This is a genomic window from Bacteroides propionicifaciens DSM 19291 = JCM 14649, assembly GCF_000375405.1.
Taxonomy (GTDB): domain Bacteria; phylum Bacteroidota; class Bacteroidia; order Bacteroidales; family Bacteroidaceae; genus Bacteroides_E; species Bacteroides_E propionicifaciens.
The window spans coordinates 1-57,671 of the sequence record NZ_AQWS01000001.1 but is presented as its reverse complement, the minus strand read 5'-3'; the positions used below and the strand labels follow the sequence as shown (position 1 = coordinate 57,671).

At 38.2% G+C, this 57,671-nt stretch carries 36 protein-coding genes and 2 pseudogenes (1 of these 38 running past the window's edge); 23 read left to right on the top strand and 15 right to left on the bottom strand.

All coding sequences use genetic code 11. The features are described 5' to 3' along the window. Positions 1-703: the final stretch of a glycoside hydrolase family 43 protein gene (locus B091_RS0100170; RefSeq protein WP_018107974.1), read on the top strand. The gene continues 1,199 nt to the left of window position 1, outside the view; only the last 703 of its 1,902 coding nucleotides appear in the window; its start codon lies off the left edge, out of view; its stop codon occupies positions 701-703. Between the two features lie 98 nt (positions 704-801). On the opposite strand, the gene B091_RS11565 is transcribed toward B091_RS0100170, so the two are convergent. Both B091_RS11565 and B091_RS12285 read right to left on the bottom strand, forming a co-directional pair. Continuing rightward, on the bottom strand, positions 802-3,015 hold the full coding sequence (locus B091_RS11565; RefSeq protein WP_051552737.1) for a cobaltochelatase subunit CobN: 2,214 nt from the start codon (positions 3,013-3,015) through the stop codon (positions 802-804). Further along, positions 2,991-3,209, bottom strand: a complete 219-nt coding sequence (locus B091_RS12285) for a hypothetical protein (RefSeq protein WP_051069789.1) — start codon at positions 3,207-3,209, stop codon at positions 2,991-2,993. Before B091_RS12285 ends, B091_RS11565 begins: the two co-directional genes overlap by 25 nt. A 574-nt stretch (positions 3,210-3,783) precedes the next feature. Here B091_RS12285 and B091_RS0100160 point away from each other — a divergent pair. The 18 genes from B091_RS0100160 (at position 3,784) to kduI (ending at position 34,551) form a co-directional block, all read left to right on the top strand. Then, entirely contained in the window at positions 3,784-7,746 is a 3,963-nt protein-coding gene (locus B091_RS0100160; RefSeq protein ID WP_018107973.1) for a hybrid sensor histidine kinase/response regulator transcription factor, read from the top strand. Positions 7,747-7,916: 170 nt separating this feature from the next. Beyond that, positions 7,917-11,114, top strand: coding sequence for a SusC/RagA family TonB-linked outer membrane protein (locus B091_RS0100155; protein ID WP_018107972.1), 3,198 nt, complete (start codon positions 7,917-7,919; stop codon positions 11,112-11,114). Between the two features lie 12 nt (positions 11,115-11,126). After that, complete coding sequence (locus B091_RS0100150) at positions 11,127-12,842, top strand: RagB/SusD family nutrient uptake outer membrane protein (protein WP_018107971.1); 1,716 nt, start codon at positions 11,127-11,129, stop codon at positions 12,840-12,842. Between the two features lie 31 nt (positions 12,843-12,873). Continuing rightward, on the top strand, positions 12,874-14,334 hold the full coding sequence (locus B091_RS12280) for an Ig-like domain-containing protein (protein ID WP_018107970.1): 1,461 nt from the start codon (positions 12,874-12,876) through the stop codon (positions 14,332-14,334). Between the two features lie 83 nt (positions 14,335-14,417). Next, entirely contained in the window at positions 14,418-15,686 is a 1,269-nt protein-coding gene (locus B091_RS0100140) for an alginate lyase family protein (protein WP_018107969.1), read from the top strand. A gap of 81 nt (positions 15,687-15,767) precedes the next feature. Next, positions 15,768-17,366: a hypothetical protein gene (locus B091_RS0100135; RefSeq protein ID WP_025069301.1), complete on the top strand. Its 1,599-nt coding sequence runs from the start codon at positions 15,768-15,770 to the stop codon at positions 17,364-17,366. A gap of 56 nt (positions 17,367-17,422) precedes the next feature. Continuing rightward, positions 17,423-19,408 (top strand): glycoside hydrolase family 97 protein, encoded by a 1,986-nt coding sequence (locus B091_RS0100130; protein WP_018107967.1) that lies wholly within the window; start codon positions 17,423-17,425, stop codon positions 19,406-19,408. A gap of 11 nt (positions 19,409-19,419) precedes the next feature. Continuing rightward, positions 19,420-20,853 carry a glycoside hydrolase family protein gene (locus tag B091_RS0100125; RefSeq protein ID WP_025069300.1) on the top strand — a complete coding sequence of 478 codons (1,434 nt, stop codon included), beginning with the start codon at positions 19,420-19,422 and terminating at the stop codon, positions 20,851-20,853. Positions 20,854-20,869: 16 nt separating this feature from the next. Further along, the gene (locus B091_RS0100120; protein ID WP_025069299.1) at positions 20,870-22,804 is read left to right on the top strand and encodes a glycoside hydrolase family 127 protein; all 1,935 of its coding nucleotides are present in this window, start codon (positions 20,870-20,872) and stop codon (positions 22,802-22,804) included. Between the two features lie 10 nt (positions 22,805-22,814). Continuing rightward, on the top strand, positions 22,815-25,550 hold the full coding sequence (locus B091_RS0100115; RefSeq protein ID WP_025069298.1) for an endo-acting ulvan lysase-like protein: 2,736 nt from the start codon (positions 22,815-22,817) through the stop codon (positions 25,548-25,550). After that, positions 25,547-27,211 carry a glycoside hydrolase family 43 protein gene (locus B091_RS0100110; protein WP_018107963.1) on the top strand — a complete coding sequence of 555 codons (1,665 nt, stop codon included), beginning with the start codon at positions 25,547-25,549 and terminating at the stop codon, positions 27,209-27,211. Before B091_RS0100115 ends, B091_RS0100110 begins: the two co-directional genes overlap by 4 nt. A 42-nt stretch (positions 27,212-27,253) precedes the next feature. Further along, positions 27,254-28,486, top strand: coding sequence for a glycoside hydrolase family 88 protein (locus tag B091_RS0100105; protein ID WP_018107962.1), 1,233 nt, complete (start codon positions 27,254-27,256; stop codon positions 28,484-28,486). Next, positions 28,483-29,649, top strand: a complete 1,167-nt coding sequence (locus B091_RS0100100) for a DUF4861 family protein (protein ID WP_018107961.1) — start codon at positions 28,483-28,485, stop codon at positions 29,647-29,649. Before B091_RS0100105 ends, B091_RS0100100 begins: the two co-directional genes overlap by 4 nt. 9 nt (positions 29,650-29,658) lie before the next feature. Then, on the top strand, positions 29,659-30,696 hold the full coding sequence (locus B091_RS0100095) for a sugar kinase (protein WP_018107960.1): 1,038 nt from the start codon (positions 29,659-29,661) through the stop codon (positions 30,694-30,696). Between the two features lie 27 nt (positions 30,697-30,723). Then, entirely contained in the window at positions 30,724-31,521 is a 798-nt protein-coding gene (locus B091_RS0100090; RefSeq protein ID WP_018107959.1) for a gluconate 5-dehydrogenase, read from the top strand. Positions 31,522-31,529: 8 nt separating this feature from the next. After that, on the top strand, positions 31,530-32,204 hold the full coding sequence (locus B091_RS0100085) for a bifunctional 4-hydroxy-2-oxoglutarate aldolase/2-dehydro-3-deoxy-phosphogluconate aldolase (RefSeq protein ID WP_018107958.1): 675 nt from the start codon (positions 31,530-31,532) through the stop codon (positions 32,202-32,204). 15 nt (positions 32,205-32,219) lie between these two features. Next, positions 32,220-33,614 carry a PTS galactitol transporter subunit IIC gene (locus tag B091_RS0100080; RefSeq protein ID WP_018107957.1) on the top strand — a complete coding sequence of 465 codons (1,395 nt, stop codon included), beginning with the start codon at positions 32,220-32,222 and terminating at the stop codon, positions 33,612-33,614. Positions 33,615-33,699: 85 nt separating this feature from the next. Next, a complete protein-coding gene (gene kduI / locus B091_RS0100075; protein WP_018107956.1) occupies positions 33,700-34,551 on the top strand; it encodes a 5-dehydro-4-deoxy-D-glucuronate isomerase in 852 nt (283 codons plus the stop codon). 251 nt (positions 34,552-34,802) lie between these two features. Here kduI and B091_RS12975 read toward each other — a convergent pair. Continuing rightward, positions 34,803-34,929: pseudogene (locus tag B091_RS12975) on the bottom strand (plasmid mobilization protein); the annotation flags it as partial. 310 nt (positions 34,930-35,239) lie between these two features. Here B091_RS12975 and B091_RS0100070 point away from each other — a divergent pair. The 3 genes from B091_RS0100070 (at position 35,240) to B091_RS0100060 (ending at position 36,301) form a co-directional block, all read left to right on the top strand. Continuing rightward, a complete protein-coding gene (locus B091_RS0100070; protein ID WP_025069295.1) occupies positions 35,240-35,500 on the top strand; it encodes a hypothetical protein in 261 nt (86 codons plus the stop codon). 1 nt (position 35,501) lies between these two features. Further along, positions 35,502-35,861, top strand: a complete 360-nt coding sequence (locus B091_RS0100065) for an RteC domain-containing protein (RefSeq protein WP_018107954.1) — start codon at positions 35,502-35,504, stop codon at positions 35,859-35,861. A gap of 116 nt (positions 35,862-35,977) precedes the next feature. Continuing rightward, positions 35,978-36,301, top strand: a complete 324-nt coding sequence (locus tag B091_RS0100060; RefSeq protein WP_018107953.1) for a helix-turn-helix domain-containing protein — start codon at positions 35,978-35,980, stop codon at positions 36,299-36,301. Between the two features lie 41 nt (positions 36,302-36,342). Here B091_RS0100060 and B091_RS0100055 read toward each other — a convergent pair. From B091_RS0100055 to B091_RS0100010, 11 genes and pseudogenes are all read right to left on the bottom strand, one after another. Next, a pseudogene (locus tag B091_RS0100055) lies at positions 36,343-38,508 on the bottom strand (helicase-related protein); the annotation flags it as partial. Positions 38,509-38,518: 10 nt separating this feature from the next. After that, positions 38,519-39,331: a carboxylesterase family protein gene (locus tag B091_RS11550; protein WP_018107951.1), complete on the bottom strand. Its 813-nt coding sequence runs from the start codon at positions 39,329-39,331 to the stop codon at positions 38,519-38,521. A gap of 20 nt (positions 39,332-39,351) precedes the next feature. Beyond that, on the bottom strand, positions 39,352-40,452 hold the full coding sequence (locus B091_RS11545) for a discoidin domain-containing protein (protein WP_238319362.1): 1,101 nt from the start codon (positions 40,450-40,452) through the stop codon (positions 39,352-39,354). Continuing rightward, a complete protein-coding gene (locus B091_RS12785; protein ID WP_238319361.1) occupies positions 40,376-40,750 on the bottom strand; it encodes a hypothetical protein in 375 nt (124 codons plus the stop codon). Before B091_RS12785 ends, B091_RS11545 begins: the two co-directional genes overlap by 77 nt. A 30-nt stretch (positions 40,751-40,780) precedes the next feature. Beyond that, positions 40,781-42,121: a glucoamylase family protein gene (locus B091_RS0100040; RefSeq protein WP_018107949.1), complete on the bottom strand. Its 1,341-nt coding sequence runs from the start codon at positions 42,119-42,121 to the stop codon at positions 40,781-40,783. Between the two features lie 12 nt (positions 42,122-42,133). Then, complete coding sequence (bglX, locus tag B091_RS0100035) at positions 42,134-44,413, bottom strand: beta-glucosidase BglX (protein WP_025069292.1); 2,280 nt, start codon at positions 44,411-44,413, stop codon at positions 42,134-42,136. Positions 44,414-44,507: 94 nt separating this feature from the next. Then, complete coding sequence (locus B091_RS0100030) at positions 44,508-46,160, bottom strand: glucoamylase family protein (protein ID WP_018107947.1); 1,653 nt, start codon at positions 46,158-46,160, stop codon at positions 44,508-44,510. 4 nt (positions 46,161-46,164) lie between these two features. Beyond that, the gene (locus B091_RS12275) at positions 46,165-47,022 is read right to left on the bottom strand and encodes a LamG domain-containing protein (RefSeq protein ID WP_018107946.1); all 858 of its coding nucleotides are present in this window, start codon (positions 47,020-47,022) and stop codon (positions 46,165-46,167) included. An 11-nt stretch (positions 47,023-47,033) separates the two neighbouring features. After that, entirely contained in the window at positions 47,034-48,569 is a 1,536-nt protein-coding gene (locus B091_RS0100020; protein ID WP_018107945.1) for a RagB/SusD family nutrient uptake outer membrane protein, read from the bottom strand. An 11-nt stretch (positions 48,570-48,580) separates the two neighbouring features. After that, complete coding sequence (locus B091_RS0100015; RefSeq protein ID WP_018107944.1) at positions 48,581-51,676, bottom strand: SusC/RagA family TonB-linked outer membrane protein; 3,096 nt, start codon at positions 51,674-51,676, stop codon at positions 48,581-48,583. Positions 51,677-51,891: 215 nt separating this feature from the next. Continuing rightward, positions 51,892-54,720: a triple tyrosine motif-containing protein gene (locus B091_RS0100010; protein WP_025069290.1), complete on the bottom strand. Its 2,829-nt coding sequence runs from the start codon at positions 54,718-54,720 to the stop codon at positions 51,892-51,894. 580 nt (positions 54,721-55,300) lie between these two features. Between B091_RS0100010 and B091_RS0100005 the strand changes: the two genes are divergently transcribed. After that, positions 55,301-57,184, top strand: a complete 1,884-nt coding sequence (locus tag B091_RS0100005) for an amidophosphoribosyltransferase (protein ID WP_018107942.1) — start codon at positions 55,301-55,303, stop codon at positions 57,182-57,184. A gap of 239 nt (positions 57,185-57,423) precedes the next feature. Here B091_RS0100005 and B091_RS12910 read toward each other — a convergent pair whose 3' ends face one another. Beyond that, positions 57,424-57,558, bottom strand: a complete 135-nt coding sequence (locus B091_RS12910; RefSeq protein WP_280506247.1) for a hypothetical protein — start codon at positions 57,556-57,558, stop codon at positions 57,424-57,426. Positions 57,559-57,671 lie beyond the last annotated feature (113 nt).

Here is a 57,671-nt window from a genome sequence, read left to right as displayed (position 1 = left end):
GGCGCCATGTATTATTGAGAAAAAAACGGGAAAGAATCAATACAAATATTACTACTATTTTAGTGGAGGAAAAGAAGGCGAGCCTAAAAAAATTGGTGTAGCTGTATCGGACGAACCCACTGGTCCTTTCAAGGATTCGGGCAAACCTCTTGTTGACTTCTACCCCAAAGGAATTACGGGAGGACAACAAATAGACCCCGATGTATTCACCGATCCTAAAACGGGCAAAAGCTACCTCTACTGGGGCAATGGCTATATGGCTGGTGCAGAGCTAAATAAAGACATGATTTCGCTAAAGAAAAATACGGTAAAAGTGATGACTCCCGACAATACTTTCAGAGAGGCTGTGTATGTTTTCTATCGCAAAGGACTCTACTATTTCCTTTGGTCTGAGGACGATACCCGTAGCCCTAACTACAAGGTGCGTTATGCTACGGCAAAGTCGCCACTAGGAGAATTAACTATTCCCGAAAACAATATTGTAATCATGCGAGACGATGTTAGAGGCATCTACGGAGCAGGGCACAACTCGGTATTGCAAGTGCCAGAAACCGACGAATGGCATATTGTATATCACCGTATCCACAGACCCGACGGCATGAATATGCCTAATGGAGCGGGAGGTTTCCATCGCGAAGTATGTATGGATAGAATGGAGTTTGCCGAAGATGGAAGCATCATACAGGTGATTCCGAGCTTATAAGGTATTAGATTGTATTAAGGTATAAACAATAAAAAACCTAGTGAGAATATCATAATCCTCACTAGGTTTTTTAATTTAAACAAATTCTACCTTGTAGCTTATTTACTCATCTGCAAATTGATATTCTTCACAGCCGATTTCATCCATGGCGATTGTCCATTTTCCAAATCATTGCCTTTGCCTTCTTCTGCACCTTGTTGACGAAGTTTTTGAAGCTCCGACTCGTAGCGCGATTTTTCATCCTCAGTCAAAGAGGGCATTTCTGCTATCTTATTGGATATGTAGTCTATCAGAGGTTCATTGTTGCAAACATTCATGTTGCAGGCTAGTCCCACTTCCTTGATGGTTTCGTTGAATTGGAGCAGCATGGTATTCACCGTTTTGTCATCAGCTTTCCAATTTCCCTTTCGCACCGTTTCCAACATTCTGGACAGCATAGACTGATAGGCAAATAAGTTTCCACTAGCTTTGAATCGCTCTTTGATATTCAACGCATATTTATCTTCTATGTATGTTTCACACACCTGATTCCAATCATTGTCGCTCACAGCTTCGGGCATAGTAGCTTCCCAGCCCCAAAGATTGAAAATCATTTTGTTGATAAAACGAGCTCCTGCATAACCCTCATTTATCATTTCGTCTATCCACTTAGGGTTGAGGTAACGTGTTTTGAGTTCTCGTCCTAGGAACTTCTCTAGTGATTCTTGCATCGGAGCTTTAGGGTCTATAAGATTGGTCAACATCACCGTTGGCGATTTGCCATCAAGTGTGCGTATAGCCATGCCAGCAGCACCTAGATATTCAAACATATCGTCATTATCTAGCAGAGCATATAGGTTGGACGAGCGACTATGCAAAGCCACCTTAGTACCCGACAAAGTATTTTTGAATACATTTTTCGAAAAATCTTTGGGCAAATCTGTATACTCATCTTCCACCTTTGTGCCCCAAAAGCCTTGACCATATAGATAGCCCATTCTGTTGAAATAGATTTCGGCTACATCCTCCTCATTGTCCCATGTACCCGATGCCTCCACAGTTCCACTTATGCCTGTTCCGTATGATCCTGATGGACTGGTAAACAAGCGTACGGAAGCTATGCGATGGGCTAGAGAATCGCTTGCCACGCCCATTTGTTTCAGTTTGTCTTCTGACTCCAAGATGTGTTGCCGAACAAAATTATCTTCCTCCTGAGCCGTTCTGGCAAGTGAGACTGCCTTATCTAGCAATGCCATCAGTTCGGGAAAAATATCTCGATACAAGCCTGATGGTGTGAACACAACATCTACTCGTGGACGTTTCAGTTCCTCTTTAGGAATAAGCTCTAGGTCTACTACCTGATCGGAACTATTGTAAATGGGTCTTACGCCTAAAAGGTTGAGCGCTTGTGCCTCCATTGTGCCCTCGTTGCGGATACATTCTACTGTCCAGAGATTTATAGTCACTTTGGATGGATACTCCCCTTGGTTGTCCGACTTGTATTTGACAATCAATTCTTCAGCCAATTTTTCTCCAAAATCGTATGTTGCTCTTGATGGAATAAGTCGAGGGTCGAAAGCAAAAAAGTTTTTGCCCGTAGGTAGCGAACTCGGATTTCTGATGGGGTCGTTTCCTGTACCTGCTCTTATGTATTTTCCATTCAGTCCATTTATAAATGAATTGAGCTCTTCGCCTCCCGATTTCTTCAAATTCATCAACACCTCTTCTCTGAACAATGTGGCTTCATCAGCCAACAAATCCGTTTTCATAGACATGATGGCATCGGCAGTAGATTCAATATATCTGTCGGTAGGCGATACCCCAAAAGTATGCAAGCCAAAAGGGGTTTGCTTTTCTTCTATCTCTCTAATATAATCGTCCACAAGTTCGAGATTGTGAATGGTAATACTATCCAAACTCAAATCTTTTAATATTCCCAAAGAGTCTATTTTCAATCGCAAATCATCGAAAAGAATTTTAGTAGCCATAGGGCTTTTGCTCCTTTGGTCGTGCAATTTAGAAATTGCATTTTTCACTTCCCTCAACTCGGGGTTCAACGATGCCTTATCGAATGGTGGAGTCATGTGATCTACAACCACAGCTTGCCCTCGTCGTTTGGCTTGCAAGCCTTCGCCCACGTCGTCCACAATGTAAGGATAGATATTGGGAACATCCATAATAAGCGCCTCAGGATAGTCGTCGCGATTGAGTCCCGCTTCTTTTCCTGGTAGCCACTCATGCGTTCCGTGTGTTCCGAGATGCGCCACAGCATCTGCCTTGAAGCCATATTTGAGGTATAAATAATAGGCTAAATATTGATGTGGAGGCGGCACAATGGGGTCGTGATAGAGACTAGCTCCATTATCTTCCCACCCTCTCGATGGTTAGGTGTTAAAACTATATTCCCGTATTTTATCATTGGCAACACAAAGAAAAGCTCGCCACGTTGGTTTCGCCAAGTCATTTGCGCAGCATCTTCGGGTTGTCCCCATTTATACTCCATTTCGGCTCGTATTGCGCGAAACATAAGAAAATGTTTTATTAGCTATTAATCAAACGATTATGTTCTATTGGCTTTTGAATAGGTAACGATTTAGAAACTAGCTTGGTTCTTAGATATGCTTAATTTTCTCATTATTATTAAAGAGCAACTTATTTTGAGTAAAGATATAAAAGTTTCTTTTTCAACAATCGTTTTTTTTCGATTTTACACAACTCAAGATTCAGAGAACTATAGAAAAACTTCCTAATAGGGAATATCAAAGATAAATATTTCTATTAAATGTTATAAATAGGGCTGTCTACTCGTTGCAGACAGCCTTACCAATTTAACTATATTTGAGATACAAAAGAATGTAATAACCAAAATAATATCTCCCCAATTACCTATACCTATGTAGATAATAAGGATCAATTTAGGTATAATAGCAGATAGTTCTGTAAACTAATTATATTTGCACCTTATATCTTCTCAGAATCTGTAGTTGACAAATAACCTTATAAGTATGAATTTAAGATATGTCCGTAGTATTTTAATTTGCCTATTTTTATTGACCTCTTATTCCCTTTGCGGGCAATATACATTTCGACATTGGGATATTATGGACGGCTTATCTGATAATCAAATACGTAATTTCACAATGACGGATGATAGCCACTTAGTCATTCGCACAGTCTCTAATGTTACAGTTTACAATGGAGCCAACTTTGAACACTACTATCAAGATCGAACAAGAGATTATAAGTGGAGTTTCAATAAATATCAGATTTTCAAGGAATATCATGATTCCGAGGGACGAATGTGGATGAAATCTCCTGGATACTTATCTGTCTTTGATTTCAACACCAATAATTATATCTACAATGTTGATAGCCTCTTGATGGATTTGGGAGTCGATAAAAAGTTGAGTAATTTATTCATCGATCAAACTAAGAATTACTGGTTCCTGACTGAAAACAATAGTTTGCAACTCTACGACATCCAAAACAAACAATTGACCGTTGTAGATGATGGAAGAGAGTCTGCTGATACATATGGTACACCCTATGAGCTTGCACAATATAAAAACCTATACTACATTGTTTATTCTAAAGGTGTAATACGTTGTTGGGACAGTGCGTCCAAGGAATTCACACTCCTAGATTCTTACTTTACAGATAAGATAACGAGTGCCACCAATCGTTTAAATATTATACCAACATCCACTGGCGATTTGTGGCTTATGCACAACAATGCAGTGTGCTTCTACAATCGTATCGAAGGTAAATGGGAAGAGATAGCCACTATCAAGGGAGTATCCAATTTTTTTACGTCTATGGATTTGGACAAAGAAGGCAACGTTTGGGTGGGTACTTCTTGGTCTGGGCTAAGAAAAATAGATGCTAAAAGCAAAAAAGTAGAAGTCATTCCAGGCTTAAGGCTGAGCAATGGTGGTATTCTTAACAATGATATCCAATGTATATATGCAGACAGTAACGGAGGACTTTGGATAGGAACCATTTGGCAAGGGATGTGCTACTATAACCCTACAATGTATAAGTTTGGTCTCATTCAAAGTGTACAAAATAAAACCCTCATCACCAATGAGTCGGTAAGATCTTTGCTCGAAGATAATAATGGAGATATCCTAATAGGAACTACCAACTATGGACTTATGCGATATCGACCATCAACAGGCGAAGTCTCTAAGGCATTTGCCGGTATCCTGTCCAATGAGTTGTGTTTATCTCTTTATCGTGATAGTAAAAAACGCTTATGGGTTGGTACTTATCTTAATGGGTTCTATTGTATTGACGGACAAAATGTAAAAAACTACAATAGAACTAAGGCTAATATGGAATTATATCCTAATCAGAATATTTCCAGAGCCATATTCGAAGATACGGATGGGCGATTTTGGGTGAGTGTATCTAATGAGGGTATTGGCGAATTGGATTTGATTACAGGAAAAATATCCATGTTGAAGGATAGGCATCCTAAAGTCAATTCTCATAAGTTAGATTATGGTTTCTATCCCATAGACAATACTACTTTTGCAGTATATGGAGAAAATGGTATTTATTATTACAACAGTCATGAGGACACTATTTTTGTTCCTGAAATAGATGATGCAAATAACCCTAAATTTGCAGGAGTCAATACTCGATATTACTGTTTTTATAAAGATTCAGAAGGCTTAGAATGGTTTGGGACAGATCAAGGTCTACGCATCTGGGACGAGCAAAAGAAGACTGTCTATATGATTGATATCAACGACGGGCTACCTAACAATTCAGTCTCATCTATCGAACAAGACGAAAATAATATCTACTGGATCTCTACTGTAAGTGGAATAAGTAAGATAGAGAAACAAACAGTATCAGATGGAAGTCTCAGTTTTGAGTTGGTCAATTTTGATACTGAAGACGGGCTGCAAAGTGGTAAGTTCTATGATCGATCGTCACTCAAGTCTACCAATGGCACCCTTTATTTTGGAGGACATCATGGAGTCAATTGGTTCAATCCAAATACAATCAAGTATAACGCAAGCCAGAACAAACCTGTGTTGACAGCTTTCTATTTGTTCGACAGAATCTTAAAGCCCAATGTAGAATACAATGGGCATACAATTTTAAAGTCTCCCATTAACAACACATCCGAAATCACATTAAATTACGATGAAAACTTTATTTCTATCGAATTTGCTGGTCTCAACTATGTTAATCCTCATCACACATTTTACAAATACAAGTTGGAGAACTATGATCAAGAGTGGCGTGAGATTAAGAGCGCAAATATAGGCGCAGCTACCTATACAGGGCTACAACCAGGTGAATATAAGTTTTCAGTTTATACAGCAAATAATGATAAACTTTGGGGAGATGTGCCTGCAGAATTGATTATCAAAATCACTCCACCTCTTTGGTTCACCATATACGCATATATATTCTATGTTGTCGTATTCTTTTTTCTTGCCTATGCTTTTGTTAAATATCTGAATAAGCGAAGAACTACTCGTCAGGAGAGAATAGAGGAAGAAAAACGTTTAAAGCAGAAGGAAGAACTTGATCAAATGAAATTCCGTTTTTTTACCAATGTTAGTCACGAATTCCGCACTCCTCTCACATTGATAATGACTCCTTTAAATACATTAATACAGCAAGTTGAAAACCCTCTCAAAGGCAAATTAAAGGCAATCTATCAAAATGCAAATGATATGCTCAATTTGGTAAATCAGTTACTCGATTTCAGAAAAGTAGAAATGGGTGGAGAAAAGATGAAGCCAAGTCTGAACAACTTTGTTGATTTTGCCAAGTATATTCATACCTCTTTCCAAGAGATGGCGACGTCCCGCAATATGACCTTCAGCTTCGATAGTGAACCATCTGAACTGTACATACAATTTGACAAACAAAAGATGCATAAGGTATTCAATAATTTATATTCCAATGCTCTCAAGTTTACACCCGATTGTGGTTTAATTTCTACTACTATACAACTCGAAAGCATAAATAATAGAGAATATGTATCTGTTCAAATCTCTGATTCAGGTTGTGGTATTGATAAGAGTAACTTGGAATTGATATTTGATCGCTTTTACCAAGCTGGCGAGAATAATCTGACAAGTACGGGATCAGGTATAGGTTTGCATCTGGTGAAAGAATATGTGTTACTACATGGAGGGAAAATCTATGTAGAGAGTGAGCCAAATGTGGGAACAACTTTTACATTCGCCATCCCAACAGATATTGTAGATGAAGAAGTGGAAAGTCTAGAAAGACAAGAAACTCCGCATGTAGAACAGCCCTCGCAAAAGTATAAAGAGCGAAAAACTCTGCTTGTTGTGGAAGATAACATCGAACTGCAAAGTTTCTTGGTAGAAGAGCTGAGTAGTCAATTTAATATACTGAAGGCAAATGATGGTGTACAAGGAGAGAAAGTTGCTCTAGACAAATCTCCAGATCTGATTATCTCTGATCTGATGATGCCTTTACTTGACGGACTTGAATTATGTAACCGTGTAAAGAACAATATCCACACCTCACATATTCCATTTATTTTACTCACTGCCCGCTTGTCTGACGAAACCCGTATAGATAGCTACAAAGCTGGAGCTGATTCCTATATTTCCAAACCTTTCAATTTTGAGGTATTACTAGCCAGAATTGAGATGTTATTCGAACAACAAGAAAAACGAAAGGAATTTTTTAATACAGCTATTGAGATTTCTCCTTCTACTATCACCATCTCGTCACTCGACGAAGAACTAGTAAAAAAGGCAGTAGAGTATGTAGAGCAGAATATAGACAACCCTAATTACTCAGTCAATCAACTAAGCTCCGATTTGGCAATGAGTAGAACTCAACTGTATAGAAAATTTGAGTCAATAGTTGGTGTTACACCCAATGATTTTATTCGTTCTGTACGATTGAAACGTGCAGCACAATTATTGAGAGATACTTCGTGTAATATTTCAGAAATATCCGATATTGTAGGTTTCAATTCGATAAAGTATTTCAATAAATATTTCAAGGAACAATTTGGAAAAACTCCAACGCAATATCGAGCAGAACTTTCTGAATAAATCTTGTTTGATGTGTAATGCATTGAAATTAAGGGGCGTTTTTTTGTCCCTTAATGAGAAATGGGACAAATGAACCATACTTTTGGGATAAATCGTCCTATCCTCTATCTTTTTATCATCATATATTTGCAATGTATATATGTTGATTTAAATTCACTAATTCTAATATCATGAAGAGACTTTTCAAGAAGTCCATTTTATTAATTTGCTTTACCTTATTGGTAGCAATTTGTAGCAATGGATATGTTTATGCCGAAGAAAAAGGAATCTCCAACCTTCTTCAAGAAAAAAACAAAGTAACAGGTGTGGTTGCAGACCCAAGTGGCGAACCTATTATAGGAGCTACTGTTATGATTGTTGGAACTACTCAAGGAACAACTACAGATATAGATGGTAAATTTGCAATAGACATTGCAGATTCAAAAGCACGTCTCGAAGTTCGTTTCTTAGGTTATGTTACACAAACGATACAAGTAGGCTCGCAGCGCAGCATCAACGTTGTGCTGAAAGATGATACTCAACTACTCGATGAGGTAGTAGTGGTAGGTTATGGAACCCAAAAAAAAGAAACTCTAACAGGTGCGATTACAGTAGTAGATAGCAAAACTCTGGAAGACAAAGGAGCTTTATCTAGCCCATTACAGGCACTACAAGGTCAAGTTCCGGGTGTTATAATCACTCGTTCATCATCAGCTCCAGGAGACGAAAGTTGGGATATGACGCTACGTGGAGCAGTATCGAAAAATGCTTCCAAGCCCTTAGTCATTATAGATGGAATAGAATACGAGAGTATGAATGAGTTGCGTTTGCTCAATCCATCAGACATTGAATCTATCAACTTCCTAAAAGATGCTTCTGCTGCAATATACGGGAGTAAGGCTGCAGGAGGAGTAGTACTTGTGCAAACAAAACAAGCCAAAGCTGGAAAAACAAAAATTGAATACAGTGGTTCAGTCACAGGAAAGTTTGTAGGATTGTCTCCTGAAATGATGAGTCTTTCGCAGTGGTCTGATGCAGTGATTACTGCACGTACAAATGATGGATATACAAACGAGGATGTATGGATGAAGTATGCTAAACTAGCAAAAAAATATCAAGGTCACTATATCGATCTTGACCATTCGCTCAACCCAATCAATGGAGCATTCTCAGATGTGGCAGACTATGTGTTTTTTGATACCGATTGGAATGATATTATGTGGGGCTCAGCTGCATCTACTCAGCACGAGTTAAGTGTTTCGGGAGGTGGTGATAAGTCGACTTACCGTATGTCATTAGGGTATATGTATGATGATAGTAACCTGAAATGGGGCGAGAATAATAATAACCGCTATAATTTGCGTTTATCTAATACGTTTAAGCTGACTGACGCTTTGACTCTTCAATCAGTTATAGCATACAACAGACAAGATCAGGTAGCACCTACTCAAGTAGGGTCTACATTGGCAACATCTGTTCAACAACCAGGTTTCCCCTCTTCTACTATCGATGGCGAACCATATGCTTGGGGTACTTGGGGTGCACCAAATTGGTATGCTGAATTAGGGGGAGAGAATAAATTGAAAGTCTCTGCTATAAATATCAGTGAAACATTCAGCTACAACCTTACCAAAGAATTGACGGCAGTTGCCACTCTAGGATACAATACGTCCACAGCAACTCGTGATGCAGTTTCTAAATCAATAGATTGGTACAACTATGCTGGTAACAGAATCGTGAGAACTGCTCCGAATCAAACAGACAGCTATTACGAAAAATCGTCTTCACGTACCGATTTCTATTCCGTGTCAGGCTACCTTGAGTGGAGTAAGACTATTGCTAAAGATCACGAAGTGAAGTTAATGGGAGGTGCACAATATAACTTAAAAGAGTATGACTACGTAACAACCAACAGCAGAGACATTCTTCCTAGCCTAGAAGTAATCAACGGTTCGGGAGTATTGTCTTACGGAGCAAACAAATGGCGCGAGGCAGTGATGTCGTATTACGGTAGAGCAAATTATGCTTTCCAATCCAAATATCTACTCGAGGGAATGGTTAGGCACGATGGTTCTTCCAAGTTTCAGCCCGAAAATCGTTGGGCTACCTTCTGGGGTGTTTCGGGTGGATGGAGAATCTCTGAAGAAGCATTCATGAAAGACACAAAGGGCTATATCGACAATCTTAAACTTAGAGCCTCGTATGGCAATGTGGGGAATCAAAGTGGTATTGATAGATACGATGGTGTGCAGCTTTACAATTTTGAGCCTCAGAAAGGAGCTCTTGTTGGCAACGGAAAACTTTCTTATATAAATACAAATGGCAAACTTGTAAGTTCAGGTCGCACTTGGGAAAAAATTCACAATTACAATATTGGGCTCGACTTTGGTTTCCTAAATGGACGACTAAATGGAACAATAGAATATTTCTGGAAGAACAACAACAACATGCTTATCGCTAGCACATATCCTTCTATTTTAGGAGACGAATCGCCAACCAATAATCAAGGTGAATTTAAGGCTAATGGATTTGAAGGTAGTTTTACGTGGTCTGACAAAATAGGCCCTATAAAGTATCACATAGGTGCTAATTATACTTATGCTAACAATGAGCTGGTAAATAATGGAGGTAACCCTGCTCTCAGCGAAGGTATTAGATCAGACAGAGAGGGCTATCCTCTAAATTCTGTATTTGGATTCCGTTATGCAGGAAAAATACAGAACAAGGAGCAACTTGAAAAATATGTTGCAAAATACAAAGGGAATAGTCCACTGATTGCCAATGCTATTGGAAGCTTACGCTTAGGAGACAATATGTTCCAAGATATTAATGGTGACGGCGCTATAACTGTTGACGACCTTGTGTACTTAGGTACAGATGATCCTAAAATATCATATTCATTCAATGCAGGATTAGAATGGAATGGTTTTGACCTATCTGCAGTTTTTCAAGGAGTTGCCAAACGTACAATAATGCGTGATGGTGTACTGAAAATACCAATGTATGCTGTATATCAAAATTCTACGACACAATCTATTGGAGATGTTTGGAGTCCAGAACACAGGGGAGCACGTTACCCTCAATACACAAACAATGGCAATCTGAATAAATATAATTACTTCCCGTCTTCATGGTCTGCCGAAGATGGATCATACATCCGCCTCAAGAATATAACACTAGGATATACTTTACCAGAAGCTTGGCTTGCCAAAACAAAAGCATTGAGTAAGGTTAGATTGTATCTAACAGGTACAGACTTGTGGGAGCATACCAAAGTGACTGATGGATGGGACCCCGAAGCTATAAGCAAAGTAGGAGATAACAAAAACGGGCTTAAACGTTATCCATTTACAAGAAGTGTAACTGTGGGAGCTAGTGTCACATTTTAAAAATAGAATACAATGAAAAAATATAATAAATTCATAATCGCAATTCTGTTCGGTATGATGTTTCATTCATGCTTGAATCTTGATCCTCAAGATCAATTAGCAGAAACAAATTTATGGAAAACGCCAAACGATTATAGGTTATTTGCCAACCAATTTTATGGATGGACACGTGATTTTGCTACCAGTGTTTATGATGCACCACATTCTGATAAACGTTCAGATATCTTGTTAGACAATAATGACAAGAACAATGTTTTCCGATTGGGTACAAATGGGCTGACAGAAAAGGATGGTGACTACAATGAGGCATATAAGAGGATACGTCGTACAAATATATTACTCAATAATGCGAAGTCGTATAGTAATCCTTCCGATATTGCACAACCAGTTGGCGAAGCTAAGTTCTTTCGTGCATATTGTTACTTTGAACTTTTACAACTGTTTGGTGATGTAATTGTAACCGACAAGGCACTGAGTATTTCTGATCCCGAATTATACACTACTCGTAATAGTCGTAGCGAAGTTGCAGATTTCATTATTGCTGATTTGAAAGATGCAGTACTTAAATTACCATCTACATCCTCTGTCGAAAACGGACGTATAGGTAGCGAAGGAGCATTAGCATTCCTATCTCGAGTAGCACTATTTGAAGGAACTTGGCAAAAATTTAGAGGCAATGAAGTTAGAAGCAAAGAGCTATTAAACATCGCAGCCGATGCCGCTAAAAAAGTTATAGAAAGCAACAAATTCGAACTATTCAAACCCGCTATCCTAGGAGAAACAGCACAAAAATACATGTTTATATTAGAGGACACTAAGTCCAACCCAGCAGGTCTACAAAAGAATTCTAACAAAGAGTATATCTTCTCCCGTCGTCACGACGAAGCATTAGCACCCATTGGAAAAAATATAACTGTAGAAAGTTTACTGAATGTACAACAGATTTCTCGCAAATTTGTCAATATGTATCTTTGCCAAGATGGTTTACCTATCGATAAGTCGGCACAGTTCAAAGGGTATGATAAAATAGATTCTGAGTGGATTAATCGTGACAATCGTATGCGTAATACTCTAGCACGTCCACATGATAATTTTTGGGGCAATGAAAAATCGCGTGTTACATGGACTGGCGACGCTGCTGATTTGGCTGCTGCTCGAACTGTTAATTATATTCCTAATTCAGGAAGTGGATATGGTAACCAAAAGTGGGGAACAGAACGTAAAGTAGCAACAAATTTCGAGGGTTACGATTATCCAGTTATTCGCTATGCTGAGGTGCTGCTCAACTATGCAGAAGCAATCTACGAAAGAGATAATACTATTGAAGATGGAGACTTGGATATTTCTCTCAACCTAGTTAGGCAACGTATCAATCCGTCTATGCCAAAGCTATCAAATAGTTTAGTAGCTGCAAACGGATTGAATATGCGTACTGAGATACGTCGCGAACGTACCATCGAACTCTACAACGAGGGATTTCGCATAGACGATCTTAAACGTTGGAAAACAGCTGAGGTAGAAATGCCTATGGATTTCATTGGTATCAAATGGCAAGGAACCGAATTCCAAACGGTATATCCTAACCCTACATATAATAAGAATGCTGATGGCTGTTTGATAATAGAGACTGGACGCAAATGGGAAGAGCGAAACTATTTATATCCTATTCCTGCCGATCAAATACGTTTGAATCCCAAATTGGGACAAAATCCGGGTTGGGGAAACTAATATTATTACATAAATATTGATAAGATAAACCATGAGAAATATTAAACTATATATAAGTGCGGCTTTTGTATGCTTAGCTAGTGTTGGTTTCATAGCCTGCGATAGTGACAAAGATCTTACGACTGATATGCCAGAAGTGGAACTGATGGACGAGATTACAATCGATAATTTCAAATCCGCAACCTTGTTTCTAGGTGTAGGTATGGACTCTACAATGCAATGGACAGTAAAACCAGTGAATCTTGAAGACAAAGGAATCATTTGGAAGTCGTCTAACGAAGCTGTAGCTACAGTATCGCAAGATGGAACAATAAGTGCAAAAACAATAGGTGAAGCTACCATCAGTATTACTCCAGCAATAGGTTTTGGGGCTACTGAGACGGTCAAAGCTATCCCCGTAAAGGTATTGAAAGAAGTGGTAAAGGCAACGGATATCATTTTTACAAATGACGAAACTGATGTTTATCAGACTGCAACATTACCACTAAGTTACAATATACTCCCCGCCAATCATACCTATGACTATCTGACTTGGAAGAGTAGCAACGAAGCCATTGCAACTGTAGATGAAAATGGAGTGGTGCGAGGTATAGCAGCCGGTGTTGCTACCATCACAGCCTACACGCACGATAGAAGCAAGGTGAAAGCAAGTATAGATATAACTGTAAAGGAAGCAGTTTCAGCAACAGAAGTAGCTATTGCTCTGAATCAAGATTTTGCTTTATACGAAACTCATGTACTTGATTTTACACTGACGCCAGCCAATGCTACAGCGGCTACAGTGAAGTGGGAAAGTAACGATCGAACCGTTGCATCCATCGATAACGAAGGAAATATTACAACTCATAAAATTGGAACAGTGAAGATTACTGCTACAACAGCCAATGGTGCAACAGCTGAAGGTATGATAACTGTAGCTGAAGGTTTATTCAGAAAAGACTTTAGTGATGGTACAATCTTCCCTTGGGAAGTGCAGAATGGTGCTACCTTCTCTTTCGAAAAGGGTAAAATGGTCGTGAAATTTGGTAACCAAAATGCTGAGAAATATAGAGGAGACTTTGTGTATGCAGCAAGCAATGCTGGGATAAAGAAGGCAGCTCTCAATGTGGGTACTTACAGATACTTTGCTGTGAAGATGACAGCAGCAAGCAATTTAGAGCCTAACAATAATCGCTATGGATGTATTGCTATGGATACTAATAATGGAAGATACAAACAGCCAACAGGAAATGGAAATAACAATTACTCAATTTATGTGAAAAATGGTGCTGATTGGGAATGGAATAAGCCAGCTATCTATTACTATGATATGCAGCAACCATTTGGGAACTCCGATTATAGATATTCGTTGACAAGCCCAGTTGAGGTTACCACATTCAAATTTGTGATGGCTGACTATCCTAAAGCTTCTAGTAAGGATAGCTATGAAGTATACTGGGTTAGATCATTCAAAACTCTCGAAGAGTTAAAAGCATTTGTTGATAACGAATAATACCTTTTTTAAGATAATCAGTTCTGTATAGTTTGTTCTAGTACAGCAAACTATACAGAGTTAGAAATAACATAAATAGCCTTATGAAAAATAAAATTATATATGCATTAGCATGTCTTGCTTATTCCATCTTTATGATGGGATGTAGTAGTGAAATCAAAGATGGAACTACAGATATTGATGAATGGCCAATGCCCGTAGAAGATTTTAATGTTAAGATATCACACCCTAGTATGTTACATACTGCTGCTGACTTCAAACGTGTAAAGGAAAAAGTAGCCGCAGGAACACAACCCTGGGCTGATGGATGGGATGTGTTAATAGCAAACGATAAAGCACAAGAAACCTATACAGCTAATCCTACAGTAAAACTTATTAGAGGAGGTGGTTCTCGCGAAGAACCCGAAAAAGATAATTACGCAAGAGCAATGTATGATGTAGCAGCAGCTTATCAGTTGGGCTTGAGGTGGAAGATAAGTGGTGATGAGAAATATGCCAAGGCAGCAGTAAAAATATTGAACGCTTGGGCTACTACTTGTATTTCTATCAGTGGAGACTCTAACAAGTTTTTGGCAGCGGGTATTTATGGCTACCAATTTGCCAATGCTGCTGAGATACTACGTGACTATGATGGATGGAGTAAAGAGGAGTTTGATCGATTTAGAAAGTGGATGACTGATATTTTTTATCCACTCAATAAAGATTTCTTAGATAGACACAACGGTGCATGTATCACACATTATTGGGCAAATTGGGATATGTGTAATATGGCATCAGCATTGGCTATCGGCATCTTGAATGACAACAAGGAAATCATAAACTATGCACTCAACTACTTTAAAGTAGGTACTGGTAATGGTTCTATCAATAATGCTATTCCAGCACTACATACCTATGAGGGTGTAGTAATAGGACAAGGGCAAGAGAGTGGACGTGACCAAGGGCACGCTGCTTTAACCATTTCTCTATATGGGGCATACTGTCAGATGGCATATAATATAGGAGTAGATTTCTTTGGCTATCAGAGTAATAAAGTGCTAGCTATGGGAGAATATGCTGCACTATATAATCTTAAAGGAAGCAAAATTGCAGATGCAGATATGCCATTCAAACAATATGTGAATTGTAATGGGGAAACGCATACCATTGTTTCCAACATTGCAAGAGGAGATGCTAGACCATCATGGGAATTAATCTACAATCACTATGCTAAAGTGAAAAAAGTGCCAGTGAAGTGGGTAAAGGAATTTGCTGAGCAAGTGAGACCCGAAGGTGGAGGTGGAAATTATGGACCAAATAGTGGAGGATATGACCAACTTGGTTTTGGAACATTAATGTATACACAAGAGTAATTTTTGAGATTCAGAAGTTTAGCATGTCTAGGCTTCTGAGTCGAAAAATGGAGAATATAAATCAGAGGTAAAGATAGAAATATGAGAATTATAAACTTATTACTGGGCTTATTTCTATTCAGCAGTATGTATGCTGCCGAATGGCAATGGTCTGTGAAGCTTAAGGATTATATTTCACCTGAGACCAATGCTAGTCCTGAGGCCTATTTGTGGATTCCCCCAAACTGCAACAATATCAAAGCAGTCATGTTTGGACAACATAATATGTGTGAGGAAACTATATTTGAACATCCTGTTTTCAGACAGACGATGACGGAATTGGGTATTGCAATTGTTTGGCTTACACCAGGAATCGATCAACAATGGGATGTGAAAAAAGGAAGCCAAAAGTATTTTGATACAATGATGTCAGATCTAGCAGAACTTAGTGGCTATTCGGAGTTGAATACTGTACCTGTGGTACCTTTAGGACATTCAGCGATGGCGACTTTTCCTTGGAATTTTGCAGCTTGGAATCCTGAACGAACTTTGGCTGTTATTTCTTATCATGGTGATGCCCCACGTACGAACCTTACAGGATATGGAGGTGATAATCTAGAATGGGGTCGCACCCGAAATATAGATGGTATCCCTGGACTAATGATTGAAGGAGAGTATGAGTGGTGGGAAGCGAGGGTAAATCCTGCACTAGCTTTCAGGATGATGTATCCTCAAAGTACTATATCTTTTCTGTGCGATGCTGGTCACGGACATTTCGATGTTTCGGATGCCGTTGTGGACTATATGTGTCTTTTTCTGAAGAAGGCGGTGCAATATAGACTCTCTGGCAGTGAACATGGAATGAAATCCATAGATATAACAGAAGGTTGGTTGGCAGACCGCTGGTACTCTGATGGAAAGCAACGAGCATCTGCATCCCAATACATCAACTATGGAGGCGACCCACACGATGCTTTTTGGTACTTTGACGAGGAGACAGCTATGGAAACCGAGAAATACTATGCAAGGTCTAGTGGTAAAAAGTATCAGTATATTGGATTGAAGAGGAACGGAAAACTGTTACCATTCTATAAAGACAGTCACAGTCAATACCATTTAAATTTTGAGCCTTTAACCGATGGATTAAACTTTCATATTTCAGCCACTTTTACTGATTCGTTGCGTCAGCATATGACAACAGATCATTCGCCAAAGGAGAAAATACAAATAGATAGAATTAATGGTCCAGTCAAGAAAGTAAACGATTCAACCTTTACAGTTCAATTCTATCGGATGGGGTTGGATAATCCTAAACGCACAGGCGACATTTGGCTGTTGGCACATCACTTAGGTGATGAAAAGTATAAAAGCTCGGTGCAACAACTAAACATAAAAGTTCCTTATCCTAATACTGAAGGAAGGATACAACAAATCAATTTTCCCGAGTTACAAGATATCAATAGTCGTCAAAAAACAGTGAAACTTGACGCCACAGCAGATAGTAAGTTACCAGTATCCTACTACGTAAAAGTAGGACCAGTAGAACTTGTAGGTAACGAATTGATAATAGGTAATATTCCTCCCAAGGCGAAGTACCCTTTAGCAGTAACAGTTGTTGCATGGCAATATGGATCAACTGCGGGAGAAAAAGTACAAACAGCAAAAGCTGTAGAGAGAACCTTTTATATAAACAATGACTGATAGGATGAAGTATGAGTTCATTGAGCTCTATTCATTAATATTATAAGTAGAAAACCATGAAAAGAAAATTAAGATTATTTTTATTGCTCAGCCTAGTTTGTAGCAGTATTTATGCTCAAAATATATTAAAGAACACTTATCATCAGCTGAGTTCGCCAGATGGGAAATATGCATTTGAATTTTATCAAAAAGAAGCTAGTAATGGTACAAGACAAATGTATTACTCACTTCAGTTTGAAGGCAAAACAGTAATACAGGAGTCCAAACTAGGTGTGTTGATTGAAAATCAACTCTTCGAGTCAGCTCTTGCTATACCTAATGATACGACTAAAGTATGGGGCGAAAATCTTACTTTCGTTGATTCAGATAGGTCTGTTGTAGATACATCTTGGAAACCAGTTTATGGAGAGCGTAGTCAGGTAAAAGAAAACTATAATGAGTTAGTCCTTAGACTCCAAAAAGGTACAGCAAACCGGTCTCCGATACAAGGGGATGGCTATGACAAACGCTCTTATTACCACATGAACGTAATTGTGCGTGCCTACGATGAAGGTATAGCATTTCGCTATCACTTTCCCGAAGCTACAAATGGCTTGTTTTTACACATTGTGGGTGAACAAACTCAGTTTTCTTTTGCTGAGAAAACTCAAGCATATTATACCCGTTGGGCGCAAACACATTACGAGTTGTTGCCTCTTGAAGACTGGAAAGGCGAGAGTGAGCGCCCTCTTACACTGAAACTTGAAAATGGGCTAAACGTTGTTTTGGCTGAAGCCGAGATGGTGGACTATACACGTATGAAGTACAACTTGGTTGGCAAAAACACATTGCAATCATCACTCTATGACTGTGCAGATGTTATCACGCCATACTCTACTCCATGGAGAGTAATTATGGCTGCAAATAAAGCTACAGATTTGATAGCGAATAACGATATTATACTTAACCTCAATCCTGCAAATAAGATAGCAGATACAGAGTGGATTAAACCAGGTAAGGTTATCAGAATTACCCAACTAAACCAAGCTACGGCACTTAAGTATGTTGATTTTGCCGCAGAGAGGAAACTACAATATGTGCATCTAGATGCAGGCTGGTATGGCTCAGAAGTGCTTATGAGTTCAGATGCTACTAGGGTGTCCGAAAAAAGAGATCTTGATATCCCAGCACTGGTTGATTATGCGGCTTCTAAAGGAATAGGAGTCTGGGTGTATGTTAATCAACGAGCCTTACTACAACAGTTAGATGAGATTCTTCCTTTGTATAAAAAATGGGGAATAAAAGGGATCAAATTTGGCTTTGTACAAATCGGGAATCAACGATGGACTACATGGTTACACGATGCTGTGCGCAAATGTGCAGAGTATGAAATATTAGTAGACATTCATGACGAGTATCGCCCTACGGGCTTCAGTCGTACTTATCCTAATCTACTAACACAAGAAGGTATTGCAGGAAATGAAGAGTTCCCAGATGCCACTCACAATACCATCTTGCCATTTACTCGCTTCATTGCAGGTGCAGCAGATTATACAATTTGCTACTATGATAAACGTATCAAGACCACGCATGCGCATCAGCTTGCTATGGCAGCTGTTTACTATAGTCCGCTACAGTTCCTATATTGGTATGACCAACCAACTGCATATCAACATGAACCTGAAATAGAGTTCTTCGACAATGTAAAAACAGTTTGGGATGATACTAAAATTATAGATGGGGAAATCGGTGAGTTTGTGACTATTGCTCGTCGAAGCCAAGAAGAATGGTTTTTAGGTACTTTAGGAAACAATGAATCCAAAAACATTGTAACTCCTCTTACATTTCTAGATGCTAACAGAAAGTATATAGCTCATATCTATACAGATGATGACAAGGTGGATACAAAGACTAAAGTAAAAGTTACTCGCTTGCTAGTAACAGATAAATCTGTTTTGAAATTCAAACTACAACCTAGTGGAGGAAATGCTATTCATTTTTTACCAGCTAGCAAGGAGGATGTAAAGAAATATAAGCAGTACAATAAAAATCAAATCTTGTAAAATAGGTAAGTATGAAGAAGACAATATTAACTAGATTGATAGTGACGATTGTACTGACAATGGTCATGCTACCTATCAGCGCTAACAATAAGCTAGTAACATATCCAGCTCCTAAGGGAGCAATGCTTAATGGTGATTTCACAGTAAGTGTACGCCAGGCAGATAAAGATTGGCAACAAGTACCATCTTATCTAGTCAAAGTACAAGCTGCTAAGGGATTGATTCGCAATGTGGAAGAAGCGTCTATGGCTTCCTTCGATTTTCAAGGAAAAGTAGAAGTTCGTATTGTATACAATAAAGAACCTATTACAACAGCTCGAGTACGTCCACTCTCTTACGATATAGAGCATCAGATAGAGGGCAATACAATAAGCTTCATTCTAGATCGTCCCAGAAATCTGTCAATAGAGGTAAATGGTGACATATTTCACAATCTTCATCTTTTTGCTAATCCAATAGATGAGTATGTTATAAATCAGAATGATCCCAATCTCATTTATTTTGGTACCGGTGTACATGAAATAGATGAAGAGGAGTTTAAAATTCCATCGAATAAAACAGTATACCTTGCTGGAGGTGCTGTACTGAAAGGTAGATTACTTGTAGAGAATGCCCAAAATGTGAAGATCCTAGGACGTGGTATGATATGCCATACCGTGAAACATGGTATCAAGATATCTAATTCTAAAAACGTATTAGTAGAAGGTATATTTGCAACTCAGTGTTCTACTGGAGGTTCGGATAGTGTGACTATCCGAAATGTAAAAAGTATTAGCTACTATAGTTGGGGAGATGGTATGAATGTCTTTGCAAGTAACAATGTATTGCATGATGGCGTATTTTGTCGCAACTCTGATGATTGTACAACAGTTTATGGAACTCGATTGGGCTATGAGGGAGCATGCAAGAACATAACAATGCAAAATTCGACTCTATGGGCAGATATTGCGCATCCAATATTTATTGGGATACACGGCAATGCGGATAAGCCAGAAGTGTTAGAAAACTTGAATTATAAAAACATTGACATTTTAGACCATCGCGAATCCCAGATCGATTATCAAGGCTGTTTGGCAATTAATGTTGGAGACAACAATACGGTAAGAGACGTTACGTTTGAAGATATCCGTATCGAAAACTTCAGAAAAGGACAACTGCTAAACCTTCGGATATTCTATAATAAGAAATATTGTGCAGCTCCAGGAATAGGAATAGAAAATGTTCTGTTCAAGAATATCAGTTACACGGGCGACAATGCCGAAGTATCTATGATAATAGGATACAACGAAGACCGAAAAATCAAAAATATCCATTTTGAAAACTTAAACATCAATGGACAAGTGATTTCGGATGATATGCCAGGGAAACCAGGATTTTACAAGACAGGTGATCTCGCTCGTATTTTTATAGGAGAACATGTTGAAGGTGTAAGTTTCAGTAAATAATGTAAAGTAAGTACAGATGAAAAAAATAATTATACTAATATCTATATCATTAATTGCAACATCGCTACTAGGGCAATCAATATCCCCAGGGCAACATGCAGGAAAGATAAAGCAGCTTTTGTCTGCGCCAGTCAAAGCATACAGCTTCGACCTTAAGGACGTTAGGCTCTTAGACTCACCATTCAAGGAAAATATGGAACGCGAATCCAAGTGGATTCTATCTATTAGGGTAAACAGTCTGTTGCAAAGTTTCCGTAACACAGCTGGAACTTTTGCGGATCTTGAAGGAGGATACGAATCTGTAAAGAAACTAGGAGGTTGGGAATCATTGGATAGTGATCTGCGAGGACATACGACAGGACATATTATGTCTGGACTTGCTTATCTTTATGCATCTACGAGTGACAATCGTTATAAAGTAAAAGCAGACAGTATTGTGAGAGGTCTGGCAGACGTGCAAGAGACTCTGATTCAGAACGGTCAAAAAGGATACATCAGTGCATATCCCGAAAATTTGATAAACAGAAATATCAAAGGGCAGAGTGTGTGGGCACCATGGTACACATTGCATAAAATATATGCAGGCTTACTAGATCAATACCTATACTGTGACAACGAGCAAGCCTTGAATATTGTAACTAAAGCTGCTGAATGGGCATATCAGAAATTGATGCCATTGAGCCAAGAACAACGTACATTGATGCTACGCAATGAGTTTGGAGGAGTTAATGAAGCCTTCTATAATCTTTACTCTATAACGGGTGATGCAAAGCACAAGGAGTTGGCTGAATTCTTTTATCATGCGGCAGTTTTAGATCCCTTAGCCGAGGGAAATACAGATATGTATTTCAAGCATGCTAATACCTTTATACCTAAGCTACTTGGTGAAGCTAGAAACTATGAGTTGCATTCACATGGGCGTTCTAAAGAGTTGGCTACATTTTTTTGGAATACGGTTCACGATCACCAAACATTCTGCACAGGAGGAAACAGCCATAAAGAGAAATTCATCCATACAGATAGTATATCTAAAAATCTGACTGGCTATACGCAGGAGACATGCAATAGCTACAATATGCTAAAACTTACTAGGCACTTGTTTTGTTGGGACACTAATCCTCACTATGCTGATTATTATGAGCGTGCACTATACAATCATATATTAGGTCAGCAAGATCCACAATCGGGTATGGTTGCTTATTTCCTTCCATTACTTCCTGGAGCACACAAAGTGTATAGTACTCCAAACGATTCTTTTTGGTGTTGTGTAGGTACTGGTTTCGAGAATCATGCTAAATATGGTGAAGCTATCTACTACAATGATGGAAAGGGAATATTTGTTAATTTATTCATACCATCAGAATTGAATTGGAATGACAAAGGTGTAAAAATACGACAAGAGACTCAGTTTCCTAATAGTGAGGATGTAAAGTTGACTTTAACAGTGCAGAAAGCGACAAAGATGCCTCTATACCTACGTTACCCTTATTGGGCAAATGATGTAGAAGTAAAAGTGAATGGGAAACGGATAAAAATAAAGCAAAATCCTTCTAGTTATGTAACACTTGATAGAATATGGAATGATGGAGATGTGGTTGAGGTACGTTATCCTATGCACTTCCACCTTGCTGAGGCAAATGATAATGCAGACAAGGCTGCTATCATGTATGGTCCTTTAGTTTTAGCAGGGGCAATGGGTACGGAAGGTATGGAATCGCCAGCTCCATTTTCGAATCCTACAATTCGCAATGATTATTATACCTACGACTATAAAGTGCCCACAAATCTACAAACGGCACTACAATTGGATAGAAAGAATTTGGTAAAATCTATTGAAAGAGTGGATGCAAATCAACTTGTATTCAAAACTATCAATGATAATATTAAGCTACTACCTATACACAATATTCATCATCAACGTTATGTTGTGTATTGGGATTTAGTTAAATAAAACAATGGATATGAAGAAAATATACATCTGTATAATTCTATTAATGAGTAGTTTCGTTTATGGTCAAAATATTCCTTTGCCCACAAACCTACCTCAGGGGCATCCGCGTCTGATGACAAACGATGATAATAGATTGGTTGTGCAGAACCAGATAAAATCAGAACAATGGGCTAAAGATGTATTCGGTGGCATTCTTGATAGAATCAATCCCTATATAGAAAAGACGCAACAAGAACCAGATTGGATGTACTCTCGATTGATGATGTATTGGACTAGTAAAGCCACACAAGTATATATCAATGGAGGAGTTTACTCACATGCGGATGGAAAAGCACCAGTACCTACTGTCCGATTTGGTAGTACACGAGGGGTAGCTTCCGCATACAAAAGACCCAAGATAGAAGATATTATCCCTTATATGGATGATACTAAGGGAGTTTATTTTCATAATTCGAGCAAAGAAAATAATCCATTAGAGTGGACAGAACAAGCAAACATCTCAGGTTCTAATATTGAGAGTGTTAACGAAGAAATATTACGTTTAGCTAAGGATGCTGCATTTGTATATTGGATAACAAAAGACACCAAGTATGCTAAGTTCTCATTTGATATTCTGGATACCTATTTGAACGGTATTTATCATATGAAAGAACCGTTGGATATAGGTAACGGACATGCACAAACCTTAGTTGGAATGTCTACGTTTGAAGTAATACAAGAACGAATTTTGAATGAATTGGCATATACGTATGATTTTATTTTTGATTATATAGATGCAAATCACGAAGCTAAAAGAAATGTATATGATGCTGCTTTGAAGAAATGGATAGATATAAGTATCAAGAATGGAGTCCCACATAATAACTGGAATCTTCATAAGTCAAAGTTTATATTGAAAGTGGCTATGGTGCTAGAAGACAATAAACACTATGAGGACAGAAAAGGTCGTGAATATTATATCGACTACATTCTGAATAAGACCTCAGCACGCCAATGGTCTCTGCCTCGTTTTATGGATTATGGCTATGACCAAGAAAGTGGTATCTGGAATGAGTGCCCTGGGTACTCACAAAGTGTTGCCCATGAGTTGACTATGTTTATCAAGGAGTATGATAATACGTTTAATCAGAATCTGTTGCCACACGTTCCGGTTATGTATAAGGTCGTAGAGGCTCTTCCTCAATATTTGTTTCCTAATGGTCAAACAACAGCATTTGGAGATTCATATTACAATGGACTGAATACAGAGCCCATAAGTGATATGATTCGCTTGACACAGAAGCACAAAGATGTAGATAATGAAAGATACTATACGGCTATGTACAAGTTGTTGAATACAAACACTAAAGGTGTAGATATAAAACAACAGAAATTGCCAGCGCAAGTTTCTTCATTCTTTACTACTCAGCCCTTGCATCTAGATACAAAAGCGGATGCTGGGAAAATAACTGACTACGTCACTCAGACATTTTATGCCCCTAATGTAAGTTGGTTTGTTCAGCGAAATAAATACAATAGTAAGATGAATGGTCTGATGATTTCACAGTATGCGTCCTACGGTAATCATGCGCATAGCAATGGTCTAGCGATAGAATTGTATGGTAAGGGGCATATACTTGGAGCTGAATCAGGTATAGGATCTTCATATTTCGAGAAGCCATATCTGGAATATTATTCGCAGTTTCCAGCTCACAATACAGTGATGGTGGATGGTATCTCTAAATATCCAGAAATGTTAAGCACCCATCCCTTCGACTTACTTAGCCATTATCCTCAGACAGGGAGCAAAGAAGGTTTCTATCCAGATATTACTTTCTCAGAAGCTTATTTCTTAGAGCCAGAAAGTAGAAGTGATCAAAATCGTTTGTTGAGTATAGTGAGTACTGGAGAAGAAACGGGTTACTATGTAGATATTTTCCGTTCGAAGAAACAGCGACAAGGTGATAGGTATCACGATTATTTCTATCATAATTTAGGGCAAGACCTCTTTTTACAAGATGCAACTGGAGCTACCTTAGAACTACAACCAAATGACGAAATGGCATTTGCTGGAGGACACTTGTTTGCACTGGATTACATGTGGGACAAGCAGTCAAAGAAGACTAGCGAAGATTATCAAGCCATCTGGAAAATGACTTATCCTGATGGGAATAATATTTATATGAATCTGTGGATGAAGGGCTATGCTGGACGGGAAGTATTCTCTATAAAATCTCCTGCCTGCAAAGCATTCAGAAATAATGATGCCTTCCCTTATGAAGTCAATAAATCTCCATATTTAACACTTGCAGCACGTCAACATGGTGAAGCATGGAATCATCCATTCGTATCTATTTTTGAACCAAGCTCTGAAAAGAGTGGCAGAGCCATAACAAGCATAGAAGCCTTTGAAGTGTCAGATGCATCACCCAATTTTGTAGGGCTAAAAGTTCAAAGTAAATCAGGCAGGGTAGATTATATTTTTTCGTCGGTGGTGGATAAAAGCGTATCGTATAAGAATATGACAGCCAACGCGAGTTATGCTCTTGTTAGCGAAAATGGTAAGGATTATGTACTCTTCATGGGCAATGGAATACATATTGAGGGAAAGGGATTTGTTATCCATGCATCAGAAAAAGCAAATGTTGCGTTAGAATACAAAAATGGAGAATACTACTTTACTAGTGATAAAGCCGTAAAGCTTACCAACCCCAAAGGAAAAGTATTTGACATGGGGGTAACTCCTTTTCAAAAAATTAAGTTATGAGAAAAATCACAATAATATTATGCCTCTTGACTAGTCTCAATATATTGGGACAGTCACCTTATGTGTCAAAAGTATGGGAGGCTGATTTGAGTAATGGTAAATACAAGAACCCAATATTACATACCGATTATTCCGACCCTGATGTTATTCGTGTAGGAGATGATTATTACATGACGGCATCGTCTTTTAACTGTGTACCAGGTTTGCCTATTTTACATTCCAAAGATTTGGTAAATTGGAGGATTGTGAATTATGCCTTACAAGACCTAAAGTTGGAGGGTGTACCTGACAAATTCTTTGACAAAGTTCAACACGGCAAAGGAGTATGGGCACCGTCTATCCGCTATCATAATGGTGAATATCTGATTTACTGGGGCGATCCTGACTTTGGAATCTATGTTGTAAAAGCGAAAGATATCTTAGGAGTATGGGATAAACCTATACTAGTACTTGCTGGTAAAGGTCGCATCGATCCTAGCCCGTTATTTGATGATGACGGAAAAGTTTACCTAGTGCATGCCTGGGCTGGGAGCAGAGCTCAACTGAATAGCGTGATGACACTCTGTGAACTGAATGCCGACGGCACAAAAGCAGTAGGTGAAGAGTCGCTAATATACGATGGACTGGAGGATGGTAACCATACGACTGAGGGAGGAAAATTTTATAAGAAAGATGGTTACTATTATTTGCTAGCACCTGCTGGAGGAGTAGCTATGGGGTGGCAAATCGCACTTCGGTCTAAAAATGTCTTTGGTCCTTATGAAGTGAAAACAGTTCTGGCACAAGGAAATACTAAAATTAATGGACCTCACCAAGGTGGTTTAGTTCAAACACAGACTGGTCAATGGTGGTTCTTGCATTTTCAGGATAAAGGAGTGTATGGACGTGTTACACATCTGCAACCCGTTACATGGAAAGATGGCTGGCCTGTTATGGGAATCAATGATAAGGACTATTGTGGGGAGCCTGTTTCTAACCATAAAAAGCCTGATGTAGGCAATACATTCCCATCTGAAACACCTTTAGATAGTGATGAATTTGATTCTGCTAAATTAGGTTTGCAGTGGTCATGGCATGCAAACCCTCAACAAAATTGGGGATATGCTTCTAACAAAGGGTATTACAGAATGTATGGACAATATTATGCAGAAGATTACTCTAACTTTTGGGATGTACCCAATTTATTGATGCAAAAGTTGCCAGCTGAAGAAATGACTACAACAATGAGAGCCACTCTCGTATTGCAGAACGAAGGCGACAAAGCAGGGCTTATAATGATGGGACGCGATTACGCTTACCTTGCTCTAATTAAAAATAGAAATGGATATGAGATAGAACAAATAGAGTGTATAGACGCAGAGCAAAAGAATGCAGAACGAGAGGTGGCACGAATTGTACCACAGAATCTACAGATAGAAACAAAATTTAATTACCAAACCAAGCTGGAGTATGTCGATTTTTATTTTAGAATAAAAGTAAAAACGGGTGGACTGTGTACTTTTTCATACAGTACCGATGGGCATAAATATACAAGTATTGGCAAATCCTTTCAAGCTAAGGAAGGGAAATGGATTGGTGCCAAAACAGGAATATTTATTATGAACAAAGAGAAAGGAAGTCAGCATTCGTGGATGGATATCGATTGGTTTAGGATAGAATAAATAGACGATTTAAGAAGAAAAATAATCTAAAAACATCATATTATGAAATTTGAAAAATTACTAATGGTTTTACCATTGGCTATGCTCTTGTTGTCTTCTTGTAGCAAAGAAGAAGTGGCAAAGTTGGATATAAACAATGAGCTGAAGTATAGTGAGAATCAGGTTCACCGAACTTTGTCTGAAATAAAAGGACAGGATAAAATGCCACGAAATATAATGGATAGTCTTGTTCATTGGAATCTGGTAAACATTGAAATATCTGAATGGACAGCTGGATTCTGGCCTGGTACACTATGGTATAATTATGAGAATACTCAGAGTACAGACGACTTGGCGGCAGCCACGCATTATACTGAACTATTGAAGCCCTTGACTACTTTACCTGCTTATGACCACGATTTAGGATTTCAACTCTTTTATAGTTATGGCAATGGGTATCGCTTGACAGGTAGAGAAGACTATAAGCAAATAGTATTGAATGCAGCTGATACGCTAGCCACACTCTTCAATCCCAAAGTGGGAACTATCCTATCTTGGCCACGTGAGGTTGATAATGGGCGCTTTGCTCCATTTAATACTATCATGGACAATATGATTAATCTTGAGATGTTGTATTGGGCAGCCAAAAATGGAGGCAATAAGGAATTGTATGATATAGCTACTAAGCATGCGGAAACGACCATGAAGTACCAGTTTAGAGAAGATGGAGGAAATTATCATGTTGCTATATATGATCCACTTACTGGCGAATTCATTAAGGGACAGACGCATCAAGGATATAGTGATAGTAGCTTATGGGCCAGAGGGCAGGCTTGGGCAATCTATGGTTACACCTTTGTCTACCGAGAAACGAAAGATGAGAGATTCTTGAGATTTGCAGAAAAAGTAGCGGATTTATATTTGGCGAGACTTCCTAGGGGTGAGTTTGTTCCGTACTGGGATTTTGATGCCCCAGATATTCCGAATGCTCCAAGAGATGCATCGTCCGCCGCTATTGTTGCTTCTGGACTTCTAGAGCTTTCTCAATTAGAGAATGATAAAGTGAAGGGCGAAGTATATAAGAATGCAGCTGAAAATATGCTGATTGAGTTATCGTCTGATAAATATCAGAGTAGACAATCTAAACCATCCTTGTTACTCCACTCTACAGGACACTATCCCAATGGGTCAGAGATTGATGCTTCTATAAACTATGCAGACTATTACTATATAGAGGCATTAACTAGATATAAAAAAGTAATGAGTGGTATATCAATACAAAGAAATAACAAATGATGAAATATATCTTCCTAATAACTATATTTTTCTCTAGCTGTGCTGACAGTGGTGTAGAATTTAGCGTGAGCAACAAGTCTGATTTTGACAGAGTAGACGAATTATTAGAAATCCCACTTTCTAAAGCTGAAAAGTTATTGGTTATCAAAGAGGGTGAAGTCCTGAATATTACTGATGCATCAGAAAATATTCTTACATCACAAATCACTTTCGACAAAAAGATAATCTTTCAACCTCAATTGAAAGCTGGTGAAACTAAGACTTTCAAATTTGTATCAGCTCCGGCACAAGACTTTGAAGCACGTGTATATGCGAACTACCATCCAGAGAGATATGGTGACATGGCATGGGAAAATGATAAAGTAGGTTTCCGCTTCTATGGCGAACCACTTGAAAAAATACAAGCTCCAACCAATGGACTTGACTTATGGTACAAGCATACCTCAAAAATTGTACTAGACGAATGGTACAAAAAAGATATTTCGAAAGAAGCATCTTATCACAAAGATCATGGCGAAGGTTGTGACCCCTATCCTGTGGGTAGAACACTTGGTGGAGGAAGTATGTCTCCTGTAATTGATGATGTTTTGTTGATGAATAGCAACTTCACTTCTCACGAAGTGCTAGAGAATGGACCTTTGCGTTCAACATTCAAATTGGTATATCCACCAATCAAAATTAAGGATAAAGAATTAGTGGAAACAAAACTAATCAGCTTAGATGCTGGTTCACAATTGACTAAGATTAGTCAAGAATATAGTACAGATGATCAAAGAGATCATTTCAATGTGGCTGCAGGTTTTGCTAAGAGAGCCGATGGCGACAGATTGATTTACGAAAAAGGAAAGAACTACATGGTTTACCAAGAACCAGCGAATGAAGAAAATGGACAAATCTACCTAGGACTTGTTATTCTTCAAGGTATCGAGAAAGTAGATGTAAACAGCTATACTTACGTAAATCCATTCAATAAAAAGACAGAAAATCATTCCAATACGCTAGCTTATATCACATACATGCCTGGTGCTCCAGCTGTATATTACACTGGCTTTGGCTGGAATAAATTTGGATTCGACAATATAGAGAAGTTTGAGACTTATGTTTCTGATTTTTCAAAATCATTGAAGCAACCGTTATTAGTAACATATACCAACAATAAGTAAGTAAGATTCATGAAAAAAGTAGTCAGTTTTGGAGAAATCATGTTGCGTCTTGCAACACCCAATTACAATCGTTTTATCCAATCCAATAGCTTGAATGCTACATTCGGAGGTGGAGAAGCAAACATTGCAGTATCGTTAGCCAATTATGGCATTCCGACAGAGTTTGTAACTCGTCTACCCGAAAATGACATTGCTAATTGGTGTATCTCTGAACTTAGAAAATATAATGTAGGTACACAACACATTGTTCGTGGAGGCGACCGTGTGGGTATCTATTTCCTAGAAACAGGAGCTGTTTCTCGTGCCTCTAAAGTGGTTTACGATAGAGCACACTCTTCTATTGCTGAAATCAAGCCAGGTATGGTTGATTGGCGAGAAGTATTCAAAGAAGCACAATGGTTTCATTGGACAGGTATTACCCCAGCTATCTCTCAAGGAGCGGCAGATGCATGTTTAGAAGCCATCAAAGTAGCTAACGAAATGGGTGTAACTGTTTCTACCGACTTAAACTTCCGCAAGAACCTTTGGAAATATGGCAAAACAGCTCAAGAAGTAATGCCAGCATTGGTAGAAGGTTGTGATGTTATTCTAGGAAACGAAGAAGACTTCGAAAAAGTGTTCGGTATCAAACCCGAAGGTTTTGATGTATCTCAAACTGGAGGTCACGTAGATGCAGCAGAATTTGAATCAGTTTGTCAACAAGCAATGAAGAAATTCCCAAGAGCAAAGAAAGTGATCATTACACTTCGCGGTTCTATCAATGCCAACCATAATACTTGGGGTGGATGTCTTTATTCAGACAAGCTTTATCAATCAAAACGCTATGATATCACACACATTGTGGATAGAGTTGGAGGAGGCGACTCTTTTATGGGAGGCTTGATTTACGGTTTATTGACTTATCCAAGCGACGATCAAAAAGCATTGGAGTTTGCCACAGCAGCTTCATGTCTCAAACATACAGTATATGGTGATTTCAACCTTGTAAATGTAAAAGAGGTGGAAACACTGATGTTAGGTGATAGCTCAGGAAGAGTATCACGCTAAAAAATAATAATAAAAAGAGAGGAAATTATGTTAAACAATTTTTCGTTAAAAGATAAAATAGCCCTAGTTACGGGTGGTACTTATGGTATCGGAATGGGTATGGCAACTGCACTAGGACAAGCAGGGGCAAAAGTGATTTTCAATGCACGTCGTGCTGAAGCTGTTAAAGAGGCAGAAGCTAATTATAGAGCTGCTGGTATAGATGCTCACGGTTATGTATGTGATGTGACTAAAGAAGACCAAGTTCAAGCGATGATTAAAGATGTGGAAAGTAAGCACGGAAGTGTAGACATCTTGGTCAACAATGCTGGTATCATCAAACGTATACCTGTGCTTGAAATGTCAGTAGAAGAGTTCAGCGAAGTCATTGATATCGACCTTATAGGACCATTCATCGTATCCAAAGCAGTAGCTCCAAGTATGATTAAAAAAGGCGCTGGTAAGATAATCAACATCTGCTCTATGATGAGTGAACTTGGTCGCGAAACTGTGACAGCTTATGCAGCTGCAAAAGGTGGATTGAAAATGTTGACTAAAAACATGGCTTGTGAATTTGGAGAGCACAACATCCAAGTCAACGGCATAGGACCAGGATATATTGCTACTCCACAAACAGCACCACTTAGAGAGCCTCAAGCTGATGGATCACGTCATCCATTCGACAACTTTATCATCTCTAAAACACCTGCTGTACGTTGGGGTAACCCAGAAGACCTATCAGGGCCAGTTGTGTTCTTAGCCTCTAAAGCATCAGATTTTGTTAATGGTCATATCCTTTACGTAGATGGAGGGATCTTGGCTTATATCGGTAAACAACCTAAATAATAGACGAGATGGCTAAGTTTTCGAGACTAGAAGTATATAATTTAATGAAGGCGGCACCCATGGTGCCTGTCTTCTACCACAAAGATGTAGAAACAGCTAAGGCTGTTATCAAGGCATGTTATGACGGAGGTGTAAGGGCTTTCGAATTTACCAATAGAGGAGATTTTGCTTACGAAACATTTTGCGAATTGAGCAAATGGGTTGATAAAGAATGTCCAGAACTAGCATTAGGAATAGGCTCTATTGTAGATGCTCCTACAGCTTCCATCTTTATGCAAATGGGAGCAAACTTCATTGTAGGTCCATTACTAAACCCCGATATATTCAAAGTGTGTAATCGCCGACAAGTAGCTTACATTCCTGGCTGTGGCTCGGTTTCAGAAGTAGGCTATGCACAAGAATTAGGAGCAGAAGTAGTCAAACTATTCCCAGCAGGAAATGTTGGAGGTCCAAGCTTTGTTCAGAATGTCTTAGCTCCTATGCCTTGGACATCTGTGATGGTGACAGGAGGTGTAGAACCTACAGAAGCAAACTTAACCGAATGGTTCAAAGCAGGAGTAAGCTGCGTAGGGATGGGCTCTAAACTATTCCCCAAAGAAGTAATCGAAGCCAAAGAATGGGCTAAAATAACAACTATCAGCAAAGAGGCATTTGCCACTATTGCAAAAGTGAGAGGATATTAAACGCATATAAAATTTATGGAATATATAAATTCAATATTAGACTTTTTGGGTGATGGCATCGCCTACATCATCAACCTAGGTGCTAGCGTTATGATGCCCATCATATTCACAATCATTGGCATGTGTATGGGAATCAAACTGACTAAAGCTGTGCGTTCGGGGTTGTATGTGGGAGTTGGTTTTGTTGGTTTAGGAGTTATTACAAAACTTTTGACCGACAATCTAGGACCTGCAGTCGATGCTTTAGCCACTATCTATAATCTAGAGACTGATATCCTAGATATTGGTTGGCCAGCAGCGGCTGAAGTTGCTTACAACTCGGCAGTAGGAGCTGTGGTTATTCCAATCTGTTTGGGAATCAATTTACTTCTACTTATTCTAAAAGGTACACGTACTGTAAATATTGATATTTGGAACTTTTGGCACCACGCCTTCATTGGTTCTATCGTAGCAGTGGCAACAGAAAGCTTCGCTTATGGACTATTTGCTGCAGTTATTTGTTATATCATTTCACTAGTACTAGCCGATTTTACAGCCAAGCCATTTGCTAAGTTCTACGACAAGATGGAAGGGATTTCTATTCCTCAACCTTTTGTAGCAGGATTCGCTCCTTTTGCATGGTTACTGAACAAGGGGCTTGATCTTATCCCTGGTATTAACAAGATTAATATCGATGCAGATGAGATGAAGAAGAAATTCGGACTATTGGGCGAACCTATCTTCCTTGGGGTTATCGTAGGATGTCTTCTGGGAGCATTGGCTCAGTATGAATTTGCCAAAGTTCTTCAACTAGGTATTGTGATGGGTGCTGTAATGGAACTTATTCCGCGTATTACATCGCTATTTATCGAAGGACTTGTGCCTATCTCTGAAGCTACTCGTGAGCTCGTGAAACGCAAATTCAAAAATAGTGCAGGCCTTTATATAGGAATGACACCAGCTTTAGTGATTGGTCATCCGGCTACTCTAGTAGCTACTATCCTTTTGATTCCTGTACTTCTGTTTGTATCTGTAGTAACACCAGGCAACAAGTTCTTGCCTTTGACAAGTTTGGCAGGATTGCTTTACATCTTCCCAATGATTCTTCCTTATACCAAAGGAAATGTTTTCAAAACATTTTTGATTGGTCTGATCTTGATGATTGCTGGTAACTATATGGTAACAAGTTTGTCAGGTATATTCACCGAGTCGGTTGTACAAGCAACTGGTACTAAATATACAACAGGACAACAAGTAGGAGCTATTGACTTTGCGGCTAGCCCTATCACATGGATAATCTACCAAATGACAGCCAACTTGAAGCTTGTAGGTAGTGTAATACTAGGACTACTAACTGTAGGATTGGTTGTCTTCAATCGTCAAAAAAATGTAATAAAATCTACTGAGGCAGAAGGATCTGTAGAACAATAAAAACCATTATAAATATTATAAAATATACATTATTATGAGAAAGATTTTAGTAACGTTAGCGTTATTTGTATCAGCATTGAGCCTAATGGGCCAAAATCACATTGAGTATGATGTACGTTATGCTCATCATCCAGCAGATTTCAAAACATACGATACGGAAAAAATACGTAAAGAATTTTTGATAGAAAAAGTATTCGAAGCAGACAAGATTCACATGACATATACGATGTATGATCGTTTTATTGTGGGAGGTGCAATGCCAACAGTGAAAGCTTTGCCTTTGAATACTATTGATATTTTGAAAGCTCCTAACTTCCTACATCGTCGCGAAATCGGTATCATCAACATTGGTGGACCAGGTGTAGTTACAGTAGGTAAGAAAAAATACAACGTGAACTACAAAGAAGCTCTTTATGTAGGTTCTGGAGAACACGAAGTAACTTTCGAAAGCAAGGATGCTAGCAAACCAGCTAAATTCTATTTCAACTCTGCTACAGCTCACACTTCATATCCTACTAAGCTTATCACTATGAAAGAAGCGAATGTAATTGAAGCAGGTACAGCAGAAGAGTCAAACCGCAGAACAATCAACCAATTGATTGTGAAAGAAACTGCTCAAATTTGTCAAGTACAAATGGGGTTGACAGAACTTCACCCAGGTAGCGTTTGGAACACAATGCCAGCGCACATACACGACCGTCGTATGGAAGCCTATTTGTACTTCAATGTTCCTCAAGGACAAGCCGTTTGCCACTATATGGGAGAAGCTAAAGAAACTCGTCACATTTGGATGACAAATGAGCAAGTAGCTATTTCTCCAGAGTGGTCAATTCACTCAGGTTCAGCAACTAGCAACTATACTTTCATTTGGGGTATGGCTGGTGAGAATCTTGACTATGGCGACATGGACAAGTTGAACCCTACAGACTTGAGATAGTTTTTGGATATTTAGGTTAATTGTTAGGCTCCCTCTCAATATTATGATGATATGGAGAGGGCTTGTTGTAAGTGTCAAAAGGTTTAGCCATTATTAACTCATTTTTCTGCTATCTATATAATAAAGTTTCGAACATCACACTTTCATTATTGATTTCAGTCATCATGATTCTGCAAATATTTTAGATTAAACTCAACTATCAGAGCAATGATTTGCTTGTGTAATTATGTCAATTCGATGATTCCTTATGCCAATTTATATAGAAAATCGAGTGCTTTTTTTAGAGAAATTAGTGTGTAAGGCTTTTACAATTTGGTTGTAGTTGTTCGCTACTCCTCTAAATTTACCAAAGAATGTTATCAATCTCAGTGTATACTTTTCTTTGTTCCATTGGATAAAGATCGTTTTATCCCTTAACTAGTTGTGCGGGTAAAGTTAGCAAGTCAATAGGAGTCTTTTCTTTATTTACTGCTTACGAAGAAGGTTGATAAATAGATATTTCTCTTAGGTAGCTACAAGTAAGATTCTTAAATGAGATTTCATGTAATCCAACAGACTTTGCAGAATATGAATTTTATGAATGACATACATGCTCTAAATAACCTCTTATCGGATTTTGATCGTAAGAGTTTTATAATAAATTCATTAACCATATACATATTTAATAGTAATCTAAAAAATGAATGATATGAAAAAATTAGCAAACACACAGTTGTTATGCCTGTTGAAAAAAATGGACGAAACATTCAATCTTAGTGAATATGATCTCGGATCTGTGTATGAAGATTTCGTACATAGAGTTATAATTCTTTGTACCTCAGAGATAGAAAGTATTCCTGCTTATTTTACAATACACTATACCCGTCTGGAATTGGAAGAATTCCGCATGTTACTGAACGATGAGGGGGCGGGAAAAAAATGCTCCAATTCTAAGTTGTATAACCCATAGTTTGTCATTCCTCAATGCTGCTCTGCAATGGATAGAGCGTAATCCTAAACCGATATCTTCCCATACAAATAACAAAACAGAGCCATCTTCTTCAGGCTATTATATATGGGGAGGGTCAATTACAGACCTTATTGAGTTAGCGATAGCTATTTATAACATCAAACTGATTCGTAAGGCATCCGGTAAACTAATTAGTTTTGCTGAAATTATCCACGGCTTGAAACTCATCTTCAATATCAAAATACCCAAAAATATATATAGTCGTAAAACTCGCACAATGGAACGTAAAAAGAATTCTTCTTCTATGTTGGAGAGATTGCTTGCTGTCTACAACCATGAAGTAGATCAACTCTACAAGTAGAATAATAAGTTTAAAAATCAATGTATTACAAACTAAATAGTGGTATTTGCAGTGGTAGATACCACTTTTTCCATTTGAGAACCGAGTAAACTTGTATAAAATATAAACAAGTAAATATGGAAAACGATGATCTGATAAATTTTATGCAAGATTGGTTCGAGCAATTCATGGGACGTTTTGACCGATTGGATAAGTTTATGGATATAATGAGCGGACGACATAACGTACTAAATGGCGAGCGGCTTTTGGACAATCAAGACTTGTGCCAAATGCTGAATGTAAGTAAACGGACATTACAGCGTTATCGCTCGGCAGGCGAACTAACATATATAACCATCCATCACAAGATATTTTACACAGAGAAAAACGTGGAGAAATTTATTCGTGATCATTTTAGAGATAACGATAACATATCTGAGGTTACTGAAGAAAAAGAATAAAAAACGACCGTAGGATTATTTATTTCTACGGTCGTCTTTATTTAGAGCCTCATGCCTCTTTTTTCGTTCTTTGGTGGAGGACTACTCACCGAACCTATGACGAACCTATCTCCCATAACCTCTTTCACACCTTGCAAAGTATTCGGCATAGGAGCATCCTGACTAACTGCTGATTTTGTGTTATTTAGAGATTGATCTAGATTCTTTTCGGAAACATTTTCTTGCCCTTCGCTTTGTTCGATAGGCTTTAATGACAATTCTATCTTACGTTCCAAAGCAGTGAGTTCCGTTTTTAATTCTTTCAGGTCGTTCTCTTTCGACCATACACTTTCCACTACCTGCCTGAGAACGGGTACATCCTGCATCCGCTTATCAGTGTCCGTCTGATACTTTTCCAAAAGTTTGGGCATACTATCAAGAGCATTTAGAAAGTTCAGCGATGCAGTTTTTGGGTCAGCTGCCAAACTTCCATAATTGTAGTTATAGAGTATCTGCCCCTCACCACGTATGAAAAATCGGTTTTGTATCAGGTCAAAACCATCTTTATTTGTAGTTTCTGATTTTACCAATAAATCAAAACCATACAACGAACCAATTTTCTCATGTGCTCCGTGTGTACGTGTTTTGTCTGCTATCTCGTTCAATTTCTTGCCGATAGCAACCGGGTCGGTAGCTTGAAATCCATCTAATTTTACAGGATTGAGCCGTGTGCCATCGGGAGCAACCTGCAACCGGCTATTGAAGGCTTCCACATCCTTAGAGATTCTATCAATATATCCTTTATTGGATTCTACTGTCTGCATGATATTCTCTAATTTGTAACGGCTCGATGATTTGCCCCGCACGAAAGCCTGTTTTTCACTATCCAAAGTAGCTATCTTTTTTTCTATCCTTGCTTTCTCCAATAATTCGGTGTTCCCCGATAGGATAGCCACGTATTCAGAAAAGTTCATGCCACTTTTCTCATCCATACTACCCTCATCAATGGTTCGAGTACTCAAATTATTGTTTTTAAGCTGTTTAATAAATAGTTGCTTGTTGTGCAGTAAGCCAAATTTATATGCATCGAGTGATTTTTCCACAGCATAGATTTTCACATCTACTTTATTGTCAGCATACAGTTTTGCAATTTCATTGCCTTTGCGTATTGCTCTTCCGTCGCGCTGCTCCAGATCGCTTGGCCTCCAAGGACAATCTAAATGATGAATAGCCACCGCCCGTTTCTGAGCGTTCACGCCTGTTCCCAACATCTCTGTAGAACCAAACATGACACGGATTTTACCCTCATTCATATCCTTAATCATCACTTTACGAGCCTTTTCGCTAGTAGCCTCCTGAATAAATCGTACTTCGGATACAGGAATGCCATAATCCTCCACCAATTTGCGTTTGATTTCGGTATAGGGACTCCATTGCCCCGGTTTGTAGGTTCCCAAATCCGAAAAAACGAACTGTGTTCCTTTCTGGGCATTATACTTTTGGTAATAATCTGCTATTGAGGCAGCACAATGACTGGCTTTATTATCTATATGGTCGCCGTATTTATCAGGGTCTATCATCCGCATATCGAGCGACATCTTTCGGGCATAGTCGGTTGCTATCAGCATTTTCGCTTTTTCTTCCCGTTCCGAAAGTGGTGCACGTCCCAAAAGAGTGGCATTCCCTGTTTTGGCAAACTCCATCAATTTACCGATAAACTCCTGCTGGTCGGGTGTCGGTGGTATATTGTGCAGAATCTCGTTCTTTTCGGGACGGTCTATACCAATATCCTGTGCAGTACGATAATCGGTAATCTCGGAATAGAAAGAAGCCAGTTCCGGCACTTTGATAAAATAGCGGAAACGTTCTTTCTGCACAATCTGGTTCGTGACTGAAAACTCATAATCTTTGGTTTTCTTGGCAAAGATAGCTGCCCAAGCATCGAAGGTATTGATACCTTGCCTTTCCAATTCTTTGGGACGCAAGTATTTGAATAATAGATATAATTCGGTCAATGAATTGGAGATCGTTGTTCCTGACGAATAAGTAGCCCCTAAATCCTTTCCTGTGCGTTCCTGTATGGTACGCAGGGCAAAAAGCATATTGAGTGCCCGTTGGCTGCCATCGGTATTTCCCAAGCCTGCTACACGGTCGTGACGGGTGGTAAAAGTCAGGTTTTTAAATTTGTGGGATTCATCGACGAACAAATGATCTATACCGATCATCCGAAGAACTTTATTACTTACACACTTTATCAGAGGGTGTCTTTATCAAGTATAGTTTATTTATATGCTGAAACAGCCAAGAGGCTAAACCCGTCTGTTTAAAAGCATTGTTCCAACTCCCGTGATTAACACCAGGATACTCTGTATACTTCACATCTGTTCCCTTTTTCTTCAAAGCTTTAAAAATTTCTCTTGAAAACTCAGCAGGAACTATATTATCGTCTGAACCATGAAAAATCCAAAATGCGGTATGCTTATTGTTTTTTAATAATTTATCAATATTCGCACCGCCACAAATAGGGAATGCAGCTGCAAAAACACCAGGCATTCTCCAAACCAATTCATACGTTCCCATTCCTCCCATAGAGAGGCCGCCGACATATACCCGACTTCTATCTATGTATCCAGAGTTGAGCCAATGCTGTACTAAATGCATCAGAGTACTCATTGCCGTTGTTGGCTCTTCTACAACATTAAAATCAAAAGTGATTTGGTCATTATGCGTAGCACGTTCAACACTACTCCAATAGGAACTTGAAGGACATTGTGGAACAATAACAATTGCAGGATAGCTAGAATGGAAATTATCAATCAGGAAACTTTTTCCATGTGTCAGTTGTGCTTTATTATCCTCTCCTCGCTCCCCTGCACCATGCAAGAATAGAAGCAATGGATATTCCTTATTAGAATCGTAGTTTTCTGGATATATTACTTGGTAAGAAATTGTATTTCCCTGTACCATATACGATGTTGACTCTATAGTCTGTGCACTCCCTACGGCTACATTATATAGGAGTAAAAGAGATAGTAGAAATTTGGTTTTCATATATTGACGGTTTTAATATTTTATAAAGCTCTTGCTCTAGTCCATTGAGATGTACCATTTTCATTTATAGCTTCAATAGCAAAATAATACGGTTGTGTCCTATCCATGCCCTTATAATAATATTCATTGGTATTATGAACCATCACACTACTATAAAGTTTATCGGGTTCTGTACCGATATAAATATTATATGCGTAAGCATTATCAACAGGTTTCCATTTTAGCCACCCACTACGCTTATCAGTCTCCGTCCTCAAGACTATAAATTGTTCAACAACCCTTGGTTTCTCCCCATTTCCTTTTCCAAATATACGAAAACCTGAGATTGCAAACTTACCCGTTGGCATGTGTAAATTGACTAATTTAACATACCGAGCCTTAATTGGAGAAGATAATTCTATATAATCATGAGGGACATCACTCTTGTTTTTACTTTTGTCGATTAACAAATGCCACTTTTTACCATCTATAGAGTAATACACTTGATATTGGTGATATTTATCCAACATCTTACCCATAAAGTCAGCATCTTGATCTGCATAATTTATTTGAATAGCACATACTGTTGATAGCTCTCCTAAATCTGAAATGAGCCACTCTCCTTCATTACTTGTTTTGGCAGACCAATAGGTTTTAATATCCTCATCTACAATCTTATTTGCAGAGAATGCCCCTAAAGTTGACGATACTTGTACTGGTTTATTGTAATTTAAAAGCATCCAACCTGTAAATCTGCTTTCTATATGATTGGTCTCTCCATTTGGCAAGTAATGAGGATAATCTCCAAAAGCAGTATTACAATACATCTTATCATCTTCATCAAAACCTGCAGGCCACAGACCAATACGCCTTTCGAAGTTGTTTTTTGTATTTATAACCATTGTTGAGGTATGCCAGTAATTGTTCCAGCTATCTTGGAAAGTAGCACCATGACCGGCACCTCGTATAAAACCACCTGCCTTCATACTTAATGGAAGTGAAGCATGTTTAAACTCTCCTAGTGGAGAGTCAGAAACAGCATATCCGTCGGCATAGTGGCTAAATTCAGTTCCTGGGCCACCCCATTGTAGATGAATCTCCTTGAACCCATGCTGCTGGCGCACAAAGATCATCCCATTCATTGGGAGTTTTTTCAACAGCTTCATCAGTTAAAAACACCCTCGATACAAAAGTCCAATTTGACAAATCACTACTCCACCAATACCCACTTTGATTTGTCCCAAAAAGGTAGTAATCCCCTTTATAGTTTACAATAACAGGATCGGCTGAAGTTCTATGTTTACCCCACTCCGTAAAATTGGGTATTGGGCAATATCCATAATCCACATTTATAGGATTGCAGTATGTGCTTTGTTGAGCACATACTGTTGTTCCAATAGCCAGTAGTATTATGAATACAAAAGATCTAAATATTTTCATACTATAACAGATTATGATTCGTACCAATTATTATAAATGTGGCGATTCAAACCCTAATTTAGTCAATCCATTTTGAACATCAGGATGACTCATAAAAAGGTCCCAAAGAAACCCTGTACGATAGTTCTCAATCATAGCACCTATAGGACCTTGATCAATAGCTAGGTAAACTTGTGGATACCATTTTTCGGTATCACTATAGGCATCGATAAAACCAAACTTACCCCAATACTGATGTCTATTAGCATACAAGTGGCGCATCACATCCATAGACTCCTCAGGAGTATAAACTATAGATGATAAGGCTGCAGTAGGAGTAATCACTCCATGGTCCCTACTTTCAACTGGAGAATGGGCATCATACCCATTAACAGAGTAACTAGCGGTTAAGCCCCAGCTATTTTCACCATAACCCTCATAACCTTTCGGGTTACGAATGCAATAGGCTCTATTTATCAAAGTGTAGTTAGTCATTTCTTGGAAATAGTCAGCATATTGATCTTTCAATCCTCTAGGATCAAGACCTAAAAAAGAATAGTGGGCCCAAAACATTGGACCAGCTTTCTCACTCTGATAGCGGAGTTGAAGTGGAATTCCTTCTTCAATATGTGGTTTAGAAATTGCACCATTTTCAGCCCAACCTTCGTGATATACCTCTGGAGAAACTCCGTGAGTTGGCGAACCTGCAGCTAAAACATACATTACAAGACACTCGTTATACCCACGCACAGGAAAATTCATTGCCCACTCATGTGTTGGGCTCCAATGCCAATAAAGAACATTCTCACCACGTGTATAAAAATCCCACTCGATCTCTTTCCAAAGCTTATCAATACGTGCAGCTAGATCTTTTTCGCTATCGTTTCCCTGAATTAAATACTGATGAACAGTCAATAATCCTTGAGCCATGAAAGCGGTCTCAACTAAATCGCCTCCATCATCGTATTTACTAAAGGGCTTAACTTTTCCAGTCTCACCAAACCACCAATGTGGATATGCACCATGGAATTTATCAGCACTCTCAAGAAAACCCACAATTTGAGTAAGCTTGTCAATTCCCTCCTCACGAGTAATATAACCTCGCTCTATACCGACGAGAAGATTCATCAACCCAAATCCTCCACCTCCCGAGGTTACTACATTCTCATCATCCTGAGGATATACTCCATCGATATGATAACGCTCACGCGCCAGCCCACTAATGGGTTCTGCACCATCCCAGAAATATTGAAACGTGTGATATTGCACTTTATCAAGCATCTCAATATCTTCTGTGTCCAACTCTTTATTTCCCTCCTTGCTTTTACAACCCGTAAAAGTGATTAGAGAAAGCGTAAGCAACGCAACAATTACCTTATATTTTTTCAACATTATCTGCCTATATTATTCGTAAACAAACTTTGCTAATTTGTTTTCCACACTATTAGTACCAATAAAAATCTCAAAGTCACCAGGTTCAATAACAAACTCTAAATCGTAGTTGTAGAACTTTAACATTTCGGGAGTAATCTCAAAATCAACAGTTATAATTTCACCTGGCTTAATACTGAGTTTTTTGAAGCCCTTGAGTTCTTTGACAGGGCGAGTAGTAGATCCGACAACATCTCTAATGTACAATTGTACAACCTCTTTCCCTTCTACTGAGCCTGTATTAGTTACATCTACTGAAGCAATAATTTTACCATTATCAGTCATTTTGTCTGTACTCAATTTGATATCAGAATACTCAAACTGAGTATAGCTTAGACCATATCCAAATGGGTATAGAGGTGTATTCGGTACGTCGATATAATTTGAACGGAACTTTTCAAACCAAGGTCCAACCAAAGGACGTCCTGTGTTTTTATGATTATAAAAGATTGGTATTTGTCCTACATTTCGAGGAAAAGTAGACGGTAATTTGCCGCTAGGGTTAACATCGCCAAATAATACATCCGCAATTGCATATGCAGATTCTGTTCCTCCAAACCAAACATTCAGAATAGATGGAACATGTTCTGCCTCCCATGAAAGAGTTAGCGGACGTCCTGCAAATAGAACCAACACTACAGGCTTTCCTGTAGCTAAAAGCTCTTTGAGCAATTCCTTTTGAACATCAGGAATATCAAGATCTGTACGACTACTAGATTCACCGCTAAACTCCGAAGATTCACCCAAAGCAGCTATGATTACATCCGATTCTTTAGCTACTGCCAAAGCCTCATCAAGTAATTCTCTATCTGTGCGATCATCTCTAAAGAGTTCACGACCAAACATGGTTGCACGTTTTTCTAATTCAGCATCTTGTGTTAGATTGCTACCCTTAGCATAGTACACTTCAGCCTTTTTCCCAGCAACGTCTTTAATACCTTCAACAAGAGTTGCAGGAACATCTAAACGAGCAGCAACGCTCCAAGTACCAGGCATGTTTGAACGCGTATTGGCCAAAGGACCAACTACAGCTATTTTGGTATTCTTAGACAAAGGAAGTACCTGACCCTCATTCTTTAATAAGACAAAACTCTCAGCCGAAATTGCTCTTGCCTCTTGACGATGACTTTTTGCATATATCAGTTTCTTTGCTCTTTTGGTATCAATGAAACGATAAGGATCTTCAAATAACCCCAACTTATATTTTGCTTCTAAAACTCTTCTACATGCTGTATTTATATCATTTTCCGATACTTTACCTTCATCATAAGACTTTTTTAGCGTTGTCAGAAAACCTTCACCAACCATATCCATATCTACCCCAGCTTTTAAAGCACGAGCAGAAACTGCTTGTAAATCGCCAATACCGTGATCAACCATTTCATTGATACCTGTATAATCAGTTACAACAAATCCTTTAAAACCCCACTGGTCACGCAACACATCTGTCATTAGCCATTTATTAGCTGTAGCAGGTATGCCGTCAACCTCATTAAATGATGCCATTACACTACCAACACCAGCCTCAACAGCTGCTTGATAAGGCAACATATACTCGTTGAACATACGTTGGCGACTCATATCAACTGTATTGTAATCTCTACCCGCTTCAGAAGCTCCATAGAGTGCATAATGCTTAATACAAGCCATGATTTGATTATTATTGGCAAAGCGTTGATCACCCCTGCCCTGATACCCATATACCATTGCTCTTGTTACCTCAGCATTCATATAAGCATCTTCACCAGCACCTTCAGATACTCGGCCCCAGCGTGGATCTCTCGACACATCTGCCATCGGACTAAAAGTCCAACTTATACCGTCAGCACTAGCTTCGATGGCTGAAATTCGAGCTACACGCTCAACAGCATCCATATTCCAAGTTGCAGCCAACCCCAAAGGTATTGGAAAGACCGTTTCATAACCATGAATCACATCCATGGCAAATAATAGAGGAATGCCTAAGCGACTCTCATCTACAGCGATACGCTGGACATCTTTAATTTTATCAACTCCCTTAATATTGAACAATCCCCCTACTTTACCCTGACGAATATTTGTAGCGAAATTAGAGCTTTTAGCCTGACCAGTAACAATATCACCTGCTGCAGGCAAGTTTAATTGTCCAAGCTTTTCGGCTAAAGTCATTCTGGACATCAGCTCATCAATAAAGCCATTCATTTTACTAACATCAGTCTGAGCCCATAATGTCAGGGAAAACAGACTAAAAAGTACGATTAATGATTTTCTCATATCTTAATATTTTTACAATGAACTTCCCTACTGACCTATAAATATTATAGGTCAGGGAAGTATATATCTATGATTACAAATTAATTTTCAGCTATTAAAAACCTGTAAAGCCAAGTCTTTGGAGCCCCTTCTGAACTTCATCTATCTGCATGAAATTGTTCCAAATAAGTTTAGATCTATAGTTCTCTATAGAGATTATGATTGGCCCTTGATTGATAGCTATATAATCAGTAGCATACCAATTGGCGGTCAAGTTAAAACCATCAATGAAGCCTAGATTGCTCCAAAGTTTATCTCCCATTTTATAATAAAAATAACGCAAAGCATCCAGCGATTCTTCAGGAGTATAGATTATGGAAGACAGCGCAGCTGTTAGAGTTATTACACCCTCGTCATTTGTGGGAGAAAACGCAGAATAACCTTTATTACCATCTCCAGCTGTTAATCCCCAAGAGTTCTGACTATACCCTTTGTAACCATTTGGATTTTGAATAACATACGCACGATTCACTAAAGTTTGAGCCTTATTTTGCTCAAAGTAATTAGCATACTGATCGGCCAACTTGTTTGGATCTAATCCTAAGAATGAGTAATGGCTAAAAAATAGTGGTCCCCCTAATTTGGGACCTAGAGGTAACTTTATTCCGTAATTTTCACTACCATTAATAAACGCAGGACCACTTGCCCAACCTTGATGATAGACATCAGCACTTATAGGGTGAGTGGGTGAAGAAGCAGCCAAAACATAAACAATTAGTGATTCATTCCAACCACGAATAGGAAGATTCATCTTCCACTCATCTGTAGGACTCCAATGCCAATAAAGAATGTTTTCACCTCTGGTAAAGAAGTTCCAATCAATTGCTTCCCACATATTTGTAATGTCGGCTCTTAATTGAACCTCCTCTGCTACATTACTATCAAAATAAGCACGAGCACTCAGCAACCCTTGAAATAAAAGTGCTGTCTCAACAAGGTCAGCTCCATTATCAAACTCGCTAAAAGGAAGTGTATTACCTGTGTTACCATCAATCCAATGCGAAAAAGCACCATGAAACTTATCAGCCTTATTATTTAAGAAAGAGGCGATTTGGTTAACCTTCACCGCAGCTTCTTGACGAGTAATAAATCCACGTTCAACTGCCGAAATCATAGCCATAACACCAAAACCAGTTCCACCAGTAGTTACGATATCAGGAGTTGATATACGCTCTCTTGACATCCCTGATGTAGGGTGTGCATAGTCCCAGAAATATTTAAACGTATTCTCTTGAACTAAATTAAGAAGCTCGTCGTCAGTAATACGAGGAAACTTGTCAGAGATCATCTCACCAGTTGCAATTTTAACAACCTTACCTGAAAATAGATTATTACCACTTTTAGATTGAATTGTAGGTTGCACAACTAATCGATAAGAAGAGTGAACAGCTAAAGCCTTACGAGGCAGTAGTATGATTGTTTTAGTATCTTCTGAATAAGCAATATCGAGTGAAACCTTCTTGTCTTTAGCATCTAAGAGAGAGATCCCCTTAGAAGTAGTCATTTCATTTATTGCTTCAGAAAACAATAAATTGATCGTACCTTCAGGATTAACATTTACCAATTCAACCAGACTAACCTGATCTTCAACCTGTACATTCTCAAGCTTAAAACTTGTATCCGATAAGTATTTTTGGCCATCATTATCAGTACAAGAAGAAGCAAACAACCCAAAGAGTAAAGCTAAACTAAGATTAATATACTTCATACTATTAAAGTTTATTGGTAAATAAATTCGTTATTTCATCGGCTGTTAATGCTCTATCATAAAGATTAATACCATCAAATAAACCTTTGTAATAACTAGCCCAATCCTGTTTGGATGCGCCAGAAGTTAAACTAGGTATCGTCTGAAACTGATTAGCTCCTATTACAAAAGCTTCACCTAAATCTTCGAGATACAAAGCACCTAGTCCTTCAAATACAACCTCGTGAACTTTAGCACCATTATGCCATACAGCAAGAGATGAGGTAGTGTGATCGTACGTAATAGCTAAGTGCTGCCAACCGCTATTAAAGAAATCAGGCAAACGCAATTCCGTCCAAACATCTTCAAGTCCTGATTCTTTTTTCTTCCAAAGGTGAACTTTCATCAAAGCTTCAGTTTGAGAACCGTTATTGTCAAAGAAGACTTCAAAATTTCCCCAAAAACTCTTTGTGTTTGGCAAAGAGATTAACCCTGTAGCACCATCATTCTTAGGACTGTTAAGCCAAGCTGTAAAACTGAGGCTCTGCATACTAGATAAAGCATCTAGCATTTCATCTTTAATCGCTATATGTGGAGTAATCAACATATAACTCTCATCACCTCCTTGGTAGGCATACTCAGTAAGCCCACCATCAGGAATTATTGAAGCTACGCCCTTTGGGCTAACCGTAAACTGATAAGTACTCTCATCTATAAATTTCCCAGTATTAAAATCAAGTTTAAGCTTCTGGCTATTATAATCCTCCATTGAAGGATCGGGTTTTCCCTTTGGGTAATCGAACCCTGGACGATCCATATCTTGAAAACAAGACTGCAAAGAAAGTAGCAAGCTAAGGCCTAAAATATATTTAAATGCTTTCATATTTGATCAGATTAATAGTTAGGATTTTGAACTAATATACCCTCAGAGTTATCGATTTGAGACTGAGGAATAGGTAGGTAAGCATGCTTATCTTGGTAATTTACTTTTCCAGCTGCGTGAAGTACCTCTTTGGCAATTCCCCAACGCACTAAATCATAAAATCTATCCCATTCCATAGCCAATTCAATTCTTCTTTCATGGCGAATATGCTCACGCATTAAAGATTGATCAGTAGTATTAATAAGAGGAAGAACATTAGGATTATTTCCTCGAGCTCTTGCTCTGACTTGTTCGATAAGTCCGCTAGCCTGACTAACGTTACCCAACTCATTTGCAGCTTCAGCCGCCATTAATAATACATCAGAATAACGAATAATACGAATATTAAACCATGCACCATAGCGAGTATACTTAGCTCTAAGAGCTGGATCTGTATAAGCTTTTTTGTTATAATAGTTATTTACAACATCAGTTTGAGCAATTGGAACTTCACCATAAGGTTTATTTGGCTTCATGGTAGCAGCCTCAGCAGCAGTTTTAGCAAAGTAGAGGAGTGTTTCGTCTTTTCGAGGATCATTCTTCTCAAATGCGGATGCTAGAATATCAGTTGGCGTATGCCACCCCCAACCTAAGTCAAACTGACCAGCACCACGAACACCTTGCACAAGAGCAAACTTGCTACCAATTTTATCGTCATCTGGTTGAGAAGCCGTAGCAGTACACTGAATTTCAAATACAGATTCAGAAGAATTTTCGCCTTTCTCTCTAAATATCACATCAAATGGTGTGTTGAGATTGTACATGCCGCTATTTATTACCGCACTAGCATACTTATGTGTATTAGCCCAATCGTTACGAGTCATATGAGCACGTGCATGAAGTGCATTTGCAGCACCTGAAGTCAATCGACCAATATATATCTGTCCCCACTGAGTTGGCAAGTTCTCTGCAGCAAAATCCAAATCACTATCGATCAAAGCATAAATATCTTCTACCTTTGACTTAGGGACATTAGCATCCTCAGCTTGGTCCAACTTAAAAGTAATCAAAGGCACTTCACCAAAAGCACGTACAAGATTGAAATAAGCAAATGACCTAAAAAACATTGCTTCAGCCTTACTTCTTTTGTTATCTACAGATAGTTCACCTTTTTCTTCTTCGGTCTTTATATCACTAAGCAGAGTGTTTGACTTGTGTATAATATTATAGTTACCAGTCCAATAGGATGCAATCAGCCCATTAGTTGCAGAATACTCAAAATCATCGTACATCTTGGCATTCACCTCTCCATCACCCTTGGTACTACCTTTTTCAGCATCTTCCGAACGGAAATTGTGAATTGCCAGTGCTGGAGTACCACTAGTTACTGAAAAATCTCTCATCAACCCATAGATAGCAAAAACCTGACCTTCGAAGGATCCTTTCTGGTCATTTACGTTCCACTCTCCTTGAGGCTTTTGATCCAGTAAGTCAGAACAAGAACTTCCAGTTATTGCTCCCACTAATAGTAGAGCTATATTTATTGTTTTAATTATATTTCGTTTCATAAGTCTTCGTTTTAGAAAGTTAGATTAAATCCTAATGAATAAATTGATGGCATAGGATAGGTTCCATTATCCACTCCAAACTCAACAGACGAACCTCCCACTTCTGGAGTATATCCTGAATTTTTACTCCAAGTCTTCACATTATCCATATTGATATAAAAGCGTAATGATTTAAGACGAATCTTTTGCAGTACGGATGGAGTTAATGAGTAGCCTAATTGGATGTTTTTGATTCTAAAGAAACTACCATCTTCTATAAAATAGCTAGAGGCCTCATAGTTAATAGATCTAGAGGGGTCTAGTATAGGTTCCCAGTTCGAAGTACCCTCACCCGACCAGCGTCCAAGGTTTGCTTCTCGATAATTATATTGCGCAAATTGAGAGTTACCCCAATTACGATAAATATCATTACCGTAAACTCCCATCATATCAACTGAAAGGTCGAAGCCTTTATAAGCTAAGCCTAGATTAAATCCGTATGTAAAATCAGGAGTTGGATCACCAATCATTGTTCTATCAGCAGTAGTTATTTTACCATCCTTTGTTACATCTTCAAACTTTAGATCACCTGGCTTTACAGTACCCAAAGTATTAGTTGGTGAAGAACTTATATCTTCGTTGTTTTGGTAAACCCCTACTACATTATAGCCATAAAAATAACCAATAGGATAACCAGCCTGAGTCACAGAAACATTTGTGATTTGTCTAAAGTCTTTGTCTCCACCAATCTTCAACACTTTATTATTGATCGTAGTAAGATTGGCACCTAAATTATATTCTACACCAGTAGAACCAATTTCATCTCGCCAAGAAGCTGCAATCTCGAATCCACGGTTACGAACTGTTCCATTATTAACTAATGAGTTTTGCGCACCCATCTGCCCTTGTTGTAGCAAGATAATATCACGAGTTTCTTTGTGATAGTAAGTAGGTTCAATACGTAGTCGTTCTCCGAACATAGTCATATCAAAACCAACTTCCCATGAGTAGGTCTTTTCCCAACCAAGTTGTTTAGAACCATACTGAGAAACTAAGTAATCTTCATTATAACTTGGTATAATATTATCGCCAAATACAGCACTCGGACCAGGTACTAAAGATGGATATGTAGGATATCTCCGACCACCAACAGCATCAGATCCTAGAACACCCCAAGAACCTTTTAGCTTTAAAAAGTTGATAAATGAAACATTCTCCATAAAGCTTTCTTGAGAAAGAACCCAACCACCACCAAAGGAATAGAAATTCCCCCAAGTCTTGCCTGAACCTCTAAAGACTGATGAACCATCTCGACGGTAAGAAACATTTAATAGATATTTATTGTCATAACTATAAATTCCACGCAATAAGTAAGAAAGCGTAAACTTCTTCCATTGATTGCCACCATTCTTCATAGCATTGTTCCCTAGAGAACTAATCCACCACTTATCAGGATCATTATCTGGTATCGGAAAAATAATATTATCCACGTGTTGGCTACGCTCTACATTTATACCAGAATTCTCATTATAACGAGTCGTAATACCAGCAGTAGCATTTATAGAATGTTTTCCAAAGTCATTCTTGAAGTTTAAGATATAATCGCTAATTGCTGTAATATCTGTGCTTTTTGCCTGAAGGATAGCTTCTCTATCGGATAGATTTTCAGCTCCTTTAAGCTCTGGGTTATACATACGAGCCATCGGCATAAACTGACGATTATTATAACTACCGAAATCATAAGAGAAAGTCGCTTTAAAGTTGAAGTACTTTAAAAAATCCAACTCCCCGTAGATATTACCAGCACCTCTATAGTTTGCCGCTTTATTGTGATTTGCCCAACTCTCAACGTCTAACAGAGGGTTCCAAACTTGAGCACGTTGAAAGTTTGGCATAATATGTGGTAAGCGTTCTTCAATACCCATGTTATTTACAGCCACTCCGTATTTAGGAGCTATTGGAGCTGCCCTTAGAGCACCGTTTACACCTTTAGCATCTGCAGGGAGCACACGACTACCATTAAACTGAAATCCAAAGCGAAGTTTATCCGTGACATCAAAATCACTTTTTAAATTGATGGTAACACGAGACATCTTTTCCTTTTTGATAGATCCTTGCTCATGATCGTACCCCACACTCATGTAGTGTCTCCCCTTTTCATTTGCACTTGATATACTCACATTGTTTTGAGAGATTAATGCATCTTGAAAAATTGCATCTTGCCAGTCAGTATTAGCATTCCAGTTTGTATAATCAAAAGGCATAGCTCCCTGATTGATTAATTGCTCATTATACAATTGCTTGAATTCTGCTCCATTAGTCAACTTAATCTTATCAGCAACATGCTTAATACCTACAGATGAGTTTATATTAATATTAGTAGATCCTGCTTTTGCTTTCTTAGTAGTTACAATGATAACACCATTAGCTCCAGCAATACCAAATACAGCTAGCGAAGAAGCATCTTTTAGAATCTCCATTCTTTCAATGTCGGCAGCATTTATGTTACTGATATTATCCGTAAAAAGACCATCTACCACATAAAGAGGTTTATGGCCATTAATAGAGTTTGTTCCTCGTATTCTAATTTCAGGATCTTGACCAGGACGACCAGTATTAATAACTTGTAAACCTGCAATTTTACCTTGTAAACTTGCAGCAGGGTTTGTCGCGGAACGATTACTAATTTCTTTAGCGTCAACACTAACAATTGAACCTGTTAGATCACGCTTCTTAGCAGAACCATAGCCGATAACGACAGTTTCAGCAAGTAAAACAGTGTTCTCTTGAAGTACTATATCTATTCGATCAGAGTTTCGCACTTCTTTTTCTACAGTGTTCATCCCTAAATAGGAAAAGATGAGAACATCTCCTTTCTGTGCATTAACAGAGAAGTTTCCATCTAAATCGGTTAATACTCCTGTATTCTTACCTTTTACAACTACGTTTACACCAATTAGAGGTTCTTGAAACTCATCAAATACAGTTCCCTTAATATAAGAGTTGCTCTGAGCTGAAGCATCAAGACCAAATCCAAATATAAAAGCACTTGAAAGGAATAAAAAATTCAGAAAGAAGGATATTCTTCCCTTCCTTTTAGAATCATTTTTTCTAAGTTCTTTTTTCATGATTAAATTTAATTTATGATTACACAAGATACCTTTGCTTAAATATTATCATCATAAGACAATTTATCGATATCAAACACAAGTATATCAACTAGATTTATAGAATACTAAAAAACGGACTCATGAAAAACTCACAAGCCCGTTTTTTAACTTTAAAGTAACCTCACTATCAGTACTCAAAGCACTACTAAACACTAATAATAAACACTTTGAAGCTATACTAGAATTAAGAATTCGTTTAGGTTTTGTTCAGCCGATAGACCCATTTTCTTTCTCAAGCGATATCTTCTATTCTCAATTGAGCGAATAGATGCATCCATCAACGAAGCAATCTCCTTGGTATCCATGTTAAGTTTTAGACAAGCACATAAACGTAAATCAGAACTTGTCAGATCAGGATACGACTCCATGAGTTTAGTAAAGAAATTAGCATTCTTAGCTTCAAACTTCATTAAGAACATTTTCCAATCATCTTCAGGATTTACCGACTGACTTATTAATGCATCCATTCGTTGGATCAGAGGTGCCAGAGATTTAAGATTGTTTTTAGTTTGAAAATCATAGGCTAGACTCCTTAATTTGGTAATGACTTCATTCTTCGAAACGATAAAAGAAGTCATTGTCATCAGCTCAGCATTCTTGGATTCCACTTCACTCTCTAAGTTTTCAGCCTTAGACCTCAATCGTAGAACTTCTCTTTGGCGAATTTTTCGAAGGTGCATGTTTCTATATCGAATTAAGATAAGCCTCCAAATAAGATAACCCATACAACCTATAATCAAGATGTATAGCACTATAGCTGTAGGAGTAATATAAAAAGGTTTATTGATATGGAAGGGTAAACTATTAATAGCCGATTCATCACCTAATATACCTACGGTTTTCAGCTCTAACTGATACTCACCTGGAGGAAGACGATCGTAGTGAATTTCATTAGAATTCTCTAAAATAACCCAACTATCACTTAATCCTTTTAACCTATAATTAAGTTTAAGGTTTTTATTGAATTGATTGGGAATAGTCACAACCCAATTCACGGAATTTAATGTATGAGCAATAGAAATAGGTTCTGATAAATTAATACAAGAGACCTTTCTCTCAGGGTGGTTTGAATTTCGAGCAATCATGGATTCGATCATAGGCTTGGGCAAGATACTCTTAAGAGAGTCACCATATTCTTTACCTCTTAAAGAGTCTCTGTAAATTCCAAATCCGTTATCTAAACAGACCAACTGAGTCGAGTCGTTCAATATAGAAATATTTTCGTATTCTGTTATAGGTAACAAAAACGGTGATAACTCAAGGTTGGATATAATCTTAACGTGATAACCATCGTAATAAAACTTAGTTACCGACTTATGACTTAAACCAAAGAAGTAGCTATCTTTTATAGGTATAACCTTAGATATATCAAATGCTTGCAGTGCATCATCCAGTATTTTATTGGAACTAATACTATCAGTTTGTTCATAATAAGAAAAAAACTGCCCATCACCATAAAGCTCAACACGCCCTCCGACCTTGAACAAACGCAGTCGATAAGGTAAACCTTTAGATCCACCATAATGGTTAATGGATTCAAAGCCTGATAAGTCACGATTGAATCGACATCTAAAGACACCTTTTTGAGGATGCTCCAACCAAAGATTATTTATATGATCCATTTCTATTAAGGATATAGGCTCTTTTAAATCTTCCAAAGCTTCTAACTGAAGTCCATCTAAATTAGATTTCCATACCCTGAAATAAGTTCCATACAAAAGTAATTCCTGTCCATCAATATTGATAGGAAGCATATCGTACACACCCACTTCTAAATCCGTGAATCGTGTCACACGAAAGTTAGAATGAATCTCATAAACTCCACTATTATTCAATACTAGCAACCGCCCATCAGTCTCTTTGAAACTCCAAGATTGACCCTCGGTCCCCTCTAAAGGTATCCAACCGCGCTTCACTTGAGGTTTTTCTAAATCTTTAATTGCTATAGCATAGACTTGATGATTCGTTGCTAAATAAAGGAATCCTTTCCAAAGTACAGCATCATAAATAGCACCTAGCCCGCTATTGATATTTGTAAAGACATCAAAGTCGGGAAGATCACGTACCAAAGATATTCCTCCATCAAGTCCTAACCAAACATCATTCATTTGGTCTTGGTACAGAGATAAAATCGTATTAGATTTCAAATCAAATTCAGTGCTTATATGTTCCAATATATCACCTTTTGAATTGAGTTGGAATAATCCATCAGAAATTGTTCCAATATAGTAATTACCGTTCTTACCTAGAATACCAACATTCGGATTTGCTCTAGCAACTGTTTTAAAACCACTGTCTAAAACTTTAAAATCCCCATTTACATAAGAAAAAAATCCTTGTGTAGAAGTACCAATGAGTAAACCTTTAGGGTATGGCAATATAATTCGAACATCGGTATTACTAAGAAAATCGCTCCCTTCTAGCTTTTCTAAAACTTGCCCGACAATCCGATTAAGGCCTCCATTCATGGTTTGAACATAGAGCTCATTGCCTACTTTACTCAAAAATAGAAAACCTTGCGAAGACGATACGGGTGTGGAATTTACTCCATCATAGATAAAGATACTGGAGAATGATTGGAAATAGATTTTATTATCAAATTCAAGTATTCTCCAGAAATCATTATTATGTTGCTCTTTACGATCTGTTTCGGAAAGCAAGGATTGATAACTTAAACTGCCATCACACGATCTTGTCCAAACTCCAAAATCCTCAAAGCTGCCCGTATAGATTTGTCTATTATCTTTCACGTATAGAGATCGTACAATAGTTGATTGAGGCAAAGTGAAAGATTTCCAACTAACACCATCGAATTGTAATAGTCCAGAATTATTAGCTACATAAATATAGCCCCGTTCATCTTGATCGATTGCCCAGTTTTTATTATCGCCCTTAAAGGTCTCTTTTGGAATATTAATCACCAAAGGATTACTACTTAGAGCTATTGAGACAAAACTAAACAAGAAAATAAAAGGTAGAATACATCTAAAGGGGTGTTTCATAGTTAAGAAGAACATAATAATATCTTTTCAATTAAAGATTCTATTTACTGCAGATATAGATATTTTTAAGGCTAGGTAAGATTTAAATCAGAACCCAGTACTACAATATAATTTCGACTACATTTCAAATATACAGATTTCATCACAGAATTATCTGTTAGAAATAACTATTTATTCTTATCAAGCATTTCTGAAGCCGTCTTTACTGTTTGTCGTGATCGATAACCTCTGATTACAGGCTAAATCAACACCTTTATAAATTAATCGGAGCTATAGTAGCATAGAAAGTCCAATAAAAAAATCATCAAATGAGCTTAGATATTTAATATAAAACCGTACCTTTACAGCCCTGCAAAAAGAATATATATATGCATAGAGCCGTTTCTTATGGTATAGCTATAAAGCATCTGCGGATCTTCTACAAACTAGAAGTGAATCCAGACCGTATAACTAAGGACGTGCGCATTATTTAGAATAGGATATTTAAGACCCTAAAGAGTTGATTTACAATTAACTTTTTAGGGTCTTTTCGTTTGTTACTTTTGAGTTAGTATAGCATCTTAATACTTAGAATATAAATATGGAACAACTTAAGCATGAATGTGGCGTAGCTATGATACGTTTACTCAAACCTTTGGAATATTATGAAAAGAAGTACGGCACATGGATGTACGGCCTCAACAAGCTTTACCTTTTGATGGAAAAGCAGCATAACCGAGGACAAGAGGGTGCTGGGCTAGCTTGTGTCAAGCTTGAGGCAGCTCTAGGCGAAGAGTATATGTCGCGCGAAAGAGCTGAGGGTTCTAATGCAATCACTGAGATTTTTGATAATATACAGAGTCATTACAAGGGAATATCTCCAGAGCAATTGCACGATGTAGAATTCGCCAAATCAACGCTCCCATTTGCTGGAGAGGCATATATGGGACATTTGCGCTATTCAACCACAGGTCGATCGGGGTTATCCTTTGTACATCCTTTCCTACGAAGAAATAACTGGAGAGCTAAGAATTTAGCACTTTGTGGCAATTTTAATATGACCAATGTTGATGAGATATTCGATCATATTACCTCATTTGGTCAACATCCACGCAAGTATGCCGACACATATATTTTATTAGAGCAGATTGGACACCGTCTTGATCGAGAAGTTGAACGACTTCACAACCAAGCCAAATCCGAAGGAATGCACGGCATGGGGGTAACAAATTATATTGAAGAACATATCAAGCTCGAGAATGTGCTTCAATCCTCAAGCAAACATTGGGACGGAGGTTATGTGATATGTGGTTTAACAGGTAGTGGCGAATCTTTTGCCGTTCGAGATCCTTGGGGGATACGTCCTGCATTTTGGTATCAAGATGATGAAATTGTAGTTCTCGCATCGGAGCGCCCTGTTATACAGACTGTACTCAATGTTAATGCAGAACAAGTAAAAGAGCTGGAGCCAGGACAAGCACTGCTCATCAGTAAAGTTGGAGAAGTTCACACTTCACGCATTAATTCACCAAGAGAGAGTAATGCTTGCTCATTCGAGCGGGTTTATTTCTCCCGTGGTAGCGATCAAGATATCTATAAGGAGCGTAAACTTTTGGGCGAGAAGCTGGTTCCCAATATTCTTAAAGCCATCAATTATGACTTGGACAATACAGTATTCTCTTTTATTCCCAATACGGCTGAAGTAGCGTATTACGGCATGTTACAAGGGTTTGAAAACTATCTAAACAAACTAAAAGCCAAACAAATAGCCAAATTAGGAGCATCACCGACTACACAAGAGCTAGAGAAGATTTTAACACACCGAATACGTAGTGAGAAAGTTGCCATAAAAGATATCAAGTTACGCACCTTCATTGCAGAGGGCAATAGCCGCAAAGACTTAGTAGGACATGTTTACGACATAACATACGGAAGTATCGTTAGAGGAGTTGATAATTTGGTAGCCATTGACGACAGCATTGTTCGAGGTACTACACTAAAACAAAGTATTATCAGTATTCTTGACCGCCTAGGACCAAAGAAAATAGTTATCGTATCATCCTCCCCTCAGGTGAGATATCCCGACTATTACGGAATAGATATGTCACGAATGAGTGAATTCATAGCCTTTAAAGCAGCTATCACCTTGCTCAAAGAAAAGGGAATGGAGCATGTGATCACTACTGCTTACCAGAAGTCTAAAGCACAACTGATTTACCCTAAGGAAAAGATGGTCAATTATGTAAAAGATATTTATGCTCCATTTTCTGACGAAGAGGTGGCTGCAAAAATAGCTGAACTACTAAAACCACGAGGAACTAAAGCAGCTGTAGAAATTGTTTATCAGCCCTTGAAAGGATTGCATGAAGCCTGTCCAAACCACAAAGGTGACTGGTATTTTAGCGGCAACTATCCTACTCCTGGTGGAGTTAAACGAGTGAATCAAGCTTTTATGTCGTATATAGAAGAAGAGTATAATTCATAACTAAATTGATTATATCTGGTACTCAGATCCTAAAATCAATAAAGGTGTTAGACTTACATAAGTCTAACACCTTTATTGATTTATATTTTATACCCTCAATGGGGCTATAAATATATTAGATTGAATTCAACTAGTTTAGTAACCAGGATTTTGAAGATATTCACCACCTCCTTCAAGAGACTGAAGGTAAGGAACTGGAATAGGTCGTATGGAGTTCCTAACCTTTCTTGTACAAATAGTTAAGCGACATTATTCATATTCTGTTTTCTGTATTGGTTGTTAAACTCTTCAATAGTTTGATAGTCTAGGTATGAATGCCTTCGTTGCTTTCTATACCAAATTTCAATGTATGGAGTTCCTAACTTTTTTCGCACAACTAGTTAAGCGACATTATCGTTATTGCAGCTATACAGACACAAATAGCTCTATTTATTGTGCGCTCAATGGTCATCAATAAGGCGGGATTAGAACAACTGGGGCTATTACA

Bases quoted from the DNA above. Each gene is read 5' to 3' on its own strand.
- B091_RS12285 (WP_051069789.1), bottom strand. From the start codon at position 3,209: ATGTTTCGCGCAATACGAGCCGAAATGGAGTATAAATGGGGACAACCC.
- B091_RS0100160 (WP_018107973.1), top strand. From the start codon at position 3,784: ATGGACGGCTTATCTGATAATCAAATACGTAATTTCACAATGACGGAT.
- B091_RS0100155 (WP_018107972.1), top strand. From the start codon at position 7,917: ATGAAGAGACTTTTCAAGAAGTCCATTTTATTAATTTGCTTTACCTTA.
- B091_RS0100150 (WP_018107971.1), top strand. From the start codon at position 11,127: ATGAAAAAATATAATAAATTCATAATCGCAATTCTGTTCGGTATGATG.
- B091_RS12280 (WP_018107970.1), top strand. From the start codon at position 12,874: ATGAGAAATATTAAACTATATATAAGTGCGGCTTTTGTATGCTTAGCT.
- B091_RS0100140 (WP_018107969.1), top strand. From the start codon at position 14,418: ATGAAAAATAAAATTATATATGCATTAGCATGTCTTGCTTATTCCATC.
- B091_RS0100135 (WP_025069301.1), top strand. From the start codon at position 15,768: ATGAGAATTATAAACTTATTACTGGGCTTATTTCTATTCAGCAGTATG.
- B091_RS0100130 (WP_018107967.1), top strand. From the start codon at position 17,423: ATGAAAAGAAAATTAAGATTATTTTTATTGCTCAGCCTAGTTTGTAGC.
- B091_RS0100125 (WP_025069300.1), top strand. From the start codon at position 19,420: ATGAAGAAGACAATATTAACTAGATTGATAGTGACGATTGTACTGACA.
- B091_RS0100120 (WP_025069299.1), top strand. From the start codon at position 20,870: ATGAAAAAAATAATTATACTAATATCTATATCATTAATTGCAACATCG.
- B091_RS0100115 (WP_025069298.1), top strand. From the start codon at position 22,815: ATGAAGAAAATATACATCTGTATAATTCTATTAATGAGTAGTTTCGTT.
- B091_RS0100110 (WP_018107963.1), top strand. From the start codon at position 25,547: ATGAGAAAAATCACAATAATATTATGCCTCTTGACTAGTCTCAATATA.
- B091_RS0100105 (WP_018107962.1), top strand. From the start codon at position 27,254: ATGAAATTTGAAAAATTACTAATGGTTTTACCATTGGCTATGCTCTTG.
- B091_RS0100100 (WP_018107961.1), top strand. From the start codon at position 28,483: ATGATGAAATATATCTTCCTAATAACTATATTTTTCTCTAGCTGTGCT.
- B091_RS0100095 (WP_018107960.1), top strand. From the start codon at position 29,659: ATGAAAAAAGTAGTCAGTTTTGGAGAAATCATGTTGCGTCTTGCAACA.
- B091_RS0100090 (WP_018107959.1), top strand. From the start codon at position 30,724: ATGTTAAACAATTTTTCGTTAAAAGATAAAATAGCCCTAGTTACGGGT.
- B091_RS0100085 (WP_018107958.1), top strand. From the start codon at position 31,530: ATGGCTAAGTTTTCGAGACTAGAAGTATATAATTTAATGAAGGCGGCA.
- B091_RS0100080 (WP_018107957.1), top strand. From the start codon at position 32,220: ATGGAATATATAAATTCAATATTAGACTTTTTGGGTGATGGCATCGCC.
- kduI (WP_018107956.1), top strand. From the start codon at position 33,700: ATGGGCCAAAATCACATTGAGTATGATGTACGTTATGCTCATCATCCA.
- B091_RS0100070 (WP_025069295.1), top strand. From the start codon at position 35,240: ATGAAAAAATTAGCAAACACACAGTTGTTATGCCTGTTGAAAAAAATG.
- B091_RS0100060 (WP_018107953.1), top strand. From the start codon at position 35,978: ATGGAAAACGATGATCTGATAAATTTTATGCAAGATTGGTTCGAGCAA.
- B091_RS11550 (WP_018107951.1), bottom strand. From the start codon at position 39,331: ATGAAAACCAAATTTCTACTATCTCTTTTACTCCTATATAATGTAGCC.
- B091_RS11545 (WP_238319362.1), bottom strand. From the start codon at position 40,452: ATGAATGGGATGATCTTTGTGCGCCAGCAGCATGGGTTCAAGGAGATT.
- B091_RS12785 (WP_238319361.1), bottom strand. From the start codon at position 40,750: ATGAAAATATTTAGATCTTTTGTATTCATAATACTACTGGCTATTGGA.
- B091_RS0100040 (WP_018107949.1), bottom strand. From the start codon at position 42,121: ATGTTGAAAAAATATAAGGTAATTGTTGCGTTGCTTACGCTTTCTCTA.
- bglX (WP_025069292.1), bottom strand. From the start codon at position 44,413: ATGAGAAAATCATTAATCGTACTTTTTAGTCTGTTTTCCCTGACATTA.
- B091_RS0100030 (WP_018107947.1), bottom strand. From the start codon at position 46,160: ATGAAGTATATTAATCTTAGTTTAGCTTTACTCTTTGGGTTGTTTGCT.
- B091_RS12275 (WP_018107946.1), bottom strand. From the start codon at position 47,022: ATGAAAGCATTTAAATATATTTTAGGCCTTAGCTTGCTACTTTCTTTG.
- B091_RS0100020 (WP_018107945.1), bottom strand. From the start codon at position 48,569: ATGAAACGAAATATAATTAAAACAATAAATATAGCTCTACTATTAGTG.
- B091_RS0100015 (WP_018107944.1), bottom strand. From the start codon at position 51,676: ATGAAAAAAGAACTTAGAAAAAATGATTCTAAAAGGAAGGGAAGAATA.
- B091_RS0100010 (WP_025069290.1), bottom strand. From the start codon at position 54,720: ATGAAACACCCCTTTAGATGTATTCTACCTTTTATTTTCTTGTTTAGT.
- B091_RS0100005 (WP_018107942.1), top strand. From the start codon at position 55,301: ATGGAACAACTTAAGCATGAATGTGGCGTAGCTATGATACGTTTACTC.